Annotated in this window: 56 protein-coding genes (2 of these 56 cut by a window edge); 28 read left to right on the top strand and 28 right to left on the bottom strand. The window is 74.5% G+C overall.

From position 1 onward, the window contains the following. The 3 genes in view from G1H19_RS07090 to G1H19_RS07080 are tightly spaced (at most 56 nt apart) and all read left to right on the top strand, a layout consistent with a single transcriptional unit that may run on beyond the window. On the top strand, positions 1–388 hold the 3' portion of the coding sequence (locus G1H19_RS07090) for a ribose-5-phosphate isomerase (protein ID WP_152728318.1). Its footprint begins 104 nt before the window's first position; 388 of the gene's 492 nt are visible here — the last part of the coding sequence; the start codon falls outside the window, past its left edge; the stop codon is at positions 386–388. After that, positions 385–984 (top strand): hypothetical protein, encoded by a 600-nt coding sequence (locus tag G1H19_RS07085; protein WP_162392663.1) that lies wholly within the window; start codon positions 385–387, stop codon positions 982–984. The genes G1H19_RS07090 and G1H19_RS07085 overlap by 4 nt, the downstream gene beginning before the upstream one ends. 56 nt (positions 985–1,040) lie before the next feature. Then, positions 1,041–1,697 carry an enoyl-CoA hydratase/isomerase family protein gene (locus G1H19_RS07080; RefSeq protein ID WP_162392662.1) on the top strand — a complete coding sequence of 219 codons (657 nt, stop codon included), beginning with the start codon at positions 1,041–1,043 and terminating at the stop codon, positions 1,695–1,697. A gap of 22 nt (positions 1,698–1,719) precedes the next feature. Here G1H19_RS07080 and G1H19_RS07075 read toward each other — a convergent pair whose 3' ends face one another. After that, entirely contained in the window at positions 1,720–2,961 is a 1,242-nt protein-coding gene (locus tag G1H19_RS07075; RefSeq protein ID WP_162392661.1) for a GNAT family N-acetyltransferase, read from the bottom strand. 70 nt (positions 2,962–3,031) lie between these two features. Here G1H19_RS07075 and G1H19_RS07070 point away from each other — a divergent pair, with 70 nt between their 5' ends. Both G1H19_RS07070 and G1H19_RS07065 read left to right on the top strand, forming a co-directional pair. Continuing rightward, positions 3,032–3,388, top strand: coding sequence for a MarR family transcriptional regulator (locus tag G1H19_RS07070; protein WP_152728320.1), 357 nt, complete (start codon positions 3,032–3,034; stop codon positions 3,386–3,388). A gap of 201 nt (positions 3,389–3,589) precedes the next feature. After that, on the top strand, positions 3,590–5,269 hold the full coding sequence (locus G1H19_RS07065; RefSeq protein WP_152728322.1) for a hypothetical protein: 1,680 nt from the start codon (positions 3,590–3,592) through the stop codon (positions 5,267–5,269). Here G1H19_RS07065 and G1H19_RS07060 read toward each other — a convergent pair. After that, complete coding sequence (locus G1H19_RS07060; protein WP_162392660.1) at positions 5,256–5,705, bottom strand: cupin domain-containing protein; 450 nt, start codon at positions 5,703–5,705, stop codon at positions 5,256–5,258. The two genes, G1H19_RS07065 and G1H19_RS07060, sit on opposite strands and share 14 nt — an antisense overlap. After that, positions 5,702–6,481, bottom strand: a complete 780-nt coding sequence (locus G1H19_RS07055) for a cysteine hydrolase family protein (protein ID WP_152728323.1) — start codon at positions 6,479–6,481, stop codon at positions 5,702–5,704. Before G1H19_RS07055 ends, G1H19_RS07060 begins: the two co-directional genes overlap by 4 nt. A 100-nt stretch (positions 6,482–6,581) precedes the next feature. On the opposite strand from G1H19_RS07055, the gene G1H19_RS07050 reads away from it, so the two are divergent. Further along, a complete protein-coding gene (locus tag G1H19_RS07050) occupies positions 6,582–8,177 on the top strand; it encodes an AtzH-like domain-containing protein (RefSeq protein ID WP_152728325.1) in 1,596 nt (531 codons plus the stop codon). A 109-nt stretch (positions 8,178–8,286) separates the two neighbouring features. On the opposite strand, the gene G1H19_RS07045 is transcribed toward G1H19_RS07050, so the two are convergent. The 3 genes from G1H19_RS07045 to G1H19_RS07035 all read right to left on the bottom strand — a co-directional run bounded on the left by G1H19_RS07045 (position 8,287) and on the right by G1H19_RS07035 (position 11,651). Further along, positions 8,287–9,219 carry an SDR family NAD(P)-dependent oxidoreductase gene (locus G1H19_RS07045; RefSeq protein ID WP_152728327.1) on the bottom strand — a complete coding sequence of 311 codons (933 nt, stop codon included), beginning with the start codon at positions 9,217–9,219 and terminating at the stop codon, positions 8,287–8,289. Between the two features lie 43 nt (positions 9,220–9,262). Continuing rightward, a complete protein-coding gene (locus G1H19_RS07040) occupies positions 9,263–10,699 on the bottom strand; it encodes an amidase family protein (RefSeq protein WP_162392659.1) in 1,437 nt (478 codons plus the stop codon). Between the two features lie 121 nt (positions 10,700–10,820). Beyond that, entirely contained in the window at positions 10,821–11,651 is an 831-nt protein-coding gene (locus tag G1H19_RS07035; protein WP_152728331.1) for a hypothetical protein, read from the bottom strand. A gap of 127 nt (positions 11,652–11,778) precedes the next feature. Between G1H19_RS07035 and G1H19_RS07030 the strand changes: the two genes are divergently transcribed. Further along, positions 11,779–12,606, top strand: coding sequence for a creatininase family protein (locus G1H19_RS07030; RefSeq protein ID WP_152728333.1), 828 nt, complete (start codon positions 11,779–11,781; stop codon positions 12,604–12,606). A 68-nt stretch (positions 12,607–12,674) separates the two neighbouring features. Beyond that, on the top strand, positions 12,675–12,869 hold the full coding sequence (locus G1H19_RS07025; RefSeq protein ID WP_152728335.1) for a hypothetical protein: 195 nt from the start codon (positions 12,675–12,677) through the stop codon (positions 12,867–12,869). Positions 12,870–12,933: 64 nt separating this feature from the next. Here the strand turns inward: G1H19_RS07025 and G1H19_RS07020 are convergent, their stop codons facing one another. The 6 genes from G1H19_RS07020 to G1H19_RS06995 all read right to left on the bottom strand — a co-directional run bounded on the left by G1H19_RS07020 (position 12,934) and on the right by G1H19_RS06995 (position 16,913). After that, complete coding sequence (locus G1H19_RS07020) at positions 12,934–13,203, bottom strand: hypothetical protein (protein ID WP_152728337.1); 270 nt, start codon at positions 13,201–13,203, stop codon at positions 12,934–12,936. Between the two features lie 77 nt (positions 13,204–13,280). Continuing rightward, complete coding sequence (locus tag G1H19_RS07015; protein ID WP_152728339.1) at positions 13,281–15,044, bottom strand: RNA polymerase sigma factor; 1,764 nt, start codon at positions 15,042–15,044, stop codon at positions 13,281–13,283. A 101-nt stretch (positions 15,045–15,145) separates the two neighbouring features. Beyond that, the gene (locus G1H19_RS23870; protein WP_162392658.1) at positions 15,146–15,355 is read right to left on the bottom strand and encodes a DUF4287 domain-containing protein; all 210 of its coding nucleotides are present in this window, start codon (positions 15,353–15,355) and stop codon (positions 15,146–15,148) included. A gap of 80 nt (positions 15,356–15,435) precedes the next feature. Beyond that, entirely contained in the window at positions 15,436–15,978 is a 543-nt protein-coding gene (locus G1H19_RS07005; RefSeq protein ID WP_152728343.1) for a hypothetical protein, read from the bottom strand. Positions 15,979–15,985: 7 nt separating this feature from the next. Then, positions 15,986–16,171 (bottom strand): hypothetical protein, encoded by a 186-nt coding sequence (locus G1H19_RS07000; protein WP_152728344.1) that lies wholly within the window; start codon positions 16,169–16,171, stop codon positions 15,986–15,988. Positions 16,172–16,226: 55 nt separating this feature from the next. Further along, positions 16,227–16,913: a TetR/AcrR family transcriptional regulator gene (locus G1H19_RS06995; RefSeq protein ID WP_152728346.1), complete on the bottom strand. Its 687-nt coding sequence runs from the start codon at positions 16,911–16,913 to the stop codon at positions 16,227–16,229. 122 nt (positions 16,914–17,035) lie between these two features. Here G1H19_RS06995 and G1H19_RS06990 point away from each other — a divergent pair, with 122 nt between their 5' ends. The 4 genes from G1H19_RS06990 to G1H19_RS06975 all read left to right on the top strand — a co-directional run bounded on the left by G1H19_RS06990 (position 17,036) and on the right by G1H19_RS06975 (position 20,088). Further along, on the top strand, positions 17,036–18,574 hold the full coding sequence (locus tag G1H19_RS06990) for an MFS transporter (RefSeq protein WP_202925847.1): 1,539 nt from the start codon (positions 17,036–17,038) through the stop codon (positions 18,572–18,574). Between the two features lie 75 nt (positions 18,575–18,649). Further along, positions 18,650–19,183 (top strand): SigE family RNA polymerase sigma factor, encoded by a 534-nt coding sequence (locus G1H19_RS06985; RefSeq protein WP_162392657.1) that lies wholly within the window; start codon positions 18,650–18,652, stop codon positions 19,181–19,183. After that, positions 19,180–19,911 carry a hypothetical protein gene (locus G1H19_RS06980; protein ID WP_152728348.1) on the top strand — a complete coding sequence of 244 codons (732 nt, stop codon included), beginning with the start codon at positions 19,180–19,182 and terminating at the stop codon, positions 19,909–19,911. The genes G1H19_RS06985 and G1H19_RS06980 overlap by 4 nt, the downstream gene beginning before the upstream one ends. Before the next feature lie 33 nt (positions 19,912–19,944). Beyond that, positions 19,945–20,088: a hypothetical protein gene (locus G1H19_RS06975; protein ID WP_162392656.1), complete on the top strand. Its 144-nt coding sequence runs from the start codon at positions 19,945–19,947 to the stop codon at positions 20,086–20,088. A gap of 76 nt (positions 20,089–20,164) precedes the next feature. Here G1H19_RS06975 and G1H19_RS06970 read toward each other — a convergent pair whose 3' ends face one another. The 9 genes from G1H19_RS06970 to G1H19_RS06930 form a co-directional block, all read right to left on the bottom strand. After that, positions 20,165–20,692, bottom strand: coding sequence for a GNAT family N-acetyltransferase (locus G1H19_RS06970; protein WP_152728351.1), 528 nt, complete (start codon positions 20,690–20,692; stop codon positions 20,165–20,167). Positions 20,693–20,980: 288 nt separating this feature from the next. Beyond that, positions 20,981–21,802: a crotonase/enoyl-CoA hydratase family protein gene (locus tag G1H19_RS06965; RefSeq protein WP_217269519.1), complete on the bottom strand. Its 822-nt coding sequence runs from the start codon at positions 21,800–21,802 to the stop codon at positions 20,981–20,983. After that, positions 21,799–23,019 carry a CaiB/BaiF CoA transferase family protein gene (locus G1H19_RS06960; RefSeq protein WP_162392655.1) on the bottom strand — a complete coding sequence of 407 codons (1,221 nt, stop codon included), beginning with the start codon at positions 23,017–23,019 and terminating at the stop codon, positions 21,799–21,801. Before G1H19_RS06960 ends, G1H19_RS06965 begins: the two co-directional genes overlap by 4 nt. Beyond that, the gene (locus G1H19_RS24435; protein ID WP_202925846.1) at positions 23,012–24,736 is read right to left on the bottom strand and encodes an acyl-CoA dehydrogenase family protein; all 1,725 of its coding nucleotides are present in this window, start codon (positions 24,734–24,736) and stop codon (positions 23,012–23,014) included. The genes G1H19_RS06960 and G1H19_RS24435 overlap by 8 nt, the downstream gene beginning before the upstream one ends. Then, the gene (locus G1H19_RS06950; RefSeq protein ID WP_162392654.1) at positions 24,733–26,076 is read right to left on the bottom strand and encodes an MFS transporter; all 1,344 of its coding nucleotides are present in this window, start codon (positions 26,074–26,076) and stop codon (positions 24,733–24,735) included. The genes G1H19_RS24435 and G1H19_RS06950 overlap by 4 nt, the downstream gene beginning before the upstream one ends. A gap of 192 nt (positions 26,077–26,268) precedes the next feature. Continuing rightward, a complete protein-coding gene (locus tag G1H19_RS06945; RefSeq protein WP_152728353.1) occupies positions 26,269–27,897 on the bottom strand; it encodes an acyl-CoA dehydrogenase family protein in 1,629 nt (542 codons plus the stop codon). Then, positions 27,894–28,538 carry a TetR/AcrR family transcriptional regulator gene (locus tag G1H19_RS06940; protein ID WP_152728355.1) on the bottom strand — a complete coding sequence of 215 codons (645 nt, stop codon included), beginning with the start codon at positions 28,536–28,538 and terminating at the stop codon, positions 27,894–27,896. The genes G1H19_RS06945 and G1H19_RS06940 overlap by 4 nt, the downstream gene beginning before the upstream one ends. 166 nt (positions 28,539–28,704) lie before the next feature. Beyond that, positions 28,705–29,541: a PaaX family transcriptional regulator gene (locus G1H19_RS06935; RefSeq protein ID WP_152728357.1), complete on the bottom strand. Its 837-nt coding sequence runs from the start codon at positions 29,539–29,541 to the stop codon at positions 28,705–28,707. A 192-nt stretch (positions 29,542–29,733) separates the two neighbouring features. Continuing rightward, positions 29,734–30,630, bottom strand: coding sequence for a LysR substrate-binding domain-containing protein (locus G1H19_RS06930; protein WP_152728359.1), 897 nt, complete (start codon positions 30,628–30,630; stop codon positions 29,734–29,736). A gap of 116 nt (positions 30,631–30,746) precedes the next feature. Between G1H19_RS06930 and G1H19_RS06925 the strand changes: the two genes are divergently transcribed. The 7 genes from G1H19_RS06925 (at position 30,747) to G1H19_RS06895 (ending at position 39,399) form a co-directional block, all read left to right on the top strand. Continuing rightward, positions 30,747–31,361, top strand: a complete 615-nt coding sequence (locus G1H19_RS06925; RefSeq protein WP_152728361.1) for a hypothetical protein — start codon at positions 30,747–30,749, stop codon at positions 31,359–31,361. A gap of 207 nt (positions 31,362–31,568) precedes the next feature. After that, complete coding sequence (locus tag G1H19_RS06920; protein WP_152728363.1) at positions 31,569–32,708, top strand: ABC transporter ATP-binding protein; 1,140 nt, start codon at positions 31,569–31,571, stop codon at positions 32,706–32,708. Positions 32,709–32,966: 258 nt separating this feature from the next. After that, positions 32,967–34,286 (top strand): ABC transporter substrate-binding protein, encoded by a 1,320-nt coding sequence (locus G1H19_RS06915; RefSeq protein ID WP_152728365.1) that lies wholly within the window; start codon positions 32,967–32,969, stop codon positions 34,284–34,286. 83 nt (positions 34,287–34,369) lie between these two features. Next, positions 34,370–35,353: a carbohydrate ABC transporter permease gene (locus G1H19_RS06910; RefSeq protein ID WP_152728367.1), complete on the top strand. Its 984-nt coding sequence runs from the start codon at positions 34,370–34,372 to the stop codon at positions 35,351–35,353. Further along, positions 35,350–36,276 carry a carbohydrate ABC transporter permease gene (locus tag G1H19_RS06905; protein ID WP_152728369.1) on the top strand — a complete coding sequence of 309 codons (927 nt, stop codon included), beginning with the start codon at positions 35,350–35,352 and terminating at the stop codon, positions 36,274–36,276. The genes G1H19_RS06910 and G1H19_RS06905 overlap by 4 nt, the downstream gene beginning before the upstream one ends. 202 nt (positions 36,277–36,478) lie before the next feature. Beyond that, a complete protein-coding gene (locus G1H19_RS06900) occupies positions 36,479–37,822 on the top strand; it encodes a glycoside hydrolase family 32 protein (protein ID WP_162392653.1) in 1,344 nt (447 codons plus the stop codon). A gap of 173 nt (positions 37,823–37,995) precedes the next feature. Next, a complete protein-coding gene (locus G1H19_RS06895) occupies positions 37,996–39,399 on the top strand; it encodes an FAD-binding oxidoreductase (protein ID WP_162392652.1) in 1,404 nt (467 codons plus the stop codon). Between the two features lie 32 nt (positions 39,400–39,431). Here G1H19_RS06895 and G1H19_RS06890 read toward each other — a convergent pair whose 3' ends face one another. From G1H19_RS06890 to G1H19_RS06880, 3 genes are all read right to left on the bottom strand, one after another. After that, positions 39,432–39,896, bottom strand: coding sequence for a MarR family winged helix-turn-helix transcriptional regulator (locus G1H19_RS06890; RefSeq protein WP_152728376.1), 465 nt, complete (start codon positions 39,894–39,896; stop codon positions 39,432–39,434). Between the two features lie 109 nt (positions 39,897–40,005). Beyond that, positions 40,006–41,568, bottom strand: coding sequence for an FAD-dependent monooxygenase (locus tag G1H19_RS06885; protein WP_152728378.1), 1,563 nt, complete (start codon positions 41,566–41,568; stop codon positions 40,006–40,008). 29 nt (positions 41,569–41,597) lie between these two features. Next, positions 41,598–41,996: a nuclear transport factor 2 family protein gene (locus tag G1H19_RS06880; protein WP_152728380.1), complete on the bottom strand. Its 399-nt coding sequence runs from the start codon at positions 41,994–41,996 to the stop codon at positions 41,598–41,600. A 266-nt stretch (positions 41,997–42,262) separates the two neighbouring features. On the opposite strand from G1H19_RS06880, the gene G1H19_RS06875 reads away from it, so the two are divergent. The 3 genes from G1H19_RS06875 to G1H19_RS06865 are packed head-to-tail and all read left to right on the top strand — an operon-like array spanning position 42,263 to position 44,817. Then, the gene (locus tag G1H19_RS06875) at positions 42,263–43,933 is read left to right on the top strand and encodes a GMC family oxidoreductase (protein ID WP_162392651.1); all 1,671 of its coding nucleotides are present in this window, start codon (positions 42,263–42,265) and stop codon (positions 43,931–43,933) included. Further along, entirely contained in the window at positions 43,930–44,361 is a 432-nt protein-coding gene (locus tag G1H19_RS06870) for a GlcG/HbpS family heme-binding protein (RefSeq protein ID WP_152728394.1), read from the top strand. The genes G1H19_RS06875 and G1H19_RS06870 overlap by 4 nt, the downstream gene beginning before the upstream one ends. A 30-nt stretch (positions 44,362–44,391) precedes the next feature. Next, positions 44,392–44,817, top strand: a complete 426-nt coding sequence (locus tag G1H19_RS06865; protein ID WP_152728396.1) for a DoxX family membrane protein — start codon at positions 44,392–44,394, stop codon at positions 44,815–44,817. Positions 44,818–44,847: 30 nt separating this feature from the next. Here G1H19_RS06865 and G1H19_RS06860 read toward each other — a convergent pair whose 3' ends face one another. From G1H19_RS06860 to G1H19_RS06845, 4 genes are all read right to left on the bottom strand, one after another. Further along, positions 44,848–46,119 carry a DUF3500 domain-containing protein gene (locus G1H19_RS06860; protein WP_235928033.1) on the bottom strand — a complete coding sequence of 424 codons (1,272 nt, stop codon included), beginning with the start codon at positions 46,117–46,119 and terminating at the stop codon, positions 44,848–44,850. Between the two features lie 30 nt (positions 46,120–46,149). Further along, on the bottom strand, positions 46,150–47,010 hold the full coding sequence (locus G1H19_RS06855) for a fumarylacetoacetate hydrolase family protein (RefSeq protein ID WP_152728398.1): 861 nt from the start codon (positions 47,008–47,010) through the stop codon (positions 46,150–46,152). Between the two features lies 1 nt (position 47,011). Continuing rightward, positions 47,012–48,676 (bottom strand): FAD-dependent monooxygenase, encoded by a 1,665-nt coding sequence (locus tag G1H19_RS06850; protein WP_235928032.1) that lies wholly within the window; start codon positions 48,674–48,676, stop codon positions 47,012–47,014. Between the two features lie 115 nt (positions 48,677–48,791). Then, positions 48,792–49,622 (bottom strand): alpha/beta hydrolase, encoded by an 831-nt coding sequence (locus tag G1H19_RS06845; RefSeq protein WP_152728400.1) that lies wholly within the window; start codon positions 49,620–49,622, stop codon positions 48,792–48,794. Positions 49,623–49,750: 128 nt separating this feature from the next. Between G1H19_RS06845 and G1H19_RS06840 the strand changes: the two genes are divergently transcribed. From G1H19_RS06840 to G1H19_RS06815, 6 genes are all read left to right on the top strand, one after another. Continuing rightward, positions 49,751–50,560, top strand: a complete 810-nt coding sequence (locus tag G1H19_RS06840; protein ID WP_162392650.1) for an IclR family transcriptional regulator — start codon at positions 49,751–49,753, stop codon at positions 50,558–50,560. 179 nt (positions 50,561–50,739) lie between these two features. Next, positions 50,740–52,047 carry an ABC transporter substrate-binding protein gene (locus G1H19_RS06835; protein WP_152728402.1) on the top strand — a complete coding sequence of 436 codons (1,308 nt, stop codon included), beginning with the start codon at positions 50,740–50,742 and terminating at the stop codon, positions 52,045–52,047. Positions 52,048–52,077: 30 nt separating this feature from the next. Continuing rightward, positions 52,078–54,150 carry an ABC transporter permease gene (locus G1H19_RS06830; protein ID WP_152728403.1) on the top strand — a complete coding sequence of 691 codons (2,073 nt, stop codon included), beginning with the start codon at positions 52,078–52,080 and terminating at the stop codon, positions 54,148–54,150. Further along, positions 54,147–54,881: an ABC transporter ATP-binding protein gene (locus tag G1H19_RS06825; protein WP_162392649.1), complete on the top strand. Its 735-nt coding sequence runs from the start codon at positions 54,147–54,149 to the stop codon at positions 54,879–54,881. The genes G1H19_RS06830 and G1H19_RS06825 overlap by 4 nt, the downstream gene beginning before the upstream one ends. Next, a complete protein-coding gene (locus G1H19_RS06820; protein ID WP_202925845.1) occupies positions 54,874–55,728 on the top strand; it encodes an ABC transporter ATP-binding protein in 855 nt (284 codons plus the stop codon). Before G1H19_RS06825 ends, G1H19_RS06820 begins: the two co-directional genes overlap by 8 nt. Continuing rightward, on the top strand, positions 55,725–56,346 hold the 5' portion of the coding sequence (locus G1H19_RS06815) for an amidohydrolase family protein (protein WP_202925844.1). 443 nt of this gene lie beyond the right edge of the window; the window shows 622 of its 1,065 coding nt (coding positions 1–622); its start codon is at positions 55,725–55,727; its stop codon lies off the right edge, out of view. The genes G1H19_RS06820 and G1H19_RS06815 overlap by 4 nt, the downstream gene beginning before the upstream one ends.

The raw sequence follows: 56,346 nt of genomic DNA, 5'->3' as shown, positions 1-56,346 counted from the left end.
CACCTACGACGCCCAGGACGACTACCCACCGTTCTGCTTCGCGGTCGGCGAGCGCGTCGTCACCGAGCCGGGCAGCCTGGGCGTGGTGATCGGCGGCTCCGGCAACGGGGAGCAGATCGCGGCCAACAAGGTGCCCGGCGTGCGTGCCGCGCTGGCCTGGAACCGGGACACCGCCGAGCTCGCCCGCCAGCACAACGACGCCAACGTGGTGGCGGTCGGCGGCCGGCAGCACACCGTCGAGGAGGCCACCGAGCTGGTGCTGCTGTTCCTGGGCACGCCGTTCAGCCAGGACGAGCGGCACGTGCGCCGGATCGGGCTGGTCAGCGACTACGAGCGGGACCGGCACCGGCCGGCGGGAGGGCTGCCCACCACCGACGAGCCGCGGTGACCCCGGACGGCCTCCGGGCCGTGGCCGCGGCCGCGCAGGAGGTGCTGGCCCGGGTGCCCGACGTCACCGCGCCCGTCCCGGCCATGGGCACCGACGTGGCCGGCGTCGTCGGGCACGTTTCGTCCTGCCTGGCCTCGTACGCCCTCGACCTGGCGGCCGGGCCGGTGCGGGTGGATGCCGTGCGGATCGGCACCCGGACGGGCGCGCCGGTCGGCCACCTGCTGTCCGCCCTGGGCTCGGCGGCCGAGGTGCTCGCCCGCACCGTCACCACCGCCGGGCCGGCCGAGCGGGGGTGGCACGAGTGGGGCTGCCCCGACCCCGCCGGGTTCACCGCTCTGGGCTGCGCCGAGCTGCTGCTGCACACCGACGACGTGGCCGGTGCGCTCGGCCTGGCGTGGACGCCACCGGCCCCGGTCGTGGACGCCACGCTCACCCGGCTGTTCCCCTGGGTCGACCCTGCCGACGCCGTCGCCGGGCCCTGGGCGGCGCTGCGCTGGGCGACCGGGCGCGGCGAGCTGCCGGGCCGGGACCCGGTCGCCGGCTGGCGCTACCACCCCGCGCCGCTCACCGAGTGGGACGGCCGCGTGCCCCGCTGACGCGGGCGGGCACACTCAGCGGGCCCGACCGACCCGACCCACGAGAGGCCCTCCCCGTGCCCCAGCTCACCCGGCAGGACGACGTCTGGACCCTGGACCTCGGCGACGACGAGAACCGGTTCGGCCACGGCTGGCTGGACGAGGTCGGCGCCCACCTGGACCAGGTGGAGGCGGCCGGCGGTCCGGCGGCGCTGGTGACCACCGGCACGGGCAAGTTCTTCAGCAACGGGCTGGACCTGGACTGGCTGCTCGGCCACCCCGAGGACCACGCCGGCTACGTGGCCCGGGTGCACCGGCTGCTGGCCCGGGTGCTGACCCTGCCGGTGCCCACGGTCGCGGCGGTCAACGGCCACGCCTTCGGCGCCGGCGCGATGCTGGCCGTGGCGCACGACCAGCGGGTCATGCGCACCGACCGCGGGTTCATCTGCCTGCCCGAGGTGCACATCGGCATCCCGTTCACCCCCGGCATGGCCGCTCTGCTGCAAGGCGCGTTCGACCCGCGCACCGCCCGCACCGCGATGTTCACCGGCCACCGGTACGGCGGGCCCGAGGCGCTGGCCGCGGGCATCGTGGACGCCGTCGCCGAGGCCGACGCGCTGCGCGCCTCCGCCACGGCGCTGGTGGCCCCGCACACCGGCACGGCCGGTGCGACGCTGGGCAGCATCAAGGCTGTCGTGCACGCCCGGGCGTCGGCCGCCCTGCTGTCCGACTGAGCCGCGGCCGTGCCGGCGCGGGTCAGAACATGTCCGGGCACCAGGGGGTGACCGGCCAGCGGAAGGCGGCCGAGGCCAGCGTCACCGCACCCGGGCTGACCTCGCGCACCCGGCCGGCGGCCTGCAGCGTGGCCAGCGAGACCCCGCCCAGGTAGGCCGCCGACAGCGCCTCGATGCCGATCACCAGGTCGGGGTCGCGGTCGGTCGCCCGGCACACGGCCCCGGCCGGGTGCCCGCTGAGCCGCCAGCGCCCGGTGTTCCAGGCGCAGGTGTCGTCCTGCACCTCGAACACGAGGTCGATCGGGGTGGGGTAGCGCCGTGCCTCCAGCGCGCGGTCGACGTCGACCAGCCGCACCCACAGCGCGTCGACCGGCTGGGCGTGCAGCGCCCGCGGGTCGGCCAGCAGGTGCCGCAGCGGGTCGTCGTCGCTGCTCATCGGGGCCCGCACGGTGCGCACCAGGTCGTGGCCGAGCAGGTACTGCCACAGCGCGGCGTACGCCGCGGGCGTGGCGGCCCGCACCTCCTCGACCGTGAGCACGCCGTCGGGCTCGTTGCCCTCGGTCCACACCGCCTTGAGCCGGTAGGCGGCGTACCCGGTGACGGTGCCGTCGGTCTCGGTGTGCAGCACGTACTGGCGCGCGGTGGCGCCGTCGCGGTCGGCGGGGTCGTCGCGCAGCCGGCGGTCCCACCAGCGGTCGTCGCGCTCCAGGTTGCCCGGCACGTCCCTGCGCAGCCGGTCGTACAGCGGCACCGCGGCCTCCCGGTAGGCCTGCTCCTCGACCAGCCGGACCCGGCCGGTGCCGGTGTCCACGTCGCGCCGCAGGTGCAGCCGGGTGGGGTCGCCGCGCCAGGCGCCCCGCCAGGTGGCGGCCGCGTAGCCGAATCGACCGTAGATGCCGGCCTCCGCCGCCCAGAGTGCCGCGACCGGCTCCCGCTGGGCCTCGTGCACGGCGTCCAGCTGGCGCCGCATGAGCGCGCGCAGCACGCCCCGCCGGCGGTGGCTGGGCGCGACGGTGATCCAGGTGATGCCGGCGGTGGGCACCACCGCGCCGGGCACCGTCATCTGCAGGCTGTAGATGCCCGAGGTGGCCACCACGCGGTCCTCGTCGAACAGCGCCAGCGAGCGGTCCAGCTCCGCGGTGGGCGGCGGGGTCTCCAGGTAGGGGCCGGAGGGCACCTCGCCGAACGTGGCGTACATGGCGCCGTCGAACCGGGGCCACTCCTCGGCGGTGATCGGGCGCAGCTGGTCCTGGAGATCGGTCACGTCGCGTGTCTACCGGCTCGGCACGACACCGCGCCATCGGGTTCCGGCCGCGGGTGCCACGATGGCTGCCGTGACGGACGCTGCGGGGCCTGCGGGCACGCCGGGAGCGGTCGAGCAGCGGATCGAGGCGGCGGTGGACGCTGCGCTGGCGGCCGAGGGCCTGACCCGCCGGCACTGGCAGACGCTGCACGCCCTGGCGTTCGGCGGCATGGACGCGTTCGACCTGCGCGACGTGCTGGCGCCGTTCGGCGGGCCGGTCGACGTGGGCCCGGTGGTGGAGGACCTGCGGGCCCGCGGCTGGGTGGAGCGGGACCCCGGCGGGCTGCTCGGGCTGAGCCCGGACGGCCGGGTCGCCGACGGCCGGCTGTTCGAGCTGGTCGCCGGCCTGCGCCGCACTGCCGGCCGGCCTGGGCCCGCCGCGCGCTGAGGCCCGGCCCGGCGCTCGACTCTCGCGACGGCGCCGCGGCGGTTAGGGTCGGTCGGAGTCCAGCGGTGTCCGGCAGGCGCGCGTCGCGTGCCCGGCCCCAGCGGTGCCCGGCCCCAGCGGTGCCCGTCCCCCGGCGCCGCCGCGCGTGCCCGCGCACCGCCGGCCCTGAGACGACAGGGCCGCCCCCGAGAGAAGAGGACCATGCGCCCCCGCACCGCCCTGCCCACCGCGCTCGCCGGACTGCTGCTCGTCGCCGGCTGCACCTCCGGCGGCTCCGACGGCGCCCCGGGCACCGCGCAGGAGGACGCCGAGGGCGTGGTGACCACCTCCGCGCCCGACGCCGCGAGCTCGCTGGTCGCCGACACCGACCCGGCCGCGTCCGCGGTCTCCACCAGCCGCGCGCTGTTCGACAGCTCCCCGGTGGCCGTCGTCGCCGCCGCCGACGACCCGGCCGCCCAGCTCATGGCCTCCTCGGCGGCCGTGGGTCTCGGTGTCCCGCTGCTGGTGACGGCAGCGGGGGACGACCCGGCCGGCGTCGTCGTCGGTGAGCTGGACCGGCTGGGCGCCACCGCGGTGCTCGCGGTCGGTGCGGACGCCGCCGGCGCGCTGGCTGACGGTGGCGCGGGGGAGGACCGGGACGTGGTCACCGTCCCGGCCGACGCGGCCGCGGTCGAGGAGGCCACCGGCCTCACCCTGGCCGACGCCGACCCGGTCGCCCCGGACGGCGGGGTCGCCGCCGTGGCCGCCCTGGACCCCGCGGACCCGGCCGGGCTGCGGCCGGACGGCGCCGCACCGGACGACGGCGCCGAGGCCGACGGCGAGCTGCCCGGGGTGCAGCGTGCCGACCCGCTGACCGACGTCGTGGTGCTGGCCAGCGGCAGCGCCGAGTCGCTGGCCGGCACCGCCACCGCCCGCGCCGCCGGCGCCCGCGTGGTGCCGACCGGTGGCCAGACCGACCCGCGTGCCTCGGCGGACGTGGTCGAGGCCCTGGGCACCGACCGGCCCGCCGCCGTGCTGGCCCTGGGCGCGGACTTCGGCGCCCAGGACGGCTTCGACTGGAAGCTGGCCACCGCGGCGACGGGCACGCAGCTGCCCGGCGGCGGGCAGACGCTGTTCCCGGGCCGGCTGATGGTCGCGCTCTACGGCGTGCCCGGCTCCGGCGCGCTCGGCGTGCTGGGCGAGCAGGACCTGCCCGCCAGCATCCAGCGCGCGAAGGACACCGCCGCGCCCTACGACGAGCTGGTCGAGACCCCCGTCGTCCCGACGTTCGAGATCATCGCCACGGTCGCCTCGGACAGTGCCGGCCCGGACGGCGACTACTCCACCGAGCTCGACATCGAGCAGCTGCGGCCGTGGGTGGACGCCGCGGGCGAGGCCGGCGTGTACGTGGTGCTGGACCTGCAGCCAGGCCGGGAGGACTTCCTGGGCCAGGCGAGGCAGTACCAGCCGCTGCTGGAGCTGCCGCACGTCGGTCTCGCGCTGGACCCGGAGTGGCGGCTCGGCCCCGGGGAGCTGCCGCTGCAGCAGATCGGCCGGGTCGGCATCGACGAGGTCAACCAGGTGGTCACCTGGCTGGCCGACCTGACCCGGGAGAAGGCGCTGCCGCAGAAGCTGCTGGTGCTGCACCAGTTCCAGGTGCGGATGATCACCGACCGGGAACGGCTGGACACCTCCCGGGACGAGCTGGCGCTGATGGTGCACGTCGACGGGCAGGGCAGCCAGCCGGCCAAGCAGGACACCTGGCGGGTGCTGCACACCGACGCCCCGGCCCCGCTGTACTGGGGCTGGAAGAACTTCTACGACGAGGACGAGCCGATGCTCACCCCGGCGCAGACGATCGAGCAGGCGCTGCCCACCCCGGAGCTGGTCACCTACCAGTAGTGGCGGGCCGGGTGACCCGGCCCAGTACGGCGCGGTCGGCCGCGTCGAGCTCGGCCGGCGGGCCGGACTCGATCAGCTCGGCGAAGCCGCCGTCCCGGGCCATCACGGTGAGCGTGTAGAGCCGCTGGTCGGGGGAGCTGTTCACGATGTGGTGCACCGAGCCCTCCGGCAGCACGATCACGTCACCGGCCACGAGGTCGACGACGTGCTCGTCGCTGTGCGCCCGCGCGGTGCCGGCCAGCACCACGAAGGTCTCCGCGGAGTCCTCGTGCGAGTTGTCCGGCTGCGCGCCACCGGGCTCCCAGATCTCGAACACCACCGTCGTCGGGCTGCCGTCGGCGGGGCCGGCCAGCACGGCCAGCTTCACCGTGTCGTTGGTGCCGATGAGGTGCGCCTGGACGTCGTCCACGCTGCGGGTGGTCGGGGCGTTGCTCACGGGGTCTCCTCGTCGACAGGGTCCGGGCCGGCCAGCGCCGCGCGCAGGTCGGGGTCGCGCACGGTGAAGCCGAAGCACTGCCGCACGTTGTAGAGCGTCGCCTCGGTGCAGAACGACGGGGACGTCGTCGCGCACAGCTCCTCCACCAGGACGACGTCGTAACCCAGCCCGGCGGCCTCGGTGAGCGTGGCCAGCACGCACTGGTCGACGTTGACCCCGGCGAACAGCAGCGTGTCCACCCGCAGGTTGCGCAGCACCGAGTCCAGCGGCGTGTCCACGAAGCCGCTCATCCGGTACTTGTCCACCCGCACGTCCCCCGGCTCCGGCGCCAGGCCGTCGAGCGGCGCCGCGGCCCAGCTGCCCGCCTGCAGCACCCGGGCGCCGTTGGGCAGCGGGTCGCCGATGCCGGTGGAGTCGCCGTCCGGGTCGTAGACGTGCCGCACGCCGGGCGGCAGGTTGGCCCGGTCGGGCCGGTTGCCCCAGTTGAGCCAGACCACCGGCACGCCGTGGGCGCGCAGTGCGGCCGTGGCGGCCGCGACCCGCGGCACGAGTGCGGCCACCGGCGACACGTCGACGCCGATCGAGGCCAGCCAGCCGTCGGGGGAGCCGAAGTCGTTCTGCAGGTCCACGACCACCAGTGCGGTGCGGGCCAGGTCGAGGGTCAGCTGCTGGGGCAGGGCGGGCACGTGCAGCGGCCGGGCCGGCTGCGGGGGCCGGCGCAGGTCGACCGCCGGACCGGACAGGCCCCAGCTGTTGCGGGCTGCGGTGGTCTCCATCGCCGCGAGGTCTACCGGCCGGCTGTGTCGGCGGGATCACGGGTGGGTGAACGGCGCAGGCGCGGGCAGCGGGGCCGGGTGCGGCTGCTTGGATCGCCCGATGCCGCCGCTGCCCGAGCCCGTGACGCCCGAGCCCCTGACCGCCGAGCCCCCGACCGACGAGACCGTCGTCGCCGAGGTGACCGCCGCCGTGGCCGGCTACGAGGCCGCGCTCATGGCCGACGACCTCGACGAGCTGGACCGGCTGTTCCTCGACGCGCCGCACACGCTGCGGGCCGACGCGTCGGGCGTGCTGGTCGGGCACCGGGCGATCAGCGACTTCCGGCGCGGCCGCGGCGGTGCCCCGGCGCGCACGGTGACCCGGCTGCACGTCGTCCCGGTGGCCGGGGGAGCGGCCGTGGCCGTGGCCGAGACGCTGCGCCCGGACGGCACCCGCGGGCTGCAGACCCAGACCTGGGTGCCGACGGCGGACGGCTGGCGGATCGCGGCCGCGCACGTGTCCAGCACGCCGCCGGCCGACCGCGGGCCGGGCGCGGTCTGGCGGGAGCGCGGATCGCCGCTGGTGCGCGGGTCGGGCGCGGGCCCGCTGGCCGGGGTGCAGGTGGCGGTCAAGGACCTGTTCGCCGTCGCCGGGCACCGGGTGGGCGCGGGCAACCCGGTGTACCTGGCCGGTGCCCGCACCGAGACGGTCACCGCCCCCGCGGTCGCCGCGCTGCTGACGGCCGGGGCCGACGTGGCCGGCATCGTGCAGACCGACGAGTTCGCCTACAGCCTGGCCGGGCGCAACGTGCACTCCGGCGCCCCGGTGAACCCGCGCGCGCCGGGCCGCGCCGTGGGCGGGTCCAGCAGCGGGCCGGCCGCCGCGGTCGCCGCCGGGCAGGCCGCGGTGGGGCTGGGCACCGACACCGCGGGCTCGATCCGGGTGCCGGCGTCCTACACCGGGCTGTTCGGCCTGCGCACCACGCACGGGTCGGTGTCCATCGAGGGCCTGCTGCCGCTGGCGCCGTCCTTCGACACCGTCGGCTGGCTCACCGCGACCGGCCGCCTGCTGGACGACGTCGCCGCGGTGCTGCTGCCACCGGCCACCACGCTGCCTGCGGGGGTGCTGCTGGCCGAGGACCTGCTGGCGCTGGCCGAGCCGGGCGTGGCCGACCTGCTGCGGGCGGAGGCCGGGCGGCTGGCCGGGCACTGGGGGTTGCCGCTGAGCACCGGCCGGCTGGTCGAGGACGGTGAGCGGGAAACCTGGTTCGAGGCGTTCCGCACGATGCAGGCCGCGCAGGCCTGGGCGGCGCACGGCACGTGGCTGACCGCGCACCCGGGCACCGTGGGCGAGGACGTGGCCGCCCGCTTCGCCGCCGCCGCCCGGGTCACCCCGGCCGAGGCCGCCGCGGCCGCCGACGTCGTCGCCGGGGCGCGCCGGGTGCTGCGCGACCGGGTGCCCGCCGGGCTGGTCGTAGCGCTGCCCGCGGCCAGCGGCCCGGCACCGTGGCTGGGCGCCGGGGGAGCATCCGTGGAGGCCGCCCGCGGCGCCACGCTGCGGCTCACCTCGCTGGCCAGCACGGCCGGGCTGCCCGCCGTCGCCCTGCCCGCCGGCGTCGTCGACGGTGCCCCGGTCGGGCTCTGCCTGCTCACCGCCGCCGAGCAGGACCGCGCCCTCACCGCCCTCGCCGCCACCGCCGACGCCGTCCCCACCTGACCCCCCGCCGCCCCCGCCGCGCCTCAGCGTTGATCAGCTGAGCTGATCACCATCCGTCCCAGCTCACCAACGCTGGTGAGCTCGGCGGGACGGTGATCAGCTGAGCTGATCAACGCTGCAGGAGCGCCAGCGACACGTCCCACAGGCGCTCGGCGGACTCCGGGTCCAGGGCGTAGGGGCGCACGCCGGTGCGGCCCTCGGTGCTGACCGGCGCCTCCTGGCAGTCCTCCAGGTACCGGCCGCCGACGCCGGCGAACTCGGGGGCGACCGCGGCGACCAGGGTGGTGGCGGCGCCCTCCTGGACGGACTTGAACCGCACCTTGCCGGAGTCCTGCGCCCGCTGCCACGAGTCGAGCACGTCCTGGCCCACGTGCTTCTGCAGGCCGGTCATGATCCCGCCGGGCATGACCGCGTTGGCCACGATGCCGTCGGCGGCCCAGTGCCGGGTCGCCTCCACCGCGAAGAGCACGTTCGCCGTCTTCGCCTGGCCGTAGCCCGCCCAGGGCTCGTACTCCCGGTGCTCGAACATCAGGTCGTCGAAGACGACGGGGGAGGCGTGGTGGCCGACCGAGCTCAGCGAGACGACCCGGGCGTCACCGGCGGCGGCCAGCGCGTCGTGCAGGCCGACGGCCAGCCCGAGGTGGCCGAGGTGGTTGGTGGCGAACTGGGACTCCCAGCCCTCCGGGGTGCGGGTGAGCGGGGTGGCCATGATCCCGGCGTTGGCCACGAGCAGGTGCAGCGGGCCCTCCCAGGCGGCGGCGAAGGCGGCGACCGACGCCCGGTCCACCAGGTCCAGGTACGCCACCCGGACGGCGGTGCTGCCGGTGCTGGCGGTGATGTCGGCGGCGGTGCGGTCACCGGCGGCGGTGTTGCGGACGGCGACCACCACCTCGGCGCCGGCGCGGGCCAGCGAGCGCGCGGTCTCCACGCCGATCCCGGAGCTCGCGCCGGTGACCACGGCCCGCCGGCCGGTCAGGTCGATGCCGGCCACGACGTCGTCGGCGGTGCTGCGGTCGGTGAAGCGGGTGGTGATCAGGGTCATGCCGCGAGTGTCGACCCGGCACGCGAGTGCCGAGACCCCGGGGTCACCAGCCGGGCGGCGGCGCGAACCCGACCAGCCCGGCCCGCTCGGCGAGCACCGCCGCCCGCAGCGGGGTGCGGTCCTCCAGGTAGGGCCCGAGCAGTTGCGCACCGACCGGCAGCCCGCTGCGCTCGCCCGGCCCCAGCGGGACGACGGTGGCCGGCAGCCGCCCCAGCGAGGACAGCCGGCTCCAGTCCGACAGCACGTCCAGGTCGACCGGGACGCCGTCCAGCGGCACCCGGGCCGGCACCGAGCCGTCCGCGGCGGGCTGCACCGCGGCCCGCGGCACCGCCGGGCACAGCACGACGTCGAGTCCGGTGAACGTCTGCTGCCAGCGCGCGGTCGCGGCACGCTGGGCCTCCAGGTCGGTCAGCGCCTGGCGCAGGTCCACGGTGAACCGCTGCGCGACGGGGTCGCCGTCCGCGGCGCGGGCGCGCACCTCGGCCCAGGCCGCGTCGTCCAGGCCGTGCACGACCTCCCCGGCGCACAGCCGGGCGGCCAGCTCACCGTGCTCGCCGGCGCGCACCGGCGGGTCGGTCAGCTCGGTCACCCGGGCGCCGGCGTCGGACAGCCGGTCGGCGAGGCCGTGCAGCGCCGACCGGGTCTCGGTGTCGACGGGTGCGTCCGGGTCGTCCAGCCAGACCGCGACCCGCAGCCCGCGCAGCGAGCGCACCCGCGGTGGGGGCAGCTGCACCCGCCAGGCCACCGCCTCGGGGCCCTCCGCGCCCGGCAGCACCGACATCAGCAGCTCGGTGTCCCGGGCGCTGCGGGCGAAGGGGCCGACCGCAGAGACCATCGGCTCCAGCAGGCCGCCGTCCGGCCACGGCATGTTGCCCAGCTTGCTGACCAGGCCGGTGCTCGGCCGGTGCCCGAACAACCCGCACCAGGACGCCGGCACCCGCAGCGACCCGGCCAGGTCGCTGCCCAGGTCGGCGAACGCCAGCCCCGCCGCGACCGCGGCCGACGCACCGCCGGAGGAGCCGCCGGACGAGCGGGCCGGGTCCCAGGGGTTCCGGGTGGGACCGGAGTCGTCCCAGGTGTGCAGGTGCGCCAGGTACGCCGGCACCTTCGTCTTGCCCAGCACCACCGCACCCGCCTCCCGCAGCCGGCGGACGACGGGTGCGTCCTGGGTGGCGAGGCGGGCGTCGGACTCCCGGCCGTGCGAGCTGCGCAGGCCGCGGGCGTCGATCGAGTCCTTGACCGTCACCGGCAGTCCGGCCAGCGGGCCCGGCGGGCGGCCGGCGGCCCGGTCGGCGTCCACCGCGCGGGCCGCGGCCAGCGCGCCGGCGGCGTCCACGGCGACCACCGCGCCCAGTGCCGCCCCCGGGCCGGTGATCCGGTCCAGGCAGGCCGCGGTGAGCTGCTCGGCGCCCAGCTCGCCGGTGGCCAGGGCGGCGAGGGTCGTCGTCGCGTCGGTGAGCAGGTCCGGGCGGTTCAGCACGGGACGCCGGTGTCCGGCCGGTGGGCGGGGCCGAGGCGCTCGGTCTCGACGGGCATGCCGTCGTTGTAGGCAGCGGGTGTGGCCGGGGCGTGAACGGCGTGTGCCGTCCGCGTCCCGGCCGTCAGAAGGTGATCCCGCCGGCCAGCACCACCTGCCGGGCGACCGCCAGGACGACCAGCACGACCAGGGCCGCCACCGGCACAGCGAGGGTCACCGGGCGGCGCTGTGCTGCGGCGGCGACGGGCAGGAAGAGGCGCACGAAGACCAGGAAGATGCCGGCGGTCAGCAGGCCGAGCGCCTCGAACGCGACGGTGCCCACGTCGACGTCGCCGGCCGACATCAGTCCCAGGCTCAGCAGCACCGTCACCGCTGCCCCCAGCAGCCAGGCGAACAGGCCGACCGCGCGCAGCTGCGTGCCCATCGGAGCGCCGTCCGGCAGGAACGCCGCGAGCCGCCGGACGGCGGTGCGCCCGAGCAGGTACGTCAGCCCCCAGCCGACCGCGAAGCCGAGCCAGCCCAGCCACGCGGGGGAGCCGGACAGCTCCAGCGCCGTCCCGATGTCCCCGATGTGCGCGAACGGACCGGTGATCAGGTAGCCGGAGAACTCCTGGACGCTCACCAGGCCGAACCAGGTGACGGCCAGCCGCCACACCCCGGGCAACCGGGACGTCGGCAGGGCGAGCACCAGCAGGCCGCTGACCAGGCTGAAGAGCGGGCCGGCCAGGGCGTTGCGCACCTCGTCGGGGTCGGTGACCGGCCCCTGGTCGACGGAGAACCCGTAGAGGACCGGGGAACCGCCCTGCAGCACGCCGGCCAGCGCGTGGGCGAGCTCGTGCAGCGTGACCATCACCAGGCAGGCGAGGGCGAAGGCGACGGCGGAGTTCAGCAGCAGCAGCCGGGTCGGGGTGAGCCCCCCGGTGCGCGCTGCCTGGTCACTGGTCGTGCTGGTCACGGCTGCTCCCCGGGCCGGTGGGTGGGTCGGCACGAGTGAAGTGGACGCCGGGCGCGGTTGCCAGTGACAACCGTCAGCAGCACCGTCCGTCACCGGGGGGAAACACCGGGCCGGTAGGCATCGGGGCATGACGACCGAGCGGCGCTGGGAACGGCTCACCGGACCCGAGGTGGGCGCGATCGACACCACGGCCGCGGTCGCCGTCGTCCCGATCGGGGCGGTGGAGCAGCACGGCCCGCACCTGCCGCTGATGACCGACTGCTTCATCGCCGAGCAGGTGGCGACCCGCGCGGTGGCCGCGCTGCCCGACGACGCCCCGGTGTGGCTGCTGCCCACGCAGTCGATCGGGAAGTCGACCGAGCACCTGGGCTGGCCCGGGACGCTCACCTGGTCCACCGAGACGCTGCTGGCCATGTGCCGGGACCTCGGCCGCTCGGTTGCGGCGTCCGGGTTCCGCCGGCTGGTGTTCGTCAACGGGCACGGCGGCAACCCCTCCCTGCTGGACACCGTCGCCCGGGACGTCCGGGTGGCCACCGGGCTGATGGTCTTCCCGATCTCGGTCTTCCGGCTCGGCCTGCCCGCGGGGCTGGACCTGGTCGGCGCCGACTTCGACGTCCACGGCGGGCACAGCGAGACCTCGGTGATGCTCGCCCTCGCCCCGGACACCGTGCACATGGACCGCGCCGTCGAGGGCGGCCGCGCCGTCGCCGACCTGTTCGCCGGGCCGGGCCTGCTGACCCTGGAGGGCGCGGTGCCCACCGCCTGGGTCACCGACGACGTGAGCAGCAACGGCGTGGTGGGCGACCCTCGCCGGGCCAGTGCGGCGGTGGGCGAGCAGATCGTGGCCTGGTGGACGGCCCGGCTGGCCGCCGCGCTGCTGGAGGTGTCCGCGTTCGAGTTCCCGGTGCTGCGCCGGGACCCGACCGGCGTGTCCCACCCGGCGCGCGGGGTGTGACCGGACCGTGACCCGACACGCACCACCAGTCACATCCGTCGCTGTGGTCGCAGCCGCACACTTCCCCCATGAGCTCGCTGGCCCTCCCCGGCCCCACCGCCCCCGCCGTCGTCGTCCCGATCCAGGCAGCCCTCCGGGCACTGCCCTTCTCGGCCCTGGAACTGGCCGATGCGCTGCGCACGTCCTTCGCCCGCCAGCGTGCGGACTCGGTGACCTCGCCGGACCTGGACATGGACGGGCTGCTGCGGGTGGTGCGCGGCTGACACCGCGGCACGGGCAGGCGGAGCGGGTGGTCACCTCGAGCGAGGTGACCACCCGCTCGCGCGTTCAAGAGCCGAGCTCGCGGGCGATCTCCGCCAGCGGCCGGTCCCGGCCCAGGGCCAGCAGCGTGTCGGCGGTGCGCTCGGGGTCCCGGCTGAAGGCGTCGAGCACCTGCTCGCGGAACACCCGGTCCACCCGCAGCTGGTAGGCCAGCCGCCGGATCCGGCGGAACTCCCGCTCGCAGAGCAGCCCGCCCCGCAGCTGCTGGGCCGCCTGCCGCATCAGCGGGCCGGCCACCGCCTCGGGGTCACCTGCCGCAGCGGACGTCGGGCTCATCGGACCAGTGTCCCCAGTCCCGGCCCGCCGGCCCACCCGGGTCGGCCCGCGGCCCCCGGGGCCGGCGGCCGGGTGGGTCAGCCGTGGAAGAGATCGGCGCCCTCGCGGCTCACGGTCCCGGCCGCGTCGGGGGCGGCGACGCGGGTCAGCACGTCGCGGTCGTCGATCACGAACGCCCAGCCCCGGGTCAGCTCCGGCACCGTCGGGCTGCTGCCGGCCGCGTCGTCCAGGGCGACCACGGCGCCCGGTGGGGCGGCGAGCACGACGGTCACGCCGAACGTCGAGCTGTCGCCGGCGTAGGACGCGCACCGGGCGGCGACGGTGAGCGCGGCCGGGTCGGTGCCGGCCGGGTGGCCGGTGCTGCCGCACCCCGACCAGCTCGCCGTCGTGCTCCCGAGCCCGTCGGTGCGGGACGAGCCGAACCCGGTCGTGGTCACCACCGCTCCGGAGGGCAGTACCGCGGCCAGGCTGACCGCCTCGACGGTCTCCCCGCCCGGTGCCGGGAACTGACCGGCCCCCAGGACGGTGACCTCGAGCTGATCGGCGGCGTACCCGGTCGGCCCGGTGATCGCCGCGAGAGCCGAGGCGTAGCCGAACCCGGACGCGGTGGGTGTGCCCGACCGGCTCGGCACCGGCTGGCCCACCTCACCCATGACGGACACCGAGACGGGGAAGTAGCCGATGACGCCCATCGGCTCCAGCGGCACGCCGTCCCGGACGAGCCGGTACTGGGCACTGCCGGCAGCGCCCCGGTCCAGCACACCCACCGCCACGCCGTCGGTCACCGTCAGGGACCGGAAGGTGCGCCCGGCGGTGCCGTCGGCCGCGACGTCGATGCCGGGGGAGAGTTCCACCCCGTCCCTGGGTGCCGCGACCACCAGCACGACCTGACCGCCGCCGTCGGGCCGGGACACCGCCACCGCGGCGGCTTCCTGACCCGGCAGGCCGAGCGCGCCGTTGGACGCGAGCTCCGCGGCCGGCGTGCCGGCCGGCCCGGTCAGCCACGTCGGCTCCCGTCCGGCCGCGTCGAGCAGGAACACCGCCCGGACGCCCTGCACGTCCCCGGCGAAGACGACCGCCCAGGGATCGTCGTCGACCGCCCCGGAGGCCGCCGCCATCCGGGCCCGGGCGGCGTCCAGGAAGGCACCGTCGCCGGCCAGCGACCCGCGGGTCGGGCCCGCGGTGAACAGCGACCCCGGCGCAGGCGCCGCCGCCGGCTCCGGTCCCGCTGCCGGCCCCGGCGCCACCACGGCCCCGAGGGTCAGCGCGGCCACCGCCACCCCGGCCAGCAGGACCCGTCGCCGTCCGCGGGCGCCGACCGCTGCCACCGCCGCCGTGGCCGTCTCGTCGGTGAGGCCGGCGAGGTCGCACTGCGCCGCCAGCTGGTCCAGCCGGGCGGGCAGGTCGGCCGGGTCGGGCACCTCGCCGGCCAGCTCCCGGGCGGCCGCCTCCAGGTCCACCCTCGGCACGAGCGCGGCGACCCGGTTGGCGGGCAGGCCCTCGTACCAGTGCAGCACCACCGCGGTGCGCTCCGCCGCGGTCAGCCGGTCCAGGGCTGCCGACGTGCGGCGGGCGGCCTCGGCGTCGTCCGGGGACACCCACCAGGCGCCCGTCGCTGCCCCGGTGATCGAGCCGTCGCGGCGCGCCTGCCACCGGCTCAGGTGCGCGCGCACCAGTCCGGCGACGGCGCGGTCGTGGTCGTCCGTGCCCGGCACGCGGCGGGCGGCGGCCAGGCCCCGGGCGAGCAGGTCGCGGGCCGCGGCGTCGGTGCCGGTCAGCAGGTGGGCGGTGGGCAGCAGGCTGCGCCACTGGTCGACGACGAGCCGGTCGGCGGGGCGCACAGGTGCAGTCAACCCGTTGGACCCCCGTCGTCCCAGTGGCGCGCCATCGGTAGTGGCGGTCCAGCGGCCTGAGTCCCGGGCAGTGCCCCAGGAGAGCCGGCTCAGCCGGCCGGGGTGGCCGACACCAGCGCCGTCGCGTGGCCGTGCCCCAGGCCGTGCTCGGACTTGAGCCAGGCGACCTGCTGCATGAACTTCTGCTCCGGCTGCTCGGCGCGGTGCGCCTGGAGCAGCTCCTGCCAGTGGGCGATGGGCTTGCCGTACCGGGCCTCGATGGCGGGGAAGTAGGCGCTGCCCTTGGGGGCGTCGGTCACGGGTCCTCCGGTGGGGGTGGGGCTGGTCGTCGACGGCAGGATCCGTCACGCGGGACCGGCGGTCCAGCACCCGGGCGGTCTCAGCCGGAGACGACCGGCACGTCGCTGAACCGGCGCACCGCGGCCAGCAGGGCGTCGGTGGACGTGTCGAAGGCGTACGGCATCACCACCAACCGGGTGCCGTACCACCGGTCCTGCAGCCGGGCCGAGGCCCGCAGGCAGCGGCCGGGTGAGGCCGAGGGCAGAGCGGGCAGCTGCACGCCCGGTCGTCCGACTACGGCCACGACCCGGTACCCGAGCGAGACGACGAAGAGCCACCGCGGCTGCAGGCCGGTCACGCGGACCTCCGCGACGTCCGACCACGGGTCGTGCCACCGCCGCGCACCGTGACGCCGTCCTCGTCCAGCCGGCGCGCCCCGGGCCCGGACCGACCCGGCGAGCCCGACGAGCAGGATCGTGCCGAACACGATCACCCCCGCCCAGACCAGCCAGGGCTCGACGAGCCCGGCGGCGCCGAGCAGGAGGTAGGCGCCGAGGAACAGCGCGAGCACGCCGAGCGTCGGCAGCCGGCGCCTCGCCGACGGGCTGACGAGGACGGCGTCTCCCGGCAGGGGTGCGGTCACGCGCACATCAGACCAGGGCGCGCCGGTCGAGGGCACTCGGTTCCGGCACGAGTGTGACGCTCGCGGCGACGCCCATGCCGGCCCACAGTGCGCCACGCACCGCGGCAGCGGGCGCCACCGTGGCGGCAGGGTCGGGCACGAGCACGCCGAGGGTCAGCTCGGGCGGGGGAGCCGCCAGGAGCGCGGTGGGCACGCCGCGTCGTGACACCCTGAGGTGACGCTTCCGGACGACGGCCACGCCGTGCGGCTCAGCCCCCGACGTCCGGGCGCCTGGCCGCCTCCCGCACCAGCACCGCCACCAGCTCGGCGCCGGCGTGCACCTCGCGGCGGACGTGGTCCCGCAGCTGCGCGGGGGGTAGCGACCGGTCGCCGGCGTGCAGCAGCGCGCTCAGGTGCAGGCGCCACAGGCTGATCAGCGCGCCGGCCAGGATCTGGTTCTGCGGCGACTGGGCGGGCGTGCCGGTCTGCGCCGCGAGGGCGTCGGCGGCGAGCCGGACCAGCTGCTCGAAGCGGTCGGCGGCCGCGGCGCGCAGCCCCGGGTTGGCCTCCACCAGCCGCACGAACGCCTGCACGGACCGCAGGACGCCGCCGTCCGGACCGTCGTCCTGGTCGTCGGCGTCGAGCTGGTCGATCTCGGTGTCGATGCTGGTGACGACGACCTCGAGCACGTCGGTGCGCTCGGCCGCGGCGGTCCGCAGGGCCGTGGCCAGCCGCTCGCCGCGGTCCAGCAGCAGCGCCTCCTTGGTGGGGAAGTGGTTCCACACCGTCTTCGTGGACACGCCACACGCCCGGGCGACGTCGGAGACGCGCACGGCGTCGAACCCCTGCTCCAGGAACATCGCGGTCGCCGTGTCCGACAGCTTCCGGCGCAGCGCCTGCCGGTTCCGCTCGCGGACGCCGACGGGCTCCTGCTGACCGGTCGCGTCCTGCTCCACCCATGCCTCCTCATGGTCTACACCGAGTGTAGCTTTTTTCTACACTGAGTGTACGTTGCCTGACAGTCGGCCGTCTCGTCCCCGAGCATCCCGGTGCCGGCGCCCATCATCGAGGAGACCCCGTGACCACAGGTGACGTCCGCCCCGGCACCGCGCACGCACTCCCGGAGGACCCGGGGCCTGATCCCCGACGGTGGCTGGCGCTGCTGGTGCTGAGCCTGGCCCAGCTGATGGACGTGCTCGACGGGACCATCATCAACATCGCCCTGCCCAGCGCCCAGTCCGACCTCGGGTTCGACCTGGAGAACCGGGAGTGGCTCGTCACCGGGTACGCGCTGGCCTACGGGAGCCTGCTGCTGTTCGGCGGCCGGCTGGCCGACCGGTTCGGCCGGCGGCGGTTCCTGACCATCGGGCTGGTGGGCTTCGCCGTCTCCTCGGCCGTGGGCGGAGCCGCACCGACCTTCGAGGTGCTCCTCGGCGCCCGGATCGCCCAGGGCCTGTTCGCCGCCGCGCTCGCACCGGCCGCGCTGTCCCTGGTGTCGGTCACCTTCGCCGACGACGCCACCGAGCGAGGCCGAGCCTTCGCCGTCTTCGGTGCCGTCTCGGGCATGGGCGGGGCCATCGGACTGACCCTCGGCGGCGTGCTGACCGACCAGCTGTCCTGGCGCTGGTGCCTCTACATCAACGTCGCCATCGCCGCCGTCGCGCTGCTCGGCGCCCTCGCGTTCGTCCGCGACCCGGGTGCGGCCCGCGGCGGTGCCTCCACCCGCTCGGTGGACCTGCCCGGCGCCGTCCTGGTGGTGGCCGGCCTGGCCGGTGTGGTGTTCGGGCTGGGCAACTCCGCCGTCGAGGGCCGGGGGGCGCCGTCCACCTGGGTCCCGCTCGCCGTCGGCGCACTGCTGGTCGTGGGCTTCGTCCTGCGGGAGGCCCGGACGGCGCACCCGCTGCTGCCGCTGTCGGTGGTCTGGGACCGCAACCGGGGTGCCGGGTTCCTCAGCATCGCGATCTCCGGGGTCGGCTCGTTCGCGGTGTTCCTGTACCTCTCCTACTACCTGCAGCAGACGCTCGGCTGGTCGGCCACGGAGGCGGGGCTCGGCTTCCTGCCGTTCGCCGCGGTCCTCGTCCTGGGTGCCGGGGTCTCCGGCTCGGTGCTGCTGCCCCGGGTGGGCCCGCGCCCGGTCATCCCCGCCGGGTGCCTGTTCGCCGTCGCCGCGCTGGTGCTGCTGACCGGCATCGACCAGGACAGCAGCTACCTCACCGGCGTGCTGCCCGCGGTGCTGCTGTTCGGCTTCGGCACCGGCCTGGTGTTCGGCTCCGCGCAGAACGTCGCCACCTCCGGTGTGGACGACGACGACGCCGGGGTCGCGTCGGCCATGGTCAACACCATGCAGCAGGTCGGCGGCGCGATCGGCCTGGCCACGTTCACCTACATCAGTGCCTCGGCGGTCGACCGCTACCTCGCCGACGACGCCGGTGCACCCGCCGAGCAGGCGCAGGCGCTGGCGGCGCTGTCCAGCTACCACACCGTCTTCTGGGTGGCGGCCGGCGTCTTCCTCGTCGGCGCCGCCGTGACCGCGGCCCTGTTCCGCCCCGGGCCGGTCGTGCTCGCCGGGCCGCCGGTGCCGAGCCACCAGACACCGCGCCCGACGTCCGTTGCCTGATCGTGACCTGAGCGGGTGGGAGGGATCGGCCGTCGACGGCGTCCTGCAGAGTGAGGACCGAGGACGGGGGGACGCGTGAGGGGCACGCACGAGGCGTTCAGCTCGTTCGTCCGGGAGCACTCGCCGTCGCTGATGCGCACGGCGTACCTGCTGACCGGCGACCGCGGCCACGCGGAGGACCTGGCCCAGACCGCCCTGGCCAAGGCCTACGGGCACTGGTCGCGGGTCGAGGCCGCCGACCAGCCGGTCGCCTACGTGCGCCGCCTCATGGTCAACGCGCACCTCAGCTGGCTCCGCCGGCTGGCGTCGACCGAGCAGGTGGTCGAGCGGGTGCCCGACCCCGGCACCGACGACGGGCACGCGGCCCGCGCGCTGGGCGGCCAGCTGCGGGACGCGCTGCGGGAGCTGTCGCCCCGCGTCCGCACGGCGGTGGTGCTGCGGTTCTACGACGACCACAGCCGTGCCGAGACCGCCCGCCTCATGGGCTGCTCGGTGAGCACGGTGGACAACCACGTCACCCGCGGACTGGCGGCGCTGCGGCGGCTGCTGGCCGACGACCCGGAACTCGTCCCGGCCCGCACGCGCACCCATCTGGAGGAGACACCGTGAACGACATCGAGGGCACCGTCCGCGCCGGGCTGCACGACATGGCCGACGACGTCGGCTGGTCGCCGCTGGACGCCGGGGAGGTCGTGTCCCGGCACCGCCGGGCCCGGCGCGCCCGGGCCGGCGTGGTGGCCGTCGTCGCGGCGGTGGTCACGGTCGTCTCGGTGCCGACCGTCGCCGGCTCGCTCGGCGCCGCCCCCACCCGGCCGGGCGGCGACGTCGCGACCCCCGGCGGGCCGGTACCCGACGCCACCGCGCAGCGCGAGGCCACGGCGCAGCGCGACGAGGCGGTGGAGGTGGTCGGTGACCTCACCGAGGCGGAGATGGTGCAGGCGCTGGCGGAGTTCGCGGCCGACCGGGACCGGCAGCGGGCCGACGCCGTCGTGCTGGGGGAGTGCCTGACCGCGGCGGGCTGGCAGGTGACGGTGCACCGCAACGGCGTGGAGTGGCAGGGCACCGCACTCTCGTCGGCCGCCTACGAGGCGTCGATGACGACGTGCCGGGCTGCCCAGCCCGCGCGACCCCCGCTGAGCGAGGTGGCCCTGCGGGTGGTCTACGCCGACTACCTCGCCGCGCACACCTGCATGGTCGCGAAGGGCTTCGCGCCCGCCGAGCCACTGGACGAGGCGGCCTTCATCGCCTCCGGCGGTGCCGGTTGGTACCCGGAGACGGGCATCCCGGAGGAGCGCGCCGCCGCCGCGTCCCGGCAGTGCCCGACCCGGGCGCGCTGAGCCGTGCAGCCGGACCCGGTCGACGACGGACCCGTGCGCGCTGGCGCCCGGCCGGCCGAGCCCGCCACGGTCGTCGCCGCTCGTCAGCTGGCCGAGGAGGCCCGCGCCGACCGGTGGCGGCAGGGCCAGGGCGCCGTCCCGCGCCGCCGCGCGGGGGCACGGCGAGCCAGCGGCTGACCCGGCCGGGCAGCCGCGCGCACCGGCCTGATCGTGCTCGGCCCGGCCGGGCGGCGTCCGGGCCGCCCCGCGCCGATCACCGCCCGTCGTGCGTCTCCCCGTCCAGGCGCTTGCTGAACACGACCAGGTCGTCGCCGTCGGTCCAGTAGTCCGGCACCCGGCTGTGCTCGGCGTAGCCCAGGCCGCGGTAGAAGGCGCGCGTCCGGTCGTACTGCGGTGTGCCGGAGGTGCGGACGACCAGCAGTCGCTGCCCCCGCTGCCGGAGGTCGTCCTCGGCGTGGCGCATGAGCGCGGCGCCGCGCCCACCGCCCTGCAGGTCGGGCCGTACCGCGATCATCGTCAGGTCGAAGCCCCGGTCCGAGGACTCCTCGGGTCGGTAGAACAGCACCGAGGCCAGTCCCCGGCCGTCCTCGGCGTCCGCCACGACGCAGGTGCCGCCGTCGTCGTCCGCGTCCAGGACGCCGTCGGCGAGGAAGCCGGCCTCCTCGCGGGCGAACATGCCGGCTGCCACGACGAGGTCGACGACGGCGGCGCTGTCGGCTGGGGTGTACGCCCGCACGGTGTGTCTCCCGACGTCGGGGGTCGCCGATGCGGCCCGGTTCATCGTCTCCCTCCTGTCCAGGGGATCCGCCGAGCGCGGGTGCTGGTCCACGGGCGGTCGTCGTCCTGGACGTCGTGGACTCCGTCGACGAGGCCTTCGCCCGGGTCGACGACAGGCGGTTCGGCCTGAAGACCGGCGTCGGGCGGGAGGGGGTGCACGCGGCGATGACCGACCTCACCGAGGACCGGGTGTCGGTGCTGACCGGGATCACCGTCTCAGGCACGCGCCGGCGGTGCGGTCAGCCGCCGACCGGCCGGGTGCGCGGCGAGGCCGCACCCGGCGCGGCGCCCGTCACCGACCCGCGTCGCCGAAGGACCCGTGCCGGCCCTCGCCGGCGACGAAGCGGGCGGCGCCGTCGACGCCCTCGGCCAGCACCAGCGGGGTGCCGGATGCGCCCTCGGCGCGCAGCGCCTCGGCCAGCGGCAGGTCCAGCCCGGCGTACACCGAGGCGCGGTCGGCGAGCATGCAGCCGAACGGGAAGGCGGCGATCTCGGCGGCCAGCTGCTGGGCGGCCGCCAGCGCCCCGCCGCGCGGCACCACCCGGTCGACCAGCCCCATCGACAGCGCCTCGGCCGCGTCGACCGGCCGGCCGGTGAGCACCAGGTCCAGTGCCCGGCCCAGGCCCACCACCCGGGGCAGGCGCGCGGTGCCACCGTCGATCAGCGGCACGCCCCAGCGGCGGCAGAAGACGCCGAGCACCGCGTCCTCCTCGGCGACCCGCAGGTCGGCCAGCAGTGCCAGCTCCAGCCCGCCGGCCACCGCGTGACCGCTGACGGCGGCGATCAGCGGCTTGGACAGGGCGGTGCGGGTGGGGCCCATCGGCCCCTCCCCGCCGCCGTCGGGGTCCAGGTCGTTGCGTCGCGCCGGGTCACCCACCGCGGTCAGGTCGGCACCGGCGCAGAAGGTGCCGCCCTCCCCGGCCAGCACGGCGACCCGCACCGCGTCGTCGTCGGCCATGCGGTGGAACGCCTCGCGCAGCAGCCGCGCGGTCGGCCCGTCCACGCTGTTGCGCACCGCGGGCCGGTTCAGCCGGATCGTGGCGACCGGCCCGTCGACGTCGTACAGCACGGCCGGTGCTCCGTCGGGGCCCATGGTGTCCTCTCGATCGGTCACGACTGCCCGAACCGGGCGATCTCGTCGGGACCGTAGCCGAGCTCGCGCAGCACCTCCTCGGTGTGCTCGCCCAGCAGCGGCGGCGCGGAGCGGGCCGCCGGCCGGGCGCCGTCGTAGCTGACCGGGAAGCCCACCTGCCGCAGCGGCCCGACGACGGGGTGCTCGACCGTGCCCACCATGCCCAGCGCGGCGGTCTGCTCGCTGGCGTACACCTCGGCCAGGGTGCGGATCGGGCTCACCGGGATGCCCTCGGCGCCCAGCACCGCGCACCAGTGATCGACCGGGTGGCCGGCGAGGGCCCGCTCCAGCAGGTCGTTCAGCTCGGTGCGGTGCTCGACCCGTGCGGCGTTGGTGGCGTACGCCGGGTCGTCGGCGAGCTCCGGGACGCCGAGGCAGGCACACAGCCGGCGCCACAGGCCGTCGTTGCCCACGGCGATCACCAGGTGACCGTCGCCGGCCGGGTAGGCCTGGTACGGCACCAGGTTCGGGTGCCCGGAGCCCAGCGGGGTGGGGTCGACGCCGGTGGCGAAGTACCCGGTCGCCCAGTTGATGTGCAGGGCCAGCTGCGACTCGAACAGCGACGTCGTCACGTAGCCGCCTCGGCCGGTGCGCTCCCGGGCGACCAGCGCCGAGCAGACGCCGATCATGCCGAACAGCGCCGCGCCCAGGTCACCCATGGCGTAGCCGGCCTTCATCGGCGGGCCGCCGGGTTCCCCGGTGAGCGACATCAGCCCGCCCGCGGCCTGGGCCACCATGTCGTAGCCCGGCTCGTGCCGCAGCGGCCCGGTGTCGCCGAACGCGGAGATGTGCAGCACCACCAGCGAGGGGTACCGGGCCGCGAGCTCCCGGTGGTCGTACTCCCGCGCCAGCGAGCTGCCGGGCCGGAAGTTCTCCACCACGACGTCGGCGGTCTGCAGCAGCCGGTCCACGACCTCGCGGCCCTCGGCGGACTTCAGGTCCAGCACGACGGACCGCTTGTTGCGGTTGGTCGCCAGGTAGTACGTGGCGTCCGGCCCGGAGAACGGCGGCCCCCAGGTCCGGGTCGGGTCACCGGTGCCGGGTGACTCGACCTTGACCACTTCGGCGCCCAGGTCACCCAGGGACATCGTCACGTAGGGCCCGGCGAGGATCTTGGACAGGTCGACCACCCGGATCCCGGCCAGCGGCAGGCTCGGCGAGCCCGGCTGTCCGGTGTCGTGCCCGCTCGCCTCAGGCACCGGCCCAACCCGCTTCCGCGAGCAGCGCCTCGACCGCGCCGGCCGCGACGTGCCCGCCGTCGACGACGGCGGCCAGCTCCTCCTGGGCGACGGCCAGCTCGTCCACCGGCACCCCGTCGAGGGTGAGCAGCCAGCTGTAGGCGACCAGCAGCGTCCGGGAGCCCGCCTGCCGGGCCAGGTCGTGGTCGGCCTGCACCAGCAGCGACGTGGCCATCATGGTGGTCGCCAGGTCGCGGGCGTAGGAGCCCACCAGTGCCTGCTGGCGGGCCTCGGGCCGGGTGAGCAGCTCCTCGCCCCGCGCGCGCAGCCGGGCCCAGCGAGCCCGCAGCCAGGCCGCCGCCGGCTGCGCGTCGACGTCGGTCACCGCGTCCAGGCGGGTGGTCTCGTGGTCGGCGAGCACCCGGTGCGAGGCGTCCCGGCGCAGGCAGCGCAGCACGTCCAGGGCGATGACGTTGGAGCTGCCTTCCCAGATCGAGGGCAGGTGGGCGTCGCGGACGAGCTTGGGGTCGACCCAGTCCTCGATGTAGCCGTTGCCGCCGCGCACCTCCATGGCCTCTCCGGTGACCCGGCGGGCCTCCTTGCAGATCGTGTACTTCGCCAGCGGGGTCATCACCCGGATCAGGCTGCGGGCCCGCGCGTCGCCGGCGTCGGCGGCGTCCAGCACCGCTGCGGTGTCCAGCACCAGGGTGAGCGCCGCCTCGGCCTGCAGGGCCAGGGACAGCAGGGTGACCCGCATCAGCGGCTGGTCGAACAGCGCCCGGCCGGAGACGACGCGACCGCGGGCGTGCTCGACGGCCTCCCGGGTGGCCCGGCGCATCAGGGCCGCCGAGCGCATCGCGTTGGACAGCCGCGAGACGTTCACCATCTCGGCCATCTGCAGGAACCCGCGGGAGAGCTCCCCGACCGGCTGCGCCCACGCCCGGTGCAGCGTGACCTCGCCGCTGGCCATCGACCGGCTGCCCATCTTGTCCTTGAGCCGGTCGATCGTGTAGCTGTTCCGCCGGCCGTCGGGCGTGGTCCGGGGAACGTAGAACATGCCCAGGCCGCGGGTGCCCTCGCCCTGACCGGGCACCACCGCCAGCGTCAGGACGACGTCGGCGGCCACGTTGGAGGCGAACCACTTGCGGCCCTCGAGCTCCCAGTGGTCGCCGCAGTCGGTCGCGACCGTCTCGGTCTGCGCCAGGTCGGTGCCCCCGGCGCGCTCGGTCATGAACATCGCGCCGGTCCAGGCGTGCTCCCGGTCGGTCGAGGTGAGCCGGTCGATCGCCTCGGAGAACTCGCTCGCGCCGAACAGCCGCAGCACCCGGGCCGCGGAGTCGGTCATCGACACCGGGCAGGCCAGCCCGAACTCTGCCTGCACGAACAGGTAGCTCAGCGCGTACTTGGCCACGTGCGGGGCGGTGGTGGGGCAGCCCAGCACGCCGGGCCGGTGCGACATGGCGGCCAGCCCGAACCGGTCGTAGGCGATCTCCTCCATCACCCGGTAGGCGGGGTGGTGGACGACCTCGTCGACCCGGTCGCCGGAGGGGTCCCACTGCCGCAGCCGCGGCGGGTTGACGTCAGCGGTGCGGGCGGCGTCCTCCAGCTCGGTCACCGCGACCCGGCCCATCTCGTCCAGGTGCGGGGCCAGCCAGGCCAGCTGCCCGTCGTCCAGCAGGCGCCCCAGCACCCGCTCGAGGGTGGGGTCGGCGGTACGGGTGTGGACCGGTGTGCTCACGAGACGCGCTCCTCGACGGGGGTGGGGACCGACTCCTTGCCGTCCCGCCACACCGTGCGCGAGATCAGCGCCAGGACGGCGGCCAGGGTGATGCCGACGTAGACCAGCCCCAGCACCACGACCGACCAGATCGACCCGGTGGCGTTGAGCAGGTACTGGGCAACGAACGGTGCGGTGCCGGCGAAGATCGTGGTGCAGAGCTGGTAGGTGACCGACAGGCCGGTGTACCGGATCTCCACCGGGTAGACCCGGGCGAGCATGCCGGCCATCGCGGCGTAGTACATCGCATGCGGGGCGGTGGCCAGGCCCATGCCCAGCACGGCCAGCCAGAACGAGCCCGTGGAGATCAGCACGAACATCAGCGGCAGCAGGACCAGCTCGGGCAGCAGCATGATCAGGACCGCCCGCCGGAGGTCCAGCCGTTCGCCCAGCACGGCGCCGAACGGCTGGACGACGACCTGGATGACCAGCGCGATCGTGATGACGGTCAGGAAGCTGGACCGGGTGAAGCCCAGGTCCGTGGTCGCCCAGCTGAGCGCGAACGTCGTCTTCACGTAGGTGATCGCCACGCCCGCGGTTCCGGCGCAGACGCCGAGCGCCACGACCAGCGGGTACTGCTGCAGCAGCTGCAGCAGGGGCACCCGGCTGGTCTTCTTCGACTCCAGCAGGCGCGCCATCTCCGGGGTCTCGTCCAGTCGCAGCCGGATGAACATGCCCACCCCGACCAGCAGGGCCGACGCCAGGAACGGCAGCCGCCAGCCCCAGGACTCGAACGCGGCGTCCGGCAGCTGGGCGATGGCCAGGAAGGCGAGGGTCGCCAGCAGGTTGCCGACCGGGGAACCCTGCTGGGCGAACGCCCCGTAGAGCAGCTTCTTCCCCGGGGGTGCGTACTCGGTGGCGATGAGCACCGCCCCACCCCACTCGCCGCCGACCGCGACCCCCTGCACCATCCGCAGCAGGATCAGGACGACGGGCGCCGCGACACCCCAGGAGGCGTAGCCCGGCAGCAGGCCGATGCAGAAGGTCGCCACCCCCATGAGCGAGAGCGTCGCGATCAGCGCGGACTTGCGGCCGTAGCGGTCGCCGAGGTGCCCGAAGACGATGCCGCCCAGGGGCCGGGCCAGGAAGCCCACCCAGAACGTGCCGAACGCGGCCAGGGTGCCCACCGCCGAGGAGGCCTCGGGGAAGAACACCTTGCCGAGCACGAGCGCCGAGGCGGTGCCGTAGATGTAGAAGTCGAACCACTCCACGGTCGTCCCTACGAAGGCGGTCACACCGGCCCGCCGGGCCTTCCTCAGGTCGTGTGCCGGTGGTCGGTCCAGTGCTGGCTGCGCTGCCACTGTCGTCTCCTCGATCGAGGCCGGGCCTCACCGACGAGCCGTGCAGTGAGACGCACGACACAGTGCGCCCCGGGGATCGATCCTGTCCAAGTCCGAGTGGGCGCCCCTGCGATACGTCATCGGTATCGATCGAGGTGGTGACCGGTCGGCACCGCGACCCGCCTGCCGGCCGGGTCGCGGTGCCGAGCGCGGTCAGGCGCGGGCGGTGATCGCCGCGAGGTCCACGCTGCCCGAGGGCAGCGAGCCGTACTCCAGGCACCGGTCGCTGCCCAGCCGGCCGTGCAGGAAGCCGTCGGCGACGGCGGTCGGGGCCTCGCGGACCAGCAGCGAGGCCTGCAGGGCGAGGGCCATCGACTCCACGAGGCGCCGGGCCAGCCCAGGTGCGCCGACCGGGTCGGTCGCGGCCAGGTCGACCAGCTCCCGGGTCGCCTTGACGTGGTCGTCCAGCACCCGGTGCTGCCCGGAGGCGAGCTCCACCTCGGCGAAGAACGCCTCGACGGACGCCGGCTCCCGCTGCATCGCCCGCAGGACGTCCAGGGCGATCACGTTGCCCGACCCCTCCCAGATGGCCATGACCGGCTGCTCCCGGTACCGCCGGGCCAGCGGGAACTGCTCGGTGTAGCCGTTGCCGCCCAGGCACTCCAGTGCCTCGTAGGCGTGCCCCGGGCCCCGCTTGCACACCCAGTACTTCGCCACCGCTGTCCCGAGCCGGCCGAACGCCCGGGACTGCTCGTCGTCGTGGTCGTGCACCGACGCCATGCGCAGGGCCGTCCAGGTGGCGGCCTCCGCCTCCAGCTGCAGGTCGGCGATCACCGCGGTCATCGCGGGCTGGTCGATCAGGGTGCGACCGAAGGCCGACCGGTGGCGGACGTGCCAGGCGGCCTCGGACACCGCCTGGCGCATGCCCGCGGCCGAGCCGAGGATGCAGTCCAGCCGCGTCTGGTTCACCATCTCGATGATCGTGCGGACGCCCCGGCCCTCCTCCCCGATCAGCTGGCCGACGGCCTGGTCGAGCTCGATCTCGCTGGAGGCGTTCGACTTGTTGCCCAGCTTGTCCTTGAGCCGCTGGATGAAGAAGTTGTTGGGCTCGCCGCCGGGCAGCCGCCGGGGCACGAGGAAGCAGCTCACCCCGGAGCCGGTCTGGGCCAGCACGAGGAAGGCGTCGGACTGCGGGGCGGAGCAGAACCACTTGTGCCCGGTGAGCAGCCACGTCCCGTCGCCGGCGTCGACCGCCGCCGTCGTGTTGGCGCGGACGTCGGAGCCGCCCTGCTTCTCCGTCATCCCCATGCCGAACAGCGCGAAGCCCTTGGTGGCCGGGTCGCGCAGCTCGGGGTCGTACTCCTCGGACAGCACCCGCGGCAGCCACTGCTCGGCCACCTGGGGGGCGAACGCCAGCGCGGGCACCACGGAGTGGGTCATGCTGACCGGGCAGGAGTGACCCGGCTCCACCTGCGCGAACATCATGAACGTGGCGGCACGGGCCACGTGGGCACCGGGCCGCGGCGCGGCCCAGCAGCGGGTGTGCGCGCCGTGCGCCACCGAGTCGCGGATCACCCGGTGGTAGGCCGGGTGGAACTCGACGTGGTCGATGCGGTGGCCCTGGCGGTCGTGCGCGGTGAAGACCGGCGGGTGCGTGTTCGCCAGCTCGGCGTCGTGCTGGAACCCCGCGCTGCCGACCAGCTGCCCCACCGTGGTGAGCTCGGCGCCGGCCCATCCGGCACCGAACCGGTCGACCGCCTCGACCAGGGCGGTGTTGGACCCGAACTCGTCGACGTCGGTCCGCGGCGGGGGCTGGTTGAGGACTTCGTGTGTCCGGCTCATCGGGGGCTCTCCTCGGTGGTGGGTGGTGTGCGTGCCAGGGCGTGGGCGCAGAACGTCCCGATCTCGCGGACCAGGAACTCGATCGAGGGGGCGTCCGACTCGTCGGCGACCGGGCGCAACCGGCCCACCAGGGCCTCGGAGATCGCGCCCATCAGGGCCGTGGCGGCGAGCGGCACGTACTGGTCGCGGAAGACGCCCTGGCCGATCCCGGCGGTGACGATGTCCTCGCCCAGGCCGGCGTAGGCCTGCCGGAACGCCAGCCGCTCGGCGTCCACGAGGGTCGACACGGGCTCGAAGAGCAGCGACCAGGCCAGCTGGCGGCCGTGCAGCGCGCGGCCCGCGAACGTCCGCACCAGCGCCTCGAGTCGGCGCCCGGCCGGTTCGCCGGCCGCGGACACCGCCGCGCGGACGACCAGCAGCTCGTGGGCGGCGGCCCGGCGGAAGACCTCCGCCAGCAGCTCGTCCCGGTTGCTGAAGTAGGAGTAGAGCGAGCCCGCGCTGGTCCCGGCCGCCTGGGCGATCTCGGTGACCCGCGCCCCGGCGAAACCGTGCTCGGCCACGATGGTCTGGGCTGCCCGGACCAGCGCGGCGCGGCGCTCGTCGGCACGGCGGCGGGTACCCGCGGTCGCCCGGTAGGGCATCGGACCTCCACCTGCGCAGCTCGAAGGGTTGAACCACCGTTCAAGCGCGACGGTACGGCCTCCGGCTGCCCCGGCGCCAGAGGGGGTGACGCGAGCCTCCTCGCGCCGGGTGAGGCCGGGCGCGCCCGCGGTCCTCAGGTCCAGCCGTGCTCAGGTCCCGCCGTCCTCACGCCCCGGTGGCCGGGCCGTGCGCGGCGGCACCGCCGTGCCGCTGCACGACTGCCTCGACGAACGCCCTGGCCGGTCGGTCCAGTGCCTCGTGCGCCTGCTCGAACAGCAGGTGCGCGCGCTGCCCCGCCCACGTGCCCGGCAGCAGCTGGGCGGGCAGGTCGGGGTCACGCGCGGCGAAGCTGCGGACGGCGCCGGAGAGCTCGATGCGCAGCCGGAGCGCGTCCTCGCCGGGGAGGGTGCGCAGGGCGTCGGGCGCCGGCAGCACGTCCAGTCGGTCGAGCAGCCGCGCGGCCTCCCGGTCGATCGCCGGGAGGTCCCAGCAGCGCGCGGCCATGTCGCGGTCGCCGCCCGGCCCCCAGGTCCGGCAGGTGAGCAGCTCGAAGCGCAGGGCCGACACCGGGCCGAGCTCGGCCTCCACGTCGGCGAGCACGGGGTGCGGGCTCACCCAGGTGGCTGCCGTGAGCGGACCGAAGCGGAGCCGGGTGAGGACCTGGCGCAGCCTCTCCCGCTCGGGCCGGTCGGGGAGCGCGACCCGGTAGATGACCATCCGCCACTGCCCGTCCCACGCGTCCCGCCGCCGTCGGGAGACCGTCGCCCGGCGCTCCGCGACCAGACGCCGGCAGGCGTCGGTGGGGATGTAGCGCGTGGTCCGCCCGTCGCGACGAGGGGCGAACCAGCCCTCGGTGCGCATGCGGGCCAGGGTGATGCGCGCGGTCTCCTCGCCGACCCCGAGACCGCCCAGCAGGTCGGTCAGTGCCTGCAGTCGGGCGCCGCCGCCGAGGCTCTCCGGGTGCTCGCCGATCAGGTCGAAGACGATGTCGCGGGGCTTCATCCGTCCTCGGGGCGGCGGTGCGGGTCGACTGCCTCACCCGGCCGCGCCCAGCGGGGGACTCGACGACCGCGCGGGAGCGGGGACCCCGAGACTAGGCGGGCCGCTCGACGCCACGCAAGCACGGTGGTCCCGGAGTCCGAGCGGGCTGGTGGCCGGCCGGTCGCGGCCCGGTCCGCCGCCCGGCGGCGGGTCTCACGGGGTGCCCGCCGCGACCGGGAACGTGCGGCGCGCCACGTCGAGCACCGTCAGCACGGCGGGGGAGACCGCCGGCCGCGACCAGGCCAGGCCGACGGCCAGCTGCACGTCGTCCCGCAGCGGCCGGATGACGACCTGGTCGAGCTGGACCCGGCCCGCCGACTCCAGGACGAGGGCGACCCCGACGTCGGCGGCCACCATGGTCAGCAGGCTGAACGGGTCGGGTGACTCCTGGACGACGTCGGGGGTGAAGCCCGCGTCGTGGCAGGCGCGCATCACCAGGTCGCGCACCGCCGAGCCCCGGGCGTGCGGGAAGGCCACGAACTCCTCGGCGGCCAGCTCGGTGATGTCCACGTGGTCGGCCTCGGACAGCCGGTGACCGGCCGGCAGGGCGCAGACCAGGCGCTCGACGGTGAGCGGCAGCCAGTCCAGCGCCGGGCGGACCGGGAGGCTGACGAACCCGAACTCGAGTTCGCCGTCCTGGACGAGGCCGGCCGCGGCCTCGGAGTAGACCTGGCTGTGCAGGACCATCTCGATGCCCGGGAACTCCCGGGCGACGCGCCGGCGCAACGTCGGCAGCACCCCGTAGGCCGTCGTCCCCGCGAAGCCGATGCGCACCCGGCCGACCTGGCCGACCCGTGCGGCGTCCACCACCCGCGAGGCCACCGCCTCCTCGTCCAGGATCCGCCGTGCCGGTGCCAGCAGCGCCTCTCCCGCGGCGGTCAGCGCGACCCTCCGGCTGGAGCGCTCGAACAGCCGGGTGCCCAGCTCGCGTTCCAGCGACCGGACCTGCTGGCTCAGTGGCGGTTGCGTCATGTGCAGCCGTGCAGCCGCCCGGCCGAAGTGCAGCTCGTCCGCGACGGCGAGGAAGCACCTGAGGTGGCGGATCTCCATGGCGACAGCCTGCCCCCGTGCCCGCGCGGGTGAGCGGTCGACGGCCCGCTCCGGTACGCCGGCCGCGCAGGAGCCGGGTGGTTGTCGCCCCGGCCGGCGGCGGTGACCATGGGCCGGTGCAGAGCCACGAGGGGTTCGACGTGCTCGAGGGCGATCCCCTGGGCGAGTCCTGGGGGCACCGCTGGCGCTCCCTGTCCCGGGGGGTACGGGCCGGTGCAGTCTGCCTGGTCGCGGCGGCTGTGCTGGCCGCCGCCGTCCTGGGGTACCGGAGCTGGGCGGCGGGACGCGCGGCGGACCGGGAGGTGCGCCTGTCGGTGACCCTCGGCGTCTCCTCGTCCTCCACGACCCCGCTGGGTGGCCAGGTCGAGTACTTCGTCACCGTCCGCAACGACGGGCTGCGCCCGACGACCGTCGAGGAGCTGGCCTCGGTCGGCTCCGGCATGGACATCTCGGGCAGCGGCCCGCTGCGCATCGAGGCGGCGGACGAGGCCCTGCTGCCGCTGTCGGTGCTGTTGACCTGCGACCCCGCGCCGGCCCCGGACGGGACGGACGCCGGGGCGGGTCCGCGCACGCTCGCCGGGCAGGTGAGCGTCGTGCGCGAGGACGGCGGGACCACCACGAGCGACGTGCTGATCCTCGCGCCAGAGCCCCTGCTGGACGCCGCGGCGACGCTCTGCTCGGCACGGCCGGAGCTGCGCTCCTACCAGCTGTCCGGGCCCACCGTCCGCTGACGTCACCCGTATCTCATCTTCTCGTCACCTCACCGAAGCCCCGAACATGTAACGGAATGGTTTCCGAGATCGACCCTCATGTGGTGCTGGACACAGGCACCTGACAAGGTGCACCGACGGCACGAGGGCCCGGTGTTCCTGGTGTCCCGAGCACTGTCCCGGCCGCCGTGCTCTTCCTTCGACCATTCCCACTGAGGGGACGCTGACATGGCAACCATCACCTATGACCAGGCGACACTGCAGTACCCCGGCGCCGAACGGCCGTCGGTCAACGCCCTGGACCTCGAGATCGCCGACGGCGAGTTCCTCGTCCTCGTGGGCCCGTCCGGATCGGGCAAGTCGACCGCTCTCCGGATGATCGCCGGCCTCGAGGCCGTGACGGAGGGTCACATCCGGATCGGCGACAAGGACGTGACCTCCCTGCCGCCCAAGGAGCGGGACATCGCGATGGTGTTCCAGAACTACGCGCTCTACCCGCACATGTCCGTCGCGGACAACATGGGCTTCTCGCTCAAGATCTCCGGGATGAAGAAGGACGAGATCCGCAAGCGGGTGGAGGAGGCAGCGCGCATCCTCGACCTGGACGCCTACCTCGACCGCAAGCCCAAGGCCCTGTCCGGTGGCCAGCGCCAGCGGGTCGCCATGGGGCGGGCCATCGTGCGCAGCCCCCAGGCCTTCCTGATGGACGAGCCGCTGTCCAACCTGGACGCCAAGCTCCGGGTGCAGACCCGTACGGAGATCGCGGCGCTGCAGCGCCGGCTGGGCACCACCACCGTCTACGTGACCCACGACCAGGTCGAGGCCATGACCATGGGCGATCGCGTGGCGCTGCTCAAGGACGGCTACCTCCAGCAGGTCGACACCCCGCGCAACCTCTACGACCGCCCCGACAACGTGTTCGTCGCGGGCTTCATCGGGTCGCCGGCGATGAACCTGGTCGAGGTCCGGCTGGACTCCTCGGGTGCCCTGCTCGGCCAGCACCACATCCCCCTGCCCACGACCACGCTCAGCGCACTCAACGGGGCGTCCACGGCGACGATCGGGTTCCGCCCGGAGGCCGTGGAGCTGGTGGGGGAGGGCGCCGGCTTCCCCTTCGAGGTGGCCGTCGTCGAGGAGCTCGGGTCGGACGCCTACGCCTACGGGTCCCTGCAGCAGAGCGGTGCGTCCGTGGCCAGCGCCAGCGAGCGGCTGCTGACCATCCGGGTGGGTGGCCGGAAGCCCCCGATGAAGGGCGAGGTCGTCCACCTGCAGGTCTCGCCGGACGACGTCCACGTCTTCTCCACCGAGACCGGCCGGCGCGTGGACACCGGTGACCGTCAGCGTCCCTCGGGCTCCACGCGCGTGTGACCTGCGGGCGTGTCGCCGCTCGGGCCGCCCGGTGACGGCCGGGTGGCGGCACGCACCGCGCGCGGGTCCCCGGACACCGCGCCGCGGCCTCGGCCGTGCACGGGCGTGACGACTCACGTCCGGCAGGCGACCGGCCCACGGGCGTGACCCGTGGGCCGTCGGCGCCCGCAACTCGTTCGGTGCGGCGGGATCGTCCCGCCGCCCCTGGTGGTCCTCCCGGCCGAGCAGGCCGGGAGCACGGTTCTCAGAGGAGTCCTCATGCGCAACAGATCGACCATCGGTGCGGCGATCGCCGTCGGCGCCGTCACCCTGCTCACGTCCGGCTGTCTCAGCAGCGGCGGTGACGGGGGCGGCGGGAGCAACAACACCAGCAACGAGATCGAGCTGATGTACGGGTTCACCGGCAACCAGGACCAGGTGTTCCAGTCGGTGATGAAAGAGTGGGCGGGGCAGAACGACGTCACGATCCAGTTCTCGCCGACGCCGGACTTCAACTCGCTGATCAACACCCGCGTGCAGGGCAACCAGCTGCCCGACATCGCGATCTTCCCGCAGCCCGGGATCCTGCGCACGATGGCCGAGCGGGGCGTGCTCTCCGACGTCTCCGAGGCGGTCGACATGGACGACCTCGAGGCGAACATGCTGCCCGGGGCCATCGAGGCCGGCCAGGGCGAGGACGGCACCCAGTACGGGATCCTGATGAGCTCCAACATCAAGAGCGTCGTCTACTACCCGAAGGCGGGCGCCGAGCAGGCCGGGCTGACCACCCCGCCCGCGACGTTCGACGACCTGCTGTCGCTGAGCAAGACCGTCGCCGCCACCGGGACGACGCCCTGGTGCTTCGGCATCGAGAACGGGCCGGGCACCGGGTGGCCGGCCACCGACTGGGTCGAGAACCTGATGCTGATCAACTACGGGTCCGACGTCTACAACCAGTGGGTCCAGCACGAGATCCCGTTCAACGACCCGCGCGTGCTCGAGGTCCTGAACCAGATGGAGGAGCTGCTGCTCGCCCCGGGCGAGACCAACGGTGGCCGCGAGGCCATCGCCAGCAACAACTTCCAGACCGCCGGCAACCCGATGTTCGACACGCCTCCCGGCTGCTACATGTACCGGCAGGGCAACTTCCTGACCCAGCAGGGCTTCTTCCCCGACGCCGTCGTCGACACCCTGGACGACACGGTCGGCGTGTTCCCGATGCCGGGGACCAGTGCCGACTCCTCGCCGGTCCTCGGCGGTGGTGACCTCGCCGGGCTCTTCAGCGGTGACAACGAGTCGGCCCAGAAGACGCTGGCCTACATGGCCTCGGTGGACTTCCAGAACAAGATGGCGAAGGAGCTGACGTCGTACCTGGCGCCGCGCTCCGACGTCGACCCGGCGAACTACCCGAGCGACACCTCGCGGAACTTCGCCACGATCCAGAACGAGGCGACCGACTGGGCCTTCGACGGGTCCGACCAGATGCCCGGTGCCGTCGGCTCCGGCTCCTTCTGGAAGGAGATGACGGCCTGGATCGCGGGCGAGATCGACGCCCAGACGGCGCTGGACAACATCGAGGCCAGCTGGCCTGCGTCCTAGCTGCACGATCCCGTGTGCCGGCCGCCGGGCGGCGGCCGGCACACGGGCCCTGATCCCGCATTGCCTAGAGAGGATGGGCCCTGATGGGCATCAAGATCGCCAATGCGCTGCTCGCCGTGCTCGCCGGTGTGGGCGGTGCGGTCGCCGTCTTCTACCTGCTGAACAAGCTCGGCGAGCTCCTCCCCGGCCGGTGGGAGGAGCGGGTGAAACCGTTCCTGTGGTTGTTCCCGGCGCTGGCCGCCATCGGCGTCTACCTGATCTACCCGACCGTGCAGACGATCATCTTCAGCTTCGCCAACGCCAGCAGCACGCAGTTCATCGGTCTGTCCAACTACTCCGATCTGCTGGCGTCGTCGGCGTTCCAGACCACCTTGGTCAACACGCTGTTGTGGATCATCATCGTCCCGGCCGGCACCATCGTCCTGGGTCTGCTCATCGCCACGCTCGCCGACCGCCTCGAGCCCCGGGCCGAGAAGACGGCCAAGACCTTCATCTTCCTGCCCCTCGCCGTGGGGGCCGTCAGCGCCGGGGCGATCTGGCGCTTCGTCTACGCGGCGAGCCCGGCCTCGCAGGAGCAGGTCGGACTGCTGAACGGGATCGTCACCGGGGTCGGTGGCGACCCGGTGAACTGGCTGCAGATCTCCAGCGGCAAGCTGAACAGCTTCCTGCTGATGGTCATCCTCATGTGGTTGCAGGCCGGCTTCGCGATGGTCCTGCTGTCCGCTGCCATCAAGGGCGTGCCGGTCGACACCCTGGAGGCAGCCCGCCTCGACGGTGCCGGCGAGGGGGCCATCTTCTTCCGGGTCGTGGTCCCGCAGATCCGGACCTCGCTGATCACCGTGTTCATCACCGTGCTGATCACGGTCCTCAAGACCTTCGACATCGTCTACGTGATGACGAACGGCAACTTCGGCACCAACGTCATCGCGGTCGACTTCTACAACCAGCTCTTCACCAACAGCAACGCCGGTTACGCCGCGGCGATCGTCGTCATGCTCATGCTCGTGATGATCCCGATCATGACCTACCAGATCCGGCAGTTCCGCGCTGAGGAGGTCTCCCGATGAGCAGTGGCACCGTCGCCACCCCCATCCAGCTGCAGAGCGACACCGCGAGTGTCGGCAGCAACACCAAGGCGCGGGGAGGGAAGAAGCCGGATGTGGGGGGGAAGTCGCCGCTGTGGGTCCGGATCGTCGTCGGCCTGCTCTGTGCCCTCTGGATCATCCCCACGCTGGGGCTGGCGGTCACGTCCTTCCGTCCCGCCGACCAGGCCAACTCGTCGGGCTGGTGGACGATCTTCACGTCGCCGTCGGTGACCCTGCAGAACTACAGCGACGTGTTCAGCCGGGCCAACATGGGCGAGGCGTTCGTCAACAGCGTGGCCATCACGGTGCCGGCGACGATCATCCCGATCCTGATCGCTGCGTTCGCGGCCTACGTGTTCACGTTCATGCAGTTCAAGGGCCGTGACTTCCTCATGGTGATGATCGTCGCCCTGCTGGTCGTCCCGACCCAGGTCGCGCTGGTGCCGCTGCTCAAGCTGTACGGCGACCTCGGCATCAGCGGCACGTTCCTGGCCATCTGGCTGGCCCACATCGGGTTCGGCATGCCGCTGGCGATCTACCTCATCCGCAACTACATGGCCACGTTGCCCAAGGAGATCATCGAGTCGGCGAAGATCGACGGCGCGAGCCACTTCCAGACGTTCTGGCGGCTGATCATCCCGATGTCGACGCCCGCGCTGGCCTCGTTCGCGATCTTCCAGTTCCTCTGGGTCTGGAACGACCTGCTGGCCGCGCTGATCTTCGTGGGTCCGGGGTCGAACCAGCCGCTGACCATCGCGCTGGTGTCCCTGCTGGGCAACCAGGGCCAGGGCTGGCAGCTGCTCACCGCGGGCGGCCTGTTCACCATGCTCGTGCCGATCCTGGTGTTCCTGTCGCTGCAGCGGTACTTCGTCCGTGGCCTGACCGCCGGGTCGGTCAAGGGCTGAGCCGGGGCACCGAGCACGTCCGCCACCGGGCGGGGACGCCGCGAGTCGGCGTCCCCGCCCGTACGGCTCCAGGGGAGCCGTGGGGGCGGGTGCCCGATGTCGGCACCGCCCTGGCCCCCACTACATTCGCAAGCAGCTCCCCGGGACAGCCGACGTGGCCCCACCCGTGATGGTGAGCACCCCGTCCCGGTCAGGAGTGAGCGTGCGTCCTGGGTTCCACGTGACCCCGCAGTCCGGCTGGATCAACGACCCGCTCGGCGTCACCTGGCACGAGGGCCCTACGGGCGGGCGCTACGAGATGTTCGTCCAGTACAACCCCGCGGCCCCGGAGTGGAGCCCGGCCTGCGGGTGGGGCCAGATGTCCAGTCCCGACCTGGTGCGGTGGGAGTGGGTCGGGGTGGCCCTGACGCCGGGACCGGACGAGGTCGGCTGCTGGTCCGGCGCGGTCGTCGTGGACGACGACGGCGCCCCGAGCATCTTCTACACGCGGGTCGCGGGCGAGTCCCTGGACGTCGGCTCGGTCGTGCGGGCCCGCGGCGACCGCGACTGGAGCACCTGGGTGGTCGACCCGGGCGAGCCGGTGGTCGCCGGGCCGCCGGACGGTCTGCCCTTCACCCAGTTCCGCGACCCGGCCGTCCGGCGCGACGGGGACGGCTGGTCGATGGTCATCGGGGGCGGGCTCACCGACGGCCGCGGCACGGCGCTGTCCTGGTCCTCCCCGGACCTGTCGACCTGGACGTTCGACGGGGTCCTCGCCGAACGCCCCACCACCGAGACGGATCCCGTCTGGACCGGGTCGGTGTGGGAGTGCGTCCAGCTCTTCCCGCTGGAGGACCGCTGGGTCCTGCTGCTGTCGGTCTGGCACGACGGCCTGGCCCAGTACGTCGCGTGCTCCGTCGGGGACCTGCACGACGGTCGGTTCCAGCCGTCGACCTGGCAGCGGTTCACCGCCAACGACGCCCTGTATGCCACCACGTCGTTCCTGGACGACCAGCGCCGGCGCAGTGCGGTGTCCTGGGTGCGTGAGTCGGCGGCGCCCGGCCCGGCCTGGGCGGGGGCGCTGTCGCTGCCGGTGCTGCTCGGACTGGACGGCGACCGGGTCACGATCGACCCGCACCCGGACGTCGACACGCTCCGGTCGGGCCTGGTGGCCGACCTCGGCCCGACCGAGGTCGACGTCGAGCCGGTCGTCCTCGGGCCGTTCGACCCCTTCCTCGACATCGGCATCGCGACCCGGGCCGGAGCAGGCGGACTCCGGCTGACCGTGCTGGCCGACGGGGTGGAGGTGCTGGTCCTTGCATCCGGCGACGGGCAGCGCGGCCTCACGGTGGGCCGACCGGGTCGGCCGGACGAGCGGCTGCCCGACGCCGGGGACCACCTGCGGCTGCTGCTCGACGCCGGCCTCGCCGAGGTGTTCAGCGGGGGCGACACCGCCGCCGTCCGCGTGGACGTCGCCGGGCCGGTCGCCCTGCGCGTCTCCGCACCCGGTGGGGCAGCGAGCCTGCAGGGCCTGACGGTCCACACGATGGAGCGGTTCCGGGCCTGACGCCGTCCCGCGCTCGTCACCGGGGACGCCTCCGGTGATGGGCCGACGGGCGCCGAGGGCCGGGCGAGGACCGCCGGCCAGCTGGTGTCCGCTCAATGACGCGGCTCTTGCCGACGCCCAGGCCGGTCGCATATCCATGCGTACACGCATTGATTCCGACGAGGGGAGCTCCTGTGACCCAGCTGCGAACGGCCGACGACGTCCTGGGCGAGAGCGGGGTGGCCGTCCTGCTGCCGGGCACCCCCGGGTACGAGGCGGCCCGCCGGCTGTGGAACGGCATGATCGACCGCCGACCCCGGATGATCCTGCAGCCGCGCGACGTCGACGGCGTCGCGGCCGCCGTGCGCTTCGCGCGCGAGGTCGACCTGCCGATCGCGGTCAAGTGCGGCGGCCACAGTGCGCCCGGCTACAGCGTCTGCGACGACGACGGTCTGGTGGTCGACCTGTCGGCCATGTCCGCGGTCTCCGTGGACGCGGCGGCGAAGCGGGCCACGGTGCAGGGAGGGGCGTTGCTGCGGGGCCTCGACGAGGCGACCGCACCCCATGGACTCGTGGTGCCGGCCGGCGCCATCTCGCACACCGGCGCCGGCGGCCTGATCCTCGGCGGCGGGTTCGGCAACCTGATGCGGAAGTTCGGCCTGACCATCGACAGCCTCGAGTCCGTGCAGATGGTGCTGGCCGACGGGCAGGTCGTGGAGGCCAGTGAGACGGAGAACGCGGACCTGTTCTGGGCCGTGCGTGGCGGGAGCGGGAACTTCGGCATCGTCACCGAGTTCCGGCTCCGCTGCCACGACTTCGGGCCCGACGTGTACGTCGCGGCGTCGATCGTCGAGCTCGAGCACGCCGAGGAGGCGCTGCGGGTGTGGCGCTCGGTGATGGGCGACGACGACGTGCCCGACGACCTGTCCTGGATCTCGCTGTTCCGTGGTGCGCCGGAGGGACCGGGCTTCGAGTGGGTCCCGGACCGACTGCGCGGTGTGCCGGTCCTGCTCATGCCGCTGTTCTGGGCCGGGGACGTCACCGAGGGCGAGCGGGTGATCGGCGAGCTGGTCGGCCGGCTGCCGACCGCGGCCGTGGTCGCGGGCGTCGTGCCGTGGGTGGCGTCGCAGCAGCAGATGGACCACGTCTTCGTGCACGGTCGTCGGCACTACGCGAAGGCCGGCTTCCTGGACGAGCTCCCCGACGACCTGCTCACGGCCCTGGTCGAGTGTGCCGCGACGATGCCCCACCCGTCCTGCCAGTTCGAGGTGCTCAGGTTGGGCGGTGCGGTGGCCCGCGTCGGTCAGGACGCGACCGCGTTCCCGCACCGTCAGGCCCGGTGGCCGATGAACATCATCGGGTTGTGGGACGACGTGGCAGCCGACGACGAGTCGATCGGGTGGGTGCGCAGGGTGTACGAGGTGTTCCGGCCGCACCTCAGTGGCGGCAGCTACGTCAACTTCGCCGGAGGCGACGAGGACGGCGGCACGTCGGCCGTGTACGGCGGGACGTGGGAGCGACTGGTCGACCTCAAGGAGACCTACGACCCCGACAACGTCTTCCGGTTCAACGCGAACCTGGCGCGCTCGCGGGCCTGACGGTCTCCCGCCGGGTCGGGGGTCGAGCGCAGTCAGTCGAGGCCGAGCGCCTTGCGGAACAGCTGCACGAACAGCTCACGCTCGGCGGGTGTCAGCCGTGCGAGCAGGAGGTCGTCGATCTCGCGGACCACCGGCAGGGCCGGGGCGAGGCTCGCCCGTCCGGCCGGGGTGATCCGCACCGTGTACCGGCGCTGGTCGGCCGGGTCGCGCTCCCGCTCGATGTCGCCCCGGGCGAGCAGTCGGCGGCACATGTCGGTCACCGTCGACGGGTCGATCAGCACCCGGTCGCTCAGCGTGCGCTGGTCCAGCCCGTCGGACTGGGCCAGCTCGACGAGGATCGCGAACTGCGGGACCGTCATCTCCAGACCCCGCTCCGTCCACAGCTGGGACAGCTGCTTCACGCCCCGCCGCAGGAGGTACCCGGGTCGCGCACCGGCGTCGAAGTCCGCGGCAGCCGGGCGGTCGGGACCGGGCGGACTCGCTGCGGACGCGCTCACGGTCGGCGATGCTAGGACACCCCGCCTGTCCTGGCCGTCGCCGCACCCGCCCGGACCAGGCGGCGACGGCGCCGGCGAGGGGGCCCGCGCGTGGCTGCCCGTCGGTCGGCTATCTCGTCGAGGCGGCCAGCGGGGGAGCCGACGAGGTGGGCCGTCGTCGGTGGGGGTCGTCCGAGAGGCGGAGGACGTCGGCGAGGTGGTCCTGGACCACGGTGGCGCCGTCCGCCCTGGCGGTCGAGCAGCCCAGGTACCCGTCGGGCCGGATGACCGCCAGGCCGTCCCGGAAGCCCAGCGCCTCGGCCAGCGGCTGGTCCGGCGCGGTGGTGTCCACGTCCCAGAGATCGACGGCCGCCGAGGCGACGTGCGGGAGTTCGGCCGCCCCCAGCCGTACGACGGTCACCCGGCCTGTGCGGAGCCGCTCGTGGAGCCGCTGACCGTCCACGAGCACGTCGGGCAGCCGGTCGCCGGCACGCAGCCCGCTCCCGGCGTCGTCCTCCGTCGCCGCCAGGGGACCGCCGTGGTAGGTGATCGCACACTGGCTGACGACGTTCGCGACCTGGACCCGGTCCGCCGGCGCCGAGACGCTGACCCGCCCCGGATCGCGGGCGAGCACCTCGGTCAACCGCAGGACGGCCGCGGCGACGGGAGCCCGCTCCTGCTCGTAGCTGTCGAGCAGTTCCGCGCCGGCGTGGCCGGCGGCGACCAGCGCGAGCTTCCACCCGAGGTTGATGCCGTCCTGGATCCCGGTGTTGAGCCCCTGGCCGCCCGCGGGGGTGTGGATGTGCGCGGCGTCGCCCGCCAGGAACACGCGTCGGTCCCGGTAGGCGACGACCTGGCGGCAGTGCACCCGGAACGACGACGTCCACGTCGGGGACGACAGCGTCCCGGGCACGCCGGAGTAGCGGTCGAACAGCTCCTGCATGTGCGCCAGTGACGGCGCCGCACGGTCGTCGCGGTCGATGTCGTCGGTCTGGACGCGGTAGCGGTCACCGCCGAGCGGGACGGTGATGAGCTGCCCCCGGCCGCCGACGGTGCGGAACACCCGGATCCGGTCACCGGGCAGCTCCCAGTCCAGGGCGGCGTCCATCAGGCCCCAGCGTTCCTCGAACGAGACGCCGTCGAAGGAGAAGCCCAGCAGCTTGCGCACCGTGCTGCCGGCACCGTCCGCCCCCACCAACCAGGAGACGACCGCCTCGGTCGAGCCGCCGTCGTGCTGCAGCGTCGCGGTCACCCTGTCGTGGTCCTGGACGATCGCCTCGAGCCGCGTGCCCCACTCGACCTCGACGCCGTGGTCGGCGAGCCGCCGGCGCAGGACCTCCTCGGTGTGGCACTGCGGGAGCACCAGCGACGTGAACCGGCTGGGCGCCAGCCGGAAGTCCACCTCGGTCAGGCGCTCGCCGCCGGCGAACACGGTGAGGGTGTCGACGGGGTTGCCGCGTGCCACCAGGTCGTCGGTGACGCCGTGCAGGTCGAGCAGTTCGAGGGTCCGGGCCTGCAGCCCGTTCCCCCGGGACTCCCGGCACGGTCCCGCTGCGGCGTCGACGACGCGCACGGCCACCCCGGCGCGGGCCAGCTCCAGGGCCGTCGCGAGACCGCTGCCGCCGGCCCCCACGACCAGGACCGTGCCGGCCGCCTGCGGAACCGTGGCCCCGGTGGTGTGCACCGACGTCATGCGAGTACCTCCTCGTCCAGGGGGGCGGGTCAGCCGGGCGGTTGGCGGCGGGCCATGTGCATGTGCACCAGGCGCCACCCGTGCGGGCCGGGCACCCAGACCCGGGTCACGGCGGCCTGGATCACGAACGGCGTCAGCTCGGGCACGAACGCGATGCGCGACTCCTGCAGGCAGCTCACCACGATGACGTCGCCGTGACGGCGGGTCGTGACGTCGTGCACCCGCGCCTCGCTGATCACGCCGACGTGGCTGTTGTAGGCGAGGAACTGCTCCAGATCGCTCTGGGAACCGACGGGCCCGTGCACCACCAGGCAGTCGGGGTGCATGAGCAGGCGCATCCGGTCGTGGTCCGAGGAGCCCCACGCGGCGACCCAGGCCGCCTCCGCGGCAGCGACGTCCGCCGGCTCCATCGTCGTGCTCGGGTCCATGGCGCTCCTCGTCGAGATGGGGCCGTGCCACCGCGCCCGCCGTGGACCCAGGATCTCGACTCCGCCGGCAGGTGTCGACGAGCCGGCCGGTCAATGGCAACGGTCGCGCCGGGGCGGCACCGGAGCCGCCGCGCCGGCCCAGGGCCCGGTTGCCGGTCAATGGCCGTCCCGCTGACTCCGGCACGCGGGCCGGTCTACGTTCCGGAGGTCGCACCGGGTGACTCGCCGCGGTCGTGCGACCCCTGCTCGCGATCGAAGGAGATCCCGTGGCTCGTCGTACCCGGCTCGACACCGCCTACGACATCGTCATCGTCGGGGCCGGCACCGCGGGGTGCGTCCTCGCCACCCGGCTCTCGGCGGACCCGTCCGTGTCGGTCCTGCTCGTGGAGGCCGGACCGGCCGCCGACCGACGGCTCCTGGTGCAGATGCCGATCGGGGTGGGGCTGCTGATCGGCCGCACCGACCTCGGTTGGGGCTACGAGACCGAGCCCGAGCCCGGGCTGGGTGGCCGCCGGCTCCCGGTGCCGCGAGGGAAGCTGGTGGGCGGCACGGGGTCGATCAACGGCTCCACGCACGTCCGGGCGCACCGGCTGGACTACGACGACTGGGTGCAGCACGGGGCCGTCGGCTGGGGGTACGACGACCTGCTGCCGTACTTCCGCCGCTCCGAGACCAGCTGGCGTGGTGCGGACGCCCAGCACGGCGGCAGCGGCCCGGTCTCGGTGGCCCGCGCGACCGAGCGCGGCAGCTTCGGCCATCGGCTCGACGCAGGTGCCCGCGGCCTGGGTGTGGACTTCCCGGACGACACGCAGGACGGTGACCCGACGGGTGCCGGTCAGAGCGAGGTGTCGATCCGGCGCGGGCGCCGGCACAGCACCGCCGCCGCCTACCTGCGCCCGGTGCTGCGGCGCCGGCCCAACCTGACCCTGCTCACGGGGGTGCAGGTGCGGCGGGTCGTCTTCGACGGCACGCGGGCAGCGGGGGTGGAGCTCCTCGACCACGGCCGGCTGACGCCGGTGCGCGCGGGTCGCGAGGTCGTCCTGGCGGCGGGGGTCTACAACTCGCCCCAGCTGCTCATGCTCTCGGGCATCGGCCCGGCCGACCACCTGCGGTCGCACGGGCTCGATGCCCTGGTCGACCTCCCCGGCGTGGGGGAGAACCTGCACGAGCACCCGTCCGCACCGGTCCTCTTCGACGTGTCCGAGCCGGTCACCTTCCACGAGCACCTGCGCGCCGACCGGCTCGCGTGGGCTGCCCTCCGGTGGGCGGTGGCCGGCACCGGACCGCTCGCGGCGATGCCGGAGCTCCTGTCGGTCTACACCCGGTCCCGCCCGGACCTGGACCGACCCGACGGGTTCCTGGGCATCGTGGCCGGCGGCTTCGACGCCCGCCCGTGGTTCCCCGGGGTCAAGCCGCTGCCTGGCCGGCACTGCATCGCGCTCAACGCCGTCGGCACACCGGTGAGCCGGGGCCACGTGCGGCTGCGCTCCGCCGACCCGGACGCCGCTCCCCGCATCCAGCTGAACCTCCTGCAGCACCCCGACGACGTGGCCGCCCTGCGCGAGACGCTGCGGATGACGCGGCGGCTCCTCACCGCACCCGAGGTCAGGGGCATGATCGCGGGGGAGACGGTGCCCGGGCCCGACGTCCGGACCGACGAGGAGTTCGAGGCCTTCCTGCGCGGGCACGCCCACCAGGCCCACCACGCCGGCGGCACGTGCGCGATCGGCACCGGCCGGGACGCGGTGGTCGACCCGTCGCTGGTGGTGCACGGTACGACGGGCCTGCGGGTCGCCGACGCCTCCGTGATGCCGAGCTCGATCGGTGCCAACGTCAACGCCACGGTGATCGCCATCGCCGAGCGGGCCGCCGCGCTCGTCCGCGGTGAGGACACCGCGGCGGCCGGCGCCGAGCGACCGGGCGCGCTGCGCCGATGAGGGCACCGCTGACCTTCGAGATGGCCCACGAGGCAGCGCTGGCGGTGCTGGAGTCGGGACGCCGTGACGCGGCGCGGCTGTGCGTCGCGGTGGTCGACCGCAGCGGCGGCCTGGTGGTGCTGCTGTGCGACGACCGGGTCGGCCCCGTCGCCGTCGAGACGGCTCGCCGCAAGGCCTACACGGCGGCCGTCACCGGGCAGAGCACCCGCGCGTTCGCGGCCTTCGCCGCGCGGCCGGAGATGGCGGTGGCGCCGCCCTCCCAGGTCGACCGGCGACTGCTCGCCGTCCCCGGCGGGTTGCCGATCCTCGTGGAGGACGACGAGGTGATCGGCGCGGTCGGCGTCGGCGGAGCGCACGGGGACGTCGACGAGAGGGCCGCGGCGTCCGGGATCGAGCGCATCGCCCCGCTGCTGTTCCCGACCGACTGACGACAGCCCGACCACCTGGAGGTCACGACGATGGCGCAGTACCGACCGCGGATCCTGCCCGCCGTCGCCCGCGTGGCGGCAGCGCTGGTCTTCCTCGACGGCGGGCGGCAGGTGTGGGCGGCGCCGGCCGGCCCCGCGCAGGGAGCCGGGCCGTTCCTGGCCCGGCTCCGGGCAGCCGTGCCCGCGCTGGGGCCCTGCACGGACGAGCAGCTCGTCCGGGTGAACGCCGGTGTGCACGTCGGCGCCGGCGCGGCCCTCGCGCTCGGTCTCGCCCCGCGGCTCGCGGCCGGCGTCCTGACCGCTTCGCTCGCCCCGACGACGCTGGCGGTCTTCTCCTTCTGGGACCTGCCGGCCGGCCCCGAGCGGACGCACGCGCGGGCCGCCTTCCTCAAGAACCTCGCGGTGGCCGGTGGGCTGCTCGGCATCGCCACCGCACCGCCGCGTCCCGGCAGCTGACCGGCGGCGGGTCGCGGCCTCGCGGCCCGGTCAGCGGTGGTCCGGGTCCGCCGGCACCCGGCCGGCACCCGCCTGCCACTGCCGCACCCAGGACCGGCCGTAGTCGTTGCCGTGCGGCGTCCGCACCACGGTGTGCACGTGGAACGGCCGGGGGGTGTCGTAGTCCAGGAAGACCCCGCAGTGGTGGTCGAGCTCGACCATCACCACCGGTGACTGGACCCGGACGTAGAAGACGTCGCCGGGCTCGTGCCCCCCGATCCAGCTGAGCCAGGTCTCGTCGAGGGCGGAGGCCACCTCGCGCATCCGCGCAGCGCGCGGGCCCGCCGGGAGGGGGAGCACGAACTGTTCCACCAGCTCGAGGACCAGGTCGCGGGCACCGGCCGACAGGTCGGCGACCGGGATGCCCTCGAACGGGATCACCCGGTTGTCCTGGAACGCGCCACCCAGGTGGCGTTCGTCGCCGGGGTGCACCCGCCCGGGCGGCATCGCCGGATCGACCATCTGGGCGAAGACGACCGCCTGCGCGCGCTGCGCCGGCGACAGCTGCGCCATCAGCCGCAGCGAGAGGTCGATGTGGGCCGCGAACGCCGGCGGGCCGGCGTGCGGCCCGACGTCGATCGCGTCGGGCTCGGCGCCCAGGAACAGCGGACTGACGACCATCCTCCCCCCCACGACCAGGCAGTTGACGGCGCAGTGGTGGCCGAAGAGCTGCCACCCCCACGGGGCGGAGAGGTGCGGACGGCCGTAGACCGCGACGTGGTAGCTGAACTCGTTGAGGATGGTCTCCAGGCCGACGACCTCACCGAGGAAACCGTTGATCCGCATCATCGCGCGCACCAGCGCGGTCCCCTCGGGGCTGAGCGAGGCCGCCACCAGGGCCAGCGCGGCCTCCCGGACCTCCGCGGGCTGCGAGTCGAGCCGCAGGCCGGTGTCGAACTGCATGAACTCCGGGTTGGCCCAGGTCTGCCACTCCACGGCGTCCACGTCGTACTGCACCCGGGCGCGGTCACCGGGGGCGAGCGTGCCGAGGAAGGACGTCGCCGCAGCCACCATGGCCGCGACGGGTGCCTCCTCGCCGGGCCGCGGGACGGTGAGCGGGTGGCGCCCCTCCTGCAGGTGGCCGTCCTCGGTGATGCCCCGGAACTCGTTGAGGTAGAGCGGTGTCCACCCCGCGATCAGGCCGCCGGTGAACGCGTCCTCGCGGGCCGCTCGGCGATAGGTGTGGGCGTCCATCCCGCGCACGCCCGCCAGCCGGGGGTGGTCGTACGGGAAGAGGTGCTGGCGGAACTCGGAGCTGGACACGGGTCTCCCTGGGTCGGGCGGGTGGGTGGGTCAGCGCGTGCGGTGCCGGTGGCCGGCGCCGACCACCGGGGTGCGGAGCACACCGAGCCGCTCGACCTCGACCTCGACGACGTCGCCGGGCTGCAGCAGCCACGGGGGGGTGCGGGCGTAACCGACCCCGGCCGGCGTCCCCGTGGCGAGCAGGTCGCCGGGCCGGAGCGTGAGCGTCCGCGAGACCAGCGCGAGCGTCCGGCCGACGTCGTGGACGATCTGCGCCGTGCTGGCCTGCTGCACGGTCTCGCCGTTGACCCGGGTGCTGATCCGGAGGCCGTCGCGCAGGTCACCGACCTCGTCGGCCGGCACCAGCGGGCCCAGCGGGCCGGAGTGGTCGGCGTTCTTGCCCAGGGTCCACTGGGACGTGAGCTTCTGCGCCCGCCGCGCGGTCAGGTCGTTGAACGTCGAGTAGCCCAGCACCGCGGTCAGGGCCGACTCGGGGTCGGCGTCGACCAGCGGCGCACCGACGTAGGCCATCACCTCGCCCTCCCAGTCGAGCCCGGCCTCGTCGACGGGCACCGGCACCGGGGTGTCGCCGACGGTCAGCGACCGGGTCCACCGGGCGAACAGGGTCGGGTGCTCGGGGAACTCCTGGTCGGCGTAGGACCCCTCGGCCACGTGCGCGCGGTAGTTGAGCCCGATGCAGATGACCCGTGCGTCCGGCAGGACCGGTGGCACGAGCCGCACGTCGGACACCGGCAGGGCGTCGCCGCCGGCCGGCCGGGCGGCGAGCAGGCCGTGCGGCTCGGCCCAGAACTCCTCGAGGGACGCGATCGGTGCGACCGACGCGCCGTCCGGGGACAGGGCCGCGACCTCGACGCCGCCCGCGGCCCGGACCATGCCCACGATCCGGGTCATCTCAGCTCCCCACGGTCGACGCGGCGCGGAGGCCGGCACCGGTGCGGAGCGCCGTCCCGGGGTCGCCCTGTTCCCCGGGTCCGCCGCGCCAGGCGATGTGCTGGTCGGGCCGTACCAGCACCAGCCCGGCGTCGTACCGCTCCCGGAGGTGGGGCAGGTGACCCAGCTCCACGACCGTCAGCGGGATGCCGTGCTCGGCGGCACAGCTCGTCCACGGCTCGACGTCCACGGAGTCGTCGAGGCGCAGCAGCGAGAACCACGGACCCAGGAGGTCGAAGACGGACACGCCCTCCTCGAGCCAGGCGTGCGGCAGCCGGGCGCCGGGGTGACCGGACGGCGTGTAGGAGGTCAGGTCGGGCCGCGGGATCGGCCGGCCGTCCGGCACGACGGCCGAGGACGTCGGGTAGTCGTAGCCGAGGACCAGGCCGAGGCTGTGGAACTCCCCGTCCTTGACCTGCAGGGCCTGGGCCACCTCGGCCCTCAGCGCCTCACCCCTCGGCCCCTCGTCGTCGAGGTCCCGCCCGGCGAACCGCCCGGCAGGGAAGGCGTCCTGGTCGGCCGCCGCCTCGATGGTCCGCTCGGCCACCGGGCGGCGCTCCTCCGCATAGCTGTCCAGCAGCGCGGGACCGGCCCAGCCCTGGAGGACGGCGGCGAGCTTCCAGCCGATGTTGACGGCGTCGCCGACGCAGGTGTTGAAGCCGTGCCCGCCCCAGGGCGGGTTCAGGTGTGCGGCGTCCCCGACCAGGAACGTGCGCGCACCGCGGTACCGGTCGGCCAGCAGCATCCGGGCGGACCAGGGGTCGGTGGCGAGGACGTCCAGGTCGATCGCGCTGCCGACGAGCGCCTGCACCAGCGCCGTGGCGTCGAGCGGCGCGCCGAGGTCGACGCCCTGGACGATCGCCCACCAGGTGCCGTCGAGGTCCAGGCGGCCCATGAGCCCGCCGACCCGGTCGCCGATCACCCAGTAGTGCACCCCGACGGCGCACAACCGCTCGGTGTCCAGCACCGGCGCCCGGAAGAGCACGCTGAGGTTGGGCAGGCTGCCCGAGGAGCCGGAGTACGTGGCACCGATCGCCTCGCGACTCACCCCACCGCCGCCGTCGCAGCCGAGGGCGAAGTCCGCGGTGACCCGGTGACGGGTGCCGTCGGGAGCCACGAGCACGGCGGCCACTGCGTCCTGGCCGTCGGCGAGCTGCTCCACCCGCCAGCCGAGGAGCAGCGAGACGGTGGGCAGCGCCGTCGCCGCGTCGCGGAGCAGCTGCTCCACGACCGGCTGCGGCACCTGCTGGCCCGACTCGGCGTACGTCTCACGCGGGTCCGGTGTCAGGCCGAAGGCCTCGCTGAACCGCTCGATCTCCCGTCCGAGCAGGCTGGTGCAGAACACGACGTCCTGGGCGTGCCGGACGGGGAGCGGAGCGACCGACCTGAGGCGGTCGGCGAGTCCCCAGCGCCGCAGGTGCTCCATGGTGCGGACGCTCGTCGTCTTCGCCCGGGGGCGGAGGTGGTCGAGGTCCGCGCGGGGCTCGACCACCAGGCACTCGATGCCGCGGCCACCGAGTTCGATGGCCGCCGCCAGACCGCTCGGACCACCGCCGACGACGAGCACCGGCACCCGCGCCGGGGGCACGGGCGCTGACGGCCGGCGGCTGCCTGGGGATGTCGTCACGGTTCTCCTCGGAGTGCGGCCGGCGGTCGGCAGAGCAGGGGCAGGGGTGGTGCCGATCGGCGCCCGGGTACGGCGCAGGGGTGGTGCGCGGAGCACGTCAGCTGGTCGAGCGGGATCAGGTCAGGTGCTCGAGCAGGAAGCTCGTGGTGAGGTCGAAGGCGACTGCCGGTGCGTCCTCGGAGCCCGTCCACAGGTGGTCCGCGCCGTCCAGGACCTCCAGCCGGACGGGGACGCCGTGGTCGGCCAGCGCAGCGGCGAGGAGCTCGCTCTGCCGGGCGGGCACCAGGCGGTCCGCCCGCCCGTGCACCAGGAGGAACGGTGGTGCTCCGGCGGTGACGTGGTGGACGGGGCTGGCATCCGCGGCCAGCTCCGGCACCGTGCGGAGCGGAGCTCCGAGCAGCATCGACTCGCGGGAGTCGGCGGCGTCCGGGTCGTGCGGAGCACCGGGCCCCAGCTGGCCGGAGAGGCCGAGCAGGTCCGCCGGGCCGTACCAGTCGACGACCGCCCGCACCCTGCCGGCGCCCCGGTCGGGGTCGTGTCCCAGGAGCCCGGCCATCGCGGCCAGGTGACCGCCGGCCGACTCGCCCCACAGAGCCACCCGGTCGGCGTCGAGACCGAGGCGGGTGCTGTTGCCCCGCAACCAGCGCAGGGCCGCCACGACGTCCTCGAGCGGGGCCGGCCAGGTCGACTCGCCGCTGAGCCGGTAGTCGACCGTCGCCACGGCGATCCCGGCCGCGGCGAGCCGGTCGAACGGCGACGGGGACCAGTCGGCGAAGCCGGGGCCCACGACGTCCCGCGAGCCGGTGGACCACCCGCCACCGTGGGCGAAGACCACGAAGGGCGCCGGGTGCGCCCCCTCCGGCGGCAGGTGCAGGTCGAGCTGGAGCGGACGGGAGCCCGGGCGCGTCGCGTAGGTGAGCCCGGCCCGGGTGGTCGTGCGGCTCATGAGCGAAGCGCCTCCGTTCGTGTCCAGTGCGTGAGCGGCCTGAGCCGAGCATCGGCCTGCCCCGGGGAGCCGCCAACCCGGTTGCCATTGGGCGGCAGTCCCGCGGTGGTGCGTGGAACGATGAGACGGTGGACACACCTGCACCCGCGGTCCGTGGCAAGCGGCCGCCGGTCGGCGAGCCGGTCATCGACCGCGCGCTGGGACTGCTGGGCGCCTTCGACCCCGACCACCGCCGCCTGACCCTCTCCGAGCTCGGCCGCCGCGCCGGCCTGCCGCTGAGCACGGCCCGCCGGCAGGCGGAGCGGCTGGTCGCCTGGGGCGCCCTGGAGCGCACGGCCGCCGGTGAGTACGTCGTGGGACTGCGGCTGTGGGAGATCGCCTCGCTGGCGCCGCGGGCCGTCGGGCTCCGCGAGGTCGCCAGGCCGTTCATGGAGGACCTCTACGAGGCGACCCGGCACCACGTGCTGCTCGCCGTCCTGGACGGCGACGACGCGCTGCTCGTCGAGCGCCGGTCCTCCAGCCGGGCGGTCACCGTGGCCTATCAGGTCGGGGAGCGGTTGCCGCTGCACTGCACCGGGGTGGGTCTGGTGCTGCTGGCCCACGCCTCGTCCGAGCTGCAGGCCCGGGTCTGCGCGGGCGAGGTGGGCGTCACGCCGACGGCCCCGGCGCCCGACCCGGCCCGGCTGCGGCAGAGCCTCCAGCGGATCCGGCACACCGGGGTGGCCGTCCTCGCCCGCGAGTTCCCCGCCCCGGTCGTGTCGGTCGCCGCCGCCCTGCGAGGCGAGGGCGACCGGGTGGTGGCCGCGCTCTCCATCGTCGTCCCGGCCGGGGGGGCCTCGTTCCGGATGGTCGAGCCCGCGGTGCGCGCAGCCGCTCGCGCCGTGTCCCGGGGCATCGGCGCGCCGGGTGCGGGCAGGGAGCGGCTCACCGCGCACTGACCAGCGACGGGAACGCGGCGAGCCACTCAATGGCAGAGCCGTCGACAGCGACCGCACGCCGCCTCCAGGGTGACCACGACGCGTGACGAGGGCCACATCCCGACCAGGACGAGGTCGTCGTCGATGCGGCTAGTCCGGCGGCACCGGCCGCGTCCGACTTCCTGACCTAGGGGTTCCCCATGCGTTCCACCTCCTCGACGGGCTCCCGCCGCACCGCGTTCGCGGTCGTGGGCCTGGCCCTGGCAGCCGCGTCCACGTCGTGCACCGCCACCACCGCGGCCGGGGACACCAGCTCGGCGTCCTCACCAGCAGCCGGGTCGGGGGACATCGCGCCGGTCACCGACGAGACGGCCCTCTCCTTCGTCGGTGGGACGGCCGGGGCCGCCGACCCGTCCGCCACCCCGGTGAAGGTCGGCTTCATCAACCAGGACTCCGGCGTCCCGTCGTTCCCCGAGGCCACGGCCGCCGCCACGGCGGTCACCGCCTACGTCAACGAGAAGCTGGGCGGCGTCGACGGCCACCCCCTCGAGCTGGTCATGTGCTCGGTCAGCTCCGAGGCGCAGGCCCAGGCCTGCGCGCAGCAGATGCTCAACGACGACGACATCAAGGTCATCCAGACCGGCGCCATGGTCGTGGGCAACGCCTCGCTCTACAACACCATCAACGGCGCCAAGCCCATCCTCGGCGGCAACCCGACCGCGCCGGCCGACTACACGGCGAAGAACACCTACTTCTACACGCCGGGTGCGCCGGGGGTCGTCGGCGCGATCGCCGCCTACGTCGCCGACGACCTGAAGGGCACCACCGTCTCGGTGGTGCACTCCGACGACCCCGGTGGCTCCGGCGCCGCGGTGCTGGGCACCGCGGGGCTCAAGGCGCGCGGCGTCGACGTCACCGATGTCGGTTTCCCCGCCGGCGGTGGCGACCTGACCGGGCCGCTGACCGCCGCCGGTGCCGCGAGCGCCGATGCGATCAGCTTCTTCTCCTCGGGGCCGGCCTGCCTCCAGATGGCCCAGGCCCAGAGGCAGCTGGCGATCCAGGCCCCGATCATCTCCGTCAGCCTGTGCCTGGACCCGTCGGTCAAGGAACAGCTCGGTGACTTCCCCGAGTGGTCGTTCGGGTCGTCCACCGCCAACCCCTACGTCGACGGCGCCGACCCGCAGATCAACCTGTACCGCAGTGTCATGGCCGAGAAGGCCCCCGCGGGCACCAACCTGGCCGGGTTCGCCGGCATCACCTTCGGGTCGATCCTGGACCTGGTCAAGGTCATGAACACGATCGGCTACGACGGCCTGACCAGCGACGCGATCAACACCGCCCTCGCCTCGTTCACCGGCCAGGCCTTCCTCGGCGCCCCCGACATCAAGTGCGGGGCCCTGCCCGACTACCCGACGATCTGCACCTCCAGCGCACGGCTGATCAAGTACGAGGGCGACGGTGAGTGGACCGACCTCGCCGGCGGCGAGTGGATCAGCATCAACGACTGAGCTCCGACCCCCACCGGAAAGGCGCCACTCATGACGAACACGCTGGTGTTCCTGATCCTCGGTCTCGGGACGGGGACGATGCTCGCGGGCATCGGGCTGAGCATCGTGATCACCTACCGCTCATCGGGGGTGGTGAACTTCAGCGCCGGGGCGATGGCGATGGTGTCCGCCTACACCTACTCCGGGCTGCGGGAGGACGGCACCGTGCTGATCCCCCCGCTGCCGCTGGTGCCCGACTTCGTCCACGTCGCACCGAGCGGGCTCACCCCGGCGTCGGCCCTGGTCGTGGCCCTGGCCGTCTCGGTCTTGATGGGGGTGCTGCTGCACTTCCTGGTGTTCCGGCCGCTGCGCAACGCGACCCCGCTGGCCCGGGCCATCGCCTCGGTGGGCGTGATGCTGCTCCTGCAGGCGATCGTCGTCCTCCGGTACTCCTCGCAGGCCCGCACGGCGCCCAGCGTCCTCCCGGAGAGCACCTCCACCTCGATCCAGCTGCTCGGCGCGGCCGTGCCGGTCGACCGCCTCGTCCTGGCGGGCATCGCAGTCCTCATGACGGCGCTGCTGTGGGCGCTGTACCGCTTCACCCACTTCGGGATCGCGACGCGGGCCGCGGAGCAGAACGAGCGCGCGGCGGCCCTGAGCGGGATCGCCACCTCGCGGCTGGCCCTCTACAACTGGATGCTGTCCGCGTTCGTGGCCGGGCTGCTCGGGATCCTGTTCAGCCCCATCACCCAGCTCGTCCCCGACGGCCTGACCTTCCTCGTGGTGCCGGCGCTCAGCGCCGCGCTGCTCGGTGGTTTCAGCTCCTTCTGGATCACCACCCTGGCGGCGTTCGGGATCGGGATGGCCCAGTCGCTGATCACCTACTTCTCCACCCTCGACTGGTACCCGACGGTCGACGGGCGCGCGATCCCGGGGCTCGCCGCGGGGCTGCCGTTCGTGCTGATCTTCGCGGTGATGCTCTGGCGTGGTGACCGGATCCCGGCCCGCCTCGGCACGGTCATGCGGCTCCCGGCCGCCCCGCGTCCCCAGCACCCGGTCGCCACCGGGCTGGTGCTCGGCACCATCGCGCTGGTCGGCGTCGTCTTCGCCCCGCCGGAGTGGCGCCAGGCGCTGATCCTGTCCCTCATCGGCACCGTGGCCTGCCTCTCGCTGGTGGTCGCGACCGGCTTCCTCGGCCAGGTGTCCCTGGTGCAGAGCGCGCTGGCCGGCGTGGCGGCCTTCCTGCTGTCCGGGCTGACGGCCGGCTGGGGTGTGCCCTTCCCGATCGGCCCGCTGGTCGCGATCGCCGGCGCCTGCCTGGTGGGGGTGCTCGCCGGACTCCCGGCGCTGCGGGTGCGCGACGTCAACTTCGCGATCATCACGCTGGCCGCAGCGGTCGCACTCGAGCAGGTGGTCTTCAACAACCCGCTCGTCGGCGGCGGGCTCACCCCGGCCGCGGTGCCGCCACCGACGCTGGGATCGCTCGACCTGGGGCCGGCCGGCTCCTTCCCGCTCGGCGACGGACGGCAGCCCAGCCCGGTCTTCGGTCTGCTGTGCCTGCTGGTGGTGGCGCTGGTCGCCTCCGCCGTGGTGTGGCTGCGCCGCAGCCCCCTGGGGCTGCGGATGCTGGCCATCCGCAACAACGAGCGGGCCGCCGCCGCGGCCGGGCTGGACGTGGTGCGGACCAAGCTGGTCGGCTTCGCCATCGCCGCGGCCATCGCCGGCGTCGCCGGGGTGATGCTCGGCTACAGCGCGGGCGTCGTCTCCCTCTCCACGGTCGGGACGCTGCAGGCGGTCGGGGTGCTGGCCACGGCCTACATCGGCGGCATCGGCAGCGTGGGCGGCGCGATCATGGGGGGTCTGCTGACGGCGGACGCCGTCATGTTCCAGCTCCTGACCACGGCGTTCGGCGTCCCGACGACCTACTACCAGTTGCTGGCAGGGCTCGCCCTGGTGCTGTCCGTGCTCGGCAACCCCGACGGCGCCGCGGTCGTCCTCACCCGGGCGCGCCACCGGGTGACCGGCCTGGTGCGGGGCCTCGCGCGGGGCAGCACACCCAGCCCGGCACCCGTCCTCGCCGCCGCGGACGTGGTCGCGCCGACCACGGTGGGGGCCGGCCGGTGAGCGCGCTCGACGCCCGGGGCATCACGGTCCGCTACGGCGGGGTGGTGGCGGTCGACGACGTCGACATCGTGGTCCGGGAAGGCGAGGTGCTGGGGGTGATCGGGCCGAACGGGGCCGGCAAGTCCTCGCTCGTCGACGCGATCACCGGCCTGACCCGGTGCACCGGCACGGTCGAGCTCGACGGGGTCGACGTGACCCGGGCCCGGGTCCACCAGCGGGCGCTGGCCGGGCTGAGCCGCACCTGGCAGACCGTCGAGCTCTTCGCCGACCTGACCGTCGAGGAGAACCTCCGGATCGTCCGCACCCGCCACGTCGAGCACGACGTGGACGGCGAGATCGAGCGGGCGCTGGAGCTGCTCGGGATCGCGGACACCCGGCACCTGCTCCCGGCCGAGCTCTCCCTCGGCGGGCGCAAGCTGGTGGGGGTGGCCCGCGCGCTGGTGGCCGGGCCCCGGGTGATCTGCATGGACGAGCCCGCGGCCGGTCTGGACTCCCGCGAGAGCGCAGCGCTGGGCAGGAGCCTGCGCTCGATCGCGGACGGCGGCACGGGGATCCTGCTGATCGACCACGACATGGACATGGTGCTGGGTACGTGCGACGAGCTGCACGTGCTCGACTTCGGCAGGACGGTGGCGACCGGAGCGCCGCAGGACGTCCGCCGTGACCCCGCCGTGCTGCGGGCCTATCTCGGGGAGACCCACGAGCCGGAGGCGGTGGCCCACCATGGGTGAGGAACGGGCTGGCGAGCGGGGCGAGGTGCTGCTGCAGACCACGGGCATGGCGACGGGGTACGGCGACGCCCGGGTGGTGCGCGACCTGTCGCTCACGGTGCGCGCCGGCGAGGTGGTCGGCCTGCTGGGCCCGAACGGGGCCGGGAAGACCTCGACCCTGCTGGCCATGACGGGGCTGCTGCCGGTGATGGCCGGCGACGTGAACCTGTACGGGGAATCGGTCGTCAAGCGCTCGACCCACAAGCTGGTGCGGCTCGGCCTGGTCCACGTCCCCGAGCAGCGGGGCCTGTTCCCCAAGCTCACGGTGGCCGAGAACCTCGCCCTGCGCAGCCGGGTCCGCAAGCAGTCGGTCGACCCGGCGTACGACTACTTCCCGGCTCTCGCGCCGCTGGCCAAGCGGCTCGCCGGGGTGCTGTCCGGCGGTGAGCAGCAGATGGTCGCCCTGGCCGGGGCGCTGGTGATGAAGCCGAAGGTGCTCCTCGTCGACGAGCTCAGCCTCGGGCTGGCGCCGATCATCGTGGAGAAGCTGCTGCCCGTGCTGCGCCGCTACGCCGACGAGGAGCGGTGCGGCGTCGTCCTGGTGGAGCAGCACGTCCGGCTCGCGCTCGGCATCGCCGACTCGGTCGTGGTGCTCAACCACGGTGAGCAGACCCATGCCGGTCCCGCCGCGGTGCTCCGCGAGCATCCCGAGCTCCTGGAGGCGAGCTACCTCGGCGCCTCCGACCCGGGCGGGCCGGCCGAGCCGACCGAGCCCGTGGGAGCCGGCGCCCGCGCCGGCGGACCCTCCCGGGCGACCGCCGCCCCCATCGTCCTGCCGTCGCAGTCGGAGAAGGAGCACTCATCGTGATCGACGACGACGTACTGGTCATCGAGGGCGTGGCCCACCAGTACAACTTCAGCCCGGACAACTTCGTCGACCCGCACGTGGGGCCGTTGATCGGCGAGACGCTGTACGCCCTGCACCGCAGGACCGGCGGGCCGGCGTACACCCTCGACCGGGAGACGTACATGAACGGCGCCGGTCCGGAGCGGATCGGTCGCGCCCTGCTGGCCGAGAGCCAGACCGACATCATCTGCTATCACGAGACGCCCATCTACGGGCAGTTCTTCGACGGCGGGTCCGCCCTGTGGGTGGGCGAGGAGATGCGCCGGCTCTGGCCCAACCGGGTGCTGACCTACGGAGCCGTGTCACCGCTGCGGCCCGGGGCGGTCGACCGGGTCGACGAGCTCGTCGACGAGCACGAGGTGACGGCCCTGAAGCTCTACCCCATCGACCTCGTCGAGGGCCGGGTCACCGGACTGGACATGGGTGACCCCGAGGTCTGCTTCCCGGTGTTCCAGCGGGCCGTGGAGCGTGGGTTGACGGTGGTCGCGATCCACAAGGCACTGCCGGTCGGCCCCGGGCCGGTCGAGGCGCTGCGCTCGGCCGACGTCGAGGCCGCTGCGGTGGCGTTCCCGCAGCTCA

The organism is Goekera deserti, from assembly GCF_010685995.1.
Lineage (GTDB): Bacteria > Actinomycetota > Actinomycetes > Mycobacteriales > Geodermatophilaceae > Goekera > Goekera deserti.
Note: the sequence above shows the minus strand (reverse complement) of the source record. Positions and strands in the feature narration are given on the sequence as shown.

Coding starts and splice junctions, on each gene's coding strand:
- G1H19_RS06970 (WP_152728351.1), bottom strand. CDS start 20,692: ATGAACCGGGCCGCATCGGCGACCCCCGACGTCGGGAGACACACCGTG.
- G1H19_RS06885 (WP_152728378.1), bottom strand. CDS start 41,568: ATGACGTCGGTGCACACCACCGGGGCCACGGTTCCGCAGGCGGCCGGC.
- G1H19_RS07045 (WP_152728327.1), bottom strand. CDS start 9,219: ATGACCCTGATCACCACCCGCTTCACCGACCGCAGCACCGCCGACGAC.
- G1H19_RS07065 (WP_152728322.1), top strand. CDS start 3,590: ATGCGCCCCCGCACCGCCCTGCCCACCGCGCTCGCCGGACTGCTGCTC.
- G1H19_RS06835 (WP_152728402.1), top strand. CDS start 50,740: ATGCGTTCCACCTCCTCGACGGGCTCCCGCCGCACCGCGTTCGCGGTC.
- G1H19_RS06940 (WP_152728355.1), bottom strand. CDS start 28,538: ATGCCCTACCGGGCGACCGCGGGTACCCGCCGCCGTGCCGACGAGCGC.
- G1H19_RS07050 (WP_152728325.1), top strand. CDS start 6,582: ATGCCGCCGCTGCCCGAGCCCGTGACGCCCGAGCCCCTGACCGCCGAG.
- G1H19_RS06910 (WP_152728367.1), top strand. CDS start 34,370: ATGGGCATCAAGATCGCCAATGCGCTGCTCGCCGTGCTCGCCGGTGTG.
- G1H19_RS06870 (WP_152728394.1), top strand. CDS start 43,930: ATGAGGGCACCGCTGACCTTCGAGATGGCCCACGAGGCAGCGCTGGCG.
- G1H19_RS06930 (WP_152728359.1), bottom strand. CDS start 30,630: ATGGAGATCCGCCACCTCAGGTGCTTCCTCGCCGTCGCGGACGAGCTG.
- G1H19_RS06880 (WP_152728380.1), bottom strand. CDS start 41,996: ATGGACCCGAGCACGACGATGGAGCCGGCGGACGTCGCTGCCGCGGAG.
- G1H19_RS07055 (WP_152728323.1), bottom strand. CDS start 6,481: ATGGAGACCACCGCAGCCCGCAACAGCTGGGGCCTGTCCGGTCCGGCG.
- G1H19_RS06865 (WP_152728396.1), top strand. CDS start 44,392: ATGGCGCAGTACCGACCGCGGATCCTGCCCGCCGTCGCCCGCGTGGCG.
- G1H19_RS06830 (WP_152728403.1), top strand. CDS start 52,078: ATGACGAACACGCTGGTGTTCCTGATCCTCGGTCTCGGGACGGGGACG.
- G1H19_RS06915 (WP_152728365.1), top strand. CDS start 32,967: ATGCGCAACAGATCGACCATCGGTGCGGCGATCGCCGTCGGCGCCGTC.
- G1H19_RS06920 (WP_152728363.1), top strand. CDS start 31,569: ATGGCAACCATCACCTATGACCAGGCGACACTGCAGTACCCCGGCGCC.
- G1H19_RS06855 (WP_152728398.1), bottom strand. CDS start 47,010: ATGACCCGGATCGTGGGCATGGTCCGGGCCGCGGGCGGCGTCGAGGTC.
- G1H19_RS07030 (WP_152728333.1), top strand. CDS start 11,779: ATGACGACCGAGCGGCGCTGGGAACGGCTCACCGGACCCGAGGTGGGC.
- G1H19_RS06935 (WP_152728357.1), bottom strand. CDS start 29,541: ATGAAGCCCCGCGACATCGTCTTCGACCTGATCGGCGAGCACCCGGAG.
- G1H19_RS06905 (WP_152728369.1), top strand. CDS start 35,350: ATGAGCAGTGGCACCGTCGCCACCCCCATCCAGCTGCAGAGCGACACC.
- G1H19_RS07020 (WP_152728337.1), bottom strand. CDS start 13,203: ATGAGCCCGACGTCCGCTGCGGCAGGTGACCCCGAGGCGGTGGCCGGC.
- G1H19_RS07025 (WP_152728335.1), top strand. CDS start 12,675: ATGAGCTCGCTGGCCCTCCCCGGCCCCACCGCCCCCGCCGTCGTCGTC.
- G1H19_RS06820 (WP_202925845.1), top strand. CDS start 54,874: ATGGGTGAGGAACGGGCTGGCGAGCGGGGCGAGGTGCTGCTGCAGACC.
- G1H19_RS06945 (WP_152728353.1), bottom strand. CDS start 27,897: ATGAGCCGGACACACGAAGTCCTCAACCAGCCCCCGCCGCGGACCGAC.
- G1H19_RS06845 (WP_152728400.1), bottom strand. CDS start 49,622: ATGAGCCGCACGACCACCCGGGCCGGGCTCACCTACGCGACGCGCCCG.